Origin of the sequence: Embleya sp. NPDC020886, from assembly GCF_044333915.1 — a bacterium.
Taxonomy (GTDB): Bacteria; Actinomycetota; Actinomycetes; order Streptomycetales; family Streptomycetaceae; genus Embleya.
Map to the genome: position 1 here is coordinate 109,216 of NZ_JBIRRX010000013.1, position 57,671 is coordinate 166,886.

A 57,671-nucleotide genomic window follows, 5' to 3' on the forward strand; every position below is an offset into this window, starting at 1 on the left:
GACCGTTTAGCACTGAGCCACCCGCCGCCGACCAAAACGCAACCGCCGGCCGCGAACACCCGCCCCACTCAGGAAGGCTCCTCGGCGGACCTGACCGGGCCGCCCTCCGGCTCCGCCGTTGCCAGCGCCTTTCCCGGTGAGCAACGCCCGGGTCTCGCCGGGGAACCCAAGGCTCCTGACCGCCGGTGCCCCTGGGACCGGGCCCACCTCCACCAGCCCACGCCGACCGTTTAGCACTGAGCCATCCGCACCCAGCCCGACCAAGACGCGACCGCCGGCCGCGAACACCCGACCCACTCGGGAAGGCTCCCCGGCGGACCCGACGAAAGCACCCTCCCGCTCCGCCGTTGCCAGCGCCTTTCCAGCCGAGCAACACCCACCTCTCGCCGGGAGACCCCGGGCTCCTGACCGCCGGTGACCACGGGACCGGGGGCCCACCTCCGCCGAGCCACGCCGACCGTTTAGCACAAAGCCACCCGCCGTGCGCAACCCGACCTAAGGCGTGGATCGAACGTCAGCCCCGGTGCCCGGTCACGGTACTTTCGCGGTCTTGCCGGCCAGGAATGGATGCAGCAGCGTGAGCAAGGCGCGTGGGCGGTGCAGCGGGATGATGTGGCCGCAGTCTTCGATGACGTGTCCGGTGAGGTGGTCGGTGATCGGGCGGAGCTGGCGTTCCAGCGCGGCGCCGACGGGCCGGGCGCCCAACGCCATCGTCGGCACCGTCAGGCGGGCGGTGGCTACCGCCTGCTCGATCTGGACCGCGCTCTCGGGCAGCGCTCGGTAGTACGAGAACGCGCGGCTCAACGCCTGGCGGCCGGTGTATGCGCGGACGAAGGCGTCCCGGATTGCGGGGCGTACCCCGTCGCCGAGTGTGCCGGCGCGCAGAAACCAGTCGACGTAGGCGGCCTCGTGGCCCTCCAACACGGTCTCGGCAAGGCCGGGCGCGGCGGAATGGAAGCCGAACCACCACGGCGGCCCGTCGGCGAGGAATTCCTCGGCGCCGGGCAGCCTGCCCAGAAGGGACTCCATGACGACCAGGCGCCGGACGAGACCGGGGCGACGCAGGGCGAGGAGGAAGGCCGGCGCGGCACCCGCGTCGATGCCCACCACCGCGGCCGAGGACTCGCCGAGCGTGGTCAGCAGCGCTGCGGCGTCCTCGGCCAGGGTGCCCGCGTCGTACCCGGAGGCGGCCCGGCTGCTCGCGCCGAACCCGCGCAGGTCCGGCGCGATGACGCGGTAGCGGTCGGACAGGTCGGCCATGACGTCCGTCCACAGTTCCCAGGTGTGCGGGAAACCGTGCAGCAGCAGTACGGCCGGGCCCGATCCGACGAGAGCGACGTTCAGTTCGACACCGTTGACGGGGACGCGCCGCAGCTCGGGCATGGAGAGGCTCCAGGTGGGTGGTGAGGAATAGTGACCAGGTCACGTTAGGGAACTATCCTGGTCCGTCCAAGACGGCACTTTCCCTTCAGGTGGTGAGCTCCGAGTGACCACATCGAGGCCCGACGAACCCGGTCGGCGACCCGGCGAGCGGGGTGATCTGCTGGATCCGCGCTGCCCGACCCGCCAGTTGCTCGACCGCATCGGCACCAAGTGGACGTCGATGGCGGTCAAGGTGCTGGCCGAGGAGGCTCCGGACGAACTCCGTTTCGCGGAACTGCGGCGCCGTATTGCGGGCATCTCCCAGAAGATGCTGTCCGTCACCCTGCAGAGCCTGGTCCGCGACGGTCTGGTCGCGCGCCGAGTGGAACCCACCGTGCCGCCGGCCGTTCACTACCGGCTCACCGAGCTCGGCCTGTCCCTCGAAAGACCGCTCTCCGCCCTGCGGGTCTGGGCCGAGACACACATGCCGGAGATCGACCGCAGCAACCAACTCGCCGACGAGTCACCACCCTCCAACTAGGTACGGACCGACTGTGCTGGTCACAGCCACTCGTTGGTGGCAGGCAACACCCGTATCTCGCCGGGGCTCAGGGGTCCTGAACGCCGGTAACGGTGGGACCGGGTCCGCCTCCGCCGGTCCATGTCGACCGTTCGGCACAAGGCCATCCGCCTCCGCTGTCGACCAAGACGCGACCGCCGGCCGCAAACGCCCGACCCACTCGGGAACGCTCCCCGGCGGACCCGACAAAAGCACCAACGCGCTCCGCCGTTGCCGGCGCCTTTCCAGCCGAGCAACACCCCACTCTCGCCGGGGAATCCAGGGATCCTGACCGCCGGTAACCCCGGGACCGGGCCAACCTCCGCCGGCCCACGCCGGCCCACGCCGGCCCACGCCGACCCACGCCGACCGTTCAGCACAAGGCCACCCGCACCCAACCCGACCAAACACGCACCGCAGCCCTGAACAAGACCCGGAGAACGTGTCTTTCACACGTTGATGCCGGCCCGAGCGCAACGCGCAGCCTGCGGTATCGGGGGCCTCGTCGGCCGATGGTGTCCGCCGTCGGGCAGCGGACAGCGGACAGCGCACCTGCCACCCGACGGAAGTGGCCCGGTGTCACCGCAGGCCGGCGCTGCGCCACCAAGCCGGCCCGACTCGCCGCCGCCTCACCCTCGCCGCCTCACCACCACACGCGCGCCCCTGGCCCCGACCCGGCCTGCCCGGACGTCGCCGCCGGCCCGCGCCCGAGCGGCGCCCTGCCCGCGCCGACCGTGCTCCCCGTCGACCCGCCCGTCCGACGGGGCATCGCGGTGCTCAGGTGGCCGAGGTGTCCGTGTCGGTGTCCCCGTCTCTCCGGAGTAGGTCCTCGATGGTTTCGCGGCGTAGGAGGATGTGGGTGTTGCCGTTGTGGACGGCTATCACCGGGGGACGGCCGACCAGGTTGTAGGTGGAGGCCATCGACTGTTGGTAGGCGCCGGCGGCGGGGATTGCGAGGAGGTCGCCGGGGTGGATGTCGTCGGGGAGGTCGACGTCGGGGGCCAGGACGTCGCCGGACTCGCAGTAGCGGCCGACGACGGTGACCCGTCGGGTCTGGGCCGCGCCCGGGCGGCCGACCAGGCGTACCGTCGTGCGTGCGCCGTACAGGGCCGGCCTCGGATTGTCCGCCATGCCGCCGTCCACCGCCACGAAGACCCGGTGCGCGGTGCGCTTGACCACGAGCACCCGGTACAGCGCCACGCCGGCGGGACCGGTGACGGCCCGGCCCGGCTCGACGATCAGGCGCGGCACGGGCAGCTCGTACAGCGCACATTGGCGGGCCAGTTGCCGGCGCACGTCGATCGCGAACGACTCGATGTCCAAGGCGTGTTCGCCGGTCCGGTAGGCGATCCCGTGGCCGCCGCCCAGGTTCAGTTCGGGCAGTACGATCGCGTGCCGGTCGCGCAGCTCGGCCAGGAACCGTACCAGTGTGCCGATCGCCGCCAGCCAGGGCCGTACCGAGCCGATCTGTGAGCCCAAGTGGCAGTGCAGACCGGTCAGTTCAAGGTGCGGCTGGGCAACGGTGCGCAGCACCGCGTCGGTTGCGTCGCCCCGGGCGATGGACAGGCCGAACTTCTGGTCCTCACCGCCGGTACGGATCGCGTGGTGTGCGCCCGCCTCGATCCCGGGCACCACGCGCACCATCACCCGCTGCCGGCGCCTCGGCGCCACCAGCGCGGCCAACCGGGCGATCTCGGCCGGGTTGTCCAGCACGATCCGGCCCACGCCCAGGCGCAGCGCCGCGCGCAGCTCGTCCGCCGATTTGGCGTTGCCGTGCAGGATGATCCGCTCGCCGGGCATCCCGGCCGACGTGGCCAGCGCCAACTCGCCGGCCGAGCACACATCGAGCCCGAAGCCCTCCTCGCGCAGCCAGCGGACCAGGCCGCGACACAGGAACGCCTTGGCGGCGTAGGCGATCTCGACGCCCGGCAGCGCGCGGCGGTAGGCCCGGCAGGTGTCCCGTACGTGTTGTTCGTCCAGTACGTACAGCGGCGTCCCGAACCGTTCCGCGAGTTCGGCCAGCGGCAGGCCGCCGACCGCCAGATCGCCGCCGTGCGCCCGGGTCGAGCGCGGCCAGACGGCCGCGTCCACAACCGGCTCCGCAAGCGTGACGGACATGGCAACTCCCTTGTACACAAGCATGGGCACGAACCTGGAGATGAACCTGGACATGAACCCGGGCATGAACCCGGGCATGAACCCGGGCATGAACCCGGGCACGGGCCGGGGCATCAGCCCGGGCAATGGGTGACGGCAGGTCAGCCGACGACGGAAAGCACGACGAGAAGCGCGGTGACGGCGGCGGTGGTCCGCAACACGCCGAGCAACTGCGGTTCCCAGAAAGGTCCGACGCCCAACGCAAGGCCACCCGCCCCAAGGCCACCCGCCCCACAGCCACCCGTCCCGAGGCCACCCGCCCCGCCGAGCCGCGCCCCCGCACGCGAGTGGGCCGGCCCGACATCCGCCACCGGGCGCCGGCCGGCCTCGGCGGGCACCACCCCGACCCCACCCCCGCCCCCGGCCGAAACAGCCGTCGCCGCCACCGGCTCCGCGTGCCGCACCGGTGCCGCCGAAAGCCCCGGGTCGACCAGCAGACGCTCGCCGCCGACCTCGTCCACGAGCGAGCGCACCGCGCCCGCCCCGAGTCGGATCCACTCCTGCTCGACGCCCAGCACCGCACGCAACCGCGCCACCGACGTGAACGCGACCACCACCCGGGCACCCAGCGGATCCCGGCACAGCCGGACCACCCGAGCCCCGTCCACCGACCGCACCGGCACGATCAACACGCACCGGGCGGTGGTCGTAGAAGCGGGTTCCTCATCGGTGATCAACACATCCGACACGACAACCTCCGAAGTCCGGCTCCGCAGCCAACCGCGAGCCCCACCTCAGACGCTACGACGCCCCATACCGGGCAACCCCGCCCCTACCGCGCCCTTGATCATCCCCACCCCGTTGTTGACGCCCCCCTGACGCGATCCCGAACAAAACCCGGGAAATCCGCGCACATCGACCCGCCGAGAGCCCGCCCGACCCACGGCCCGCCCCCCTGTGCCAACCTCGATGCGCATGCCGACGCCCGGCGGCGAAAGGAAGCGCAGATGTACGACGGACGAGCCGGGCTCCGGGCCTGCTACGTCATCCTCCGTGCCTGGCTCGCCCTGTATCTCCTCTCCAGGCTGCCGGCCCTGCTCTCCGACGAATGGCAATACCGCCTGTGGTCCCCGCTGACCGCAACCCTGTCGATCACCGCGATGACCGTCCACGCGCTCGTCGTCATCCGCCGAGAGCTCCGCAAATCCCGCTCCCGAGCAACAGCCCACCACCCACACCCAGAGCAACACCTGGACGAATAGACGGCCGGACAAGTGGACGGGTGGACGGGAAAGCCCACCCCAGCGCCTAAGCCACCCCGCCCCACGCCCACTCCGTCGTCGCCACCAACGGCTGCCCCGGGCGCACCAGCCGCTGCGTCGGGCCCACCAGGCCGTTCGGCGGGCCGGTCTGCGGCTCCACGCACACATGCTCCGGCGGCAGGTCGTACACCACCGTGTAGTCGCAGTCCGAGGTCATCCGCAGCCGCAACGCCCCGGGCCAGGACAGCGTCGCGTCCACCCCGCCGGGCGTCCCGTAGCAGTCGTCACGGGGGCCCGGCAGTGGGGATATCCGGCGTCCGGTGGGCAGGTAGTCGGCGCCGCGCTCCTCCTGCCAGGCGGGCGTGAAGGACAACTCCAGCTCGCCGCCCACCGCCAACCGCCGCCGGAACCACGGGTGCCAGCCGGCCTGCGCGGGAAACGTCGCGTCCTCGGACTCGATCCGCAACACCGTGACCAGCCCGTCGGACGTCAGCGTGAAAGTCTGCTCGACCCGCCCCGCGAACGGCCACGGATCGGTCAGCGCGAACTCGAAGACCGCCGACGCCGCGTCCCCGTCGAGTTGTTTCCAGGACCCCCGATACCCCAGCCCGTGCAGCGCGTGCGGCGCCGCGTCGGCCGGGAACTCGTGGACGGCACCGTCGAATTCGAACCGGGCCGCACCCATCCGGCCGACCCACGGCACCATCGGGTAACTACCCCACTCGGCCGGCCGCTCGCCCTCGGTCCGCAGCAGTTCGAGCCCGCGCACCCGCAACGAGCCGAGCCGGCATCCGGCGTCCGGCAGAATCCGCGCCTCGGCGCCTTCGGAACGCAACCACACTTCGCCGTCGATCATGGTCGGCAGATTACGCGTAGCGTTCCCGAAGCTCCTTCTTGAGCACCTTTCCGGCCGCATTCCGGGGCAGCGCGGCGACGATCTCGATACGCTCCGGGAACTTCTGCCGCATCACTTCCCGAGTGTCCAGGAAATCCCGCACCGTACCCAGATCCGGCGGAATCGCCGGATCCGTCGGCACGATCACCGCGCACACCAGTTCACCGCGTTCGGCGTCCGGCAGGCCGATCACGGTGACCTCCGCGACCGTCGGGTGGGCGTCGAGCAGATCCTCGACCTCCTTGGCGCTGATCGTCTCGCCCTTGCGCAGGATGACGTCCTTGAGCCGCCCGGTGATGTACACATTGCCCTGCTCGTCCAGCCGGCCCAGATCGCCCGTACGCACCCGCCCGACCTCGTCGAACGCCTCGGCGTCCAGCCTCGCGTCCAGGTAGCCACGCATCACCTGCGGCCCGCGCACCCGCAGTTCGCCCTCCGCGCCGATCGGGAGCGCCGCGCCGTCCGGGCCGACCACGGTGACCTCCACCCCGCGGGTGGGCCGGCCCTCGGCCCGGGCCAGCACGTCGTCCGGGTCGTCCGGGCCCGCCATGGTCAGGATCGGCGCCTCGGTCATCCCCCACCCGGCCAGGATGCCGACGCCGCCCAGTTCGTGCTTGATGTCGTGGTGCAGCCCGGGCGGCTTGGGCGCGCCGCCGCCCGGGCAGCTCCGCAGGTACGGGAAGAGCGGGTCGCCGGCCGGCCGGCGGCGCTGGGCGGCCAGCCAGGTCTGGTGGAACACGGTGCCCGCGCCGGCCAGCGTGACCCGCTCGCGGCGCAGCAGTTCCGGCGTGTCCTCGGGGTGGAACGCCTCGGTCAGGATCATCGTGACGCCGTGCGTGAGCGCCGCGGTCAGCCAGGTCGTACAACCGCCGATGTGCGCGAACGGGAAGACCAGGGCGACCCTGTCCCCTTCGCGTGCGCCGATCCGGTCCGCCATGCCGACGCCCGCGGCCATGATCGTCGCGTCGGTGTGCCGGGCGCCCTTGGGGTCGGCGGTGGTCCCGGAGGTGTAGAAGTACCAGCGCACCGGGGCCTCCTCGGGCGTACCGGGCACCTCCGGCGGAGGCGGCAGCACGGCCGGGTCGCCGGTCGGCAGCGGTTCGTCCAGGACCAGCAGTTCCAGGCCCGGGACCCGGTCGCGCACCCGACGGGCCAGTTCGGGGTAGTCGTAGCCGCGCCACACCGGTGGCACGATCAGCATCGAGGCGCCGGTCTGCCGGGTGACGAAAACGAGTTCGCGTTCGCGCTGGACCGGCATCACCGGGTTCTGCACCACGCCGAGCCGGGACAGCGCGCCGACCAGCACGACGGATTCGAGCCGGGTGGGCAATTGCCAGGTGACCGTGGCGCCCGCGCTCAGGCCCCGGGTGTACAGGAACGCCGCCAGGGCCTCGGCCGCATCGCGGAATTCGCGGTGGCTCAGCCGTCGGCCGCGCTCGTCGACCAGCAACTCGCCATCGGGCGACTCGGCCGCCCGCGCCTCGATGGCCGCCCAGAGGCTCGTATGTGTCACCGTCGCACCCTCCTCGCCCCGCCCGTCCCGAATACCTATCAGGAACGGTCGCGACCCGACAGGCCACCGACGCCCACGCACCCACCCGAGCCGACCCCGCACCGCCGCAGCCTCACCCGCGCGGGACACCGAGCCCCACGGAAGGTAGGACGCCGAGCCGCACGGACGGGCGAGGCCACCGACCGACCCTCACGGACAGCGGGACGGCAAGCCACCCGGACAGCCGAGGCGGCCGTCCCCCACGGACAACACAACCCCCAACCGCCCGGACAGCCGAGGCAGCCGACTCTCACGGACAGCACAACGCCAAACCGCCGGACAGCCGAGGCCGCCGACCCTCACAGACAACACAACCCCAAACCGCCCGGACAAGCGAGGCCGCCGGCCTCACGGACGGCACAAACCCCAAGCCACCCCGACGAGCAGGGCCTCGACCCTCACAAATACAGAAAGTGCGGCGACACCACGATCACCGAAGGCACCAGCAACGCCGCCGCCGTCAGCAACCGCAGCCCGGCGGAGGCGACCGGCGCGCCCACTCGCACGCCCGCGACGGCCACCTCGGGGTGGGCGGTCGCCTGCACCTGGTGCACCGTCAGCTCCTCCTGGCGCTGCTGCGGCCAGGCGAAGCACGGGCAGAACGGCCCGCCCGCCTGCCCGGGGCCGGACAGCTTGACGATCGCCCGGCGCAGGTTGACCCGCGCGATCGAGCCGTGCACGTCCGCGTCCGCCGCCTTCTCCGACAGTTCGGCGGCGTGATCGGCCCATTCGCCGAAGAACCGCACCGTCGGGTAGGCGTCGGCCAGCGTGTCGGCGCAGACCATCCACTGTGCGTCGCGCCGGCGCAGGTGCCCCGCCATGTGGGTGAGCACCGCGTTCAGTTCCTCCGGGCGGAGCAGGTCCAGGGCCCGCGTGGTGGCCTCCACGCGCGGCGGTCGGGACGGCAGCAACACCAGTCGCGGTGCCTCGTCCTCGACGATCACCAGGCGCGGTCGGCCGCCGGCCTCCTCGTCCAGGAGCGGCGCGCAGTTCTCCAGCCGGTCCAGTTGCACGTGCAGCGCCCGCCGGTAGTCGCGGGTGGCACCCGCGCCCCGCCGCCAGCCGACCACCACGACCACCAGCGCCAGCACGGCGACGACTATCTGCGCGACCAGCGGCACGTGCGGCATGCCGATCTGCGGGTCGAAGCCGGCCGCCCGCATCGGGGCGAGCCACAGGTCGGGCGTGTAGACCGGCACGGCCAGCGCGAACGAGGCGAGCACGCCGCCGGCGGCGGCCCGCCAGGCGCGTTGCACGTGGCGCGGGCTGAAGCCGCTGTGTTCGGCCCGGCGCAGGACTTTGGGGGCGGTCACCAGGATGGCCGCCGCGAAAGCCGTCAGCACAAGTCCGTACAACACGTCCTCGCCGCCCCTTTCTGGCCTCGTCGCCGCCGTTCCCGTCCGGCCCTGCAACGGTTCTAGGCGCCAAGTGGTTTCCGCGTCCAGGAGACAGGCCACATCGGTCGGGTGATTTATTCGGCGGACACCAACCACCCGGTGGTATTGCGACCCGATGCGGACCCGGATCGAATCGGCGTGGAAACCGATTCGAATTGCATCGTCCCATCTCCACGCGCGTAATTTCGAACCCATGGGAGTGCCTTCATGCACGAGATCTCACGTTCTGCTGTGATCGCCGCCACACCGGACAAGGTCTGGGCGGTCATCGGCGACTTCGGCGCCCTCGGCGACTGGCACCCGGTGGTGCCGCCGAGCACGATCGAGGGCGGCGGCGACGCCAACACCCCGGGTGCCGTAAGGGCGTTCGCGATCGACGGCGAGGTGCTCTCGCGCGAGGAGCTGCTCAGCCACGACGCGGACGCGCATCGGATGACGTATCGCCTGATCCAGGTGCCGCTGGCGGTGCGCGACTACGTGGGCTCGCTCGTGGTGACGCCGCACCCGGACGGCAGCGAGGTGGTCTGGTCGGCCACCTACGACAGCGACGAGGACCTGGTGGAGACCGTCGAGGCGGTGTTCGCCGACGGCACCTACGGCGCGGGCCTGACCGCCCTGCAGGAGCGCTTCGCGTAGGACCCGCCCGACCCCTCGGGCGCCCCCGACCGCACGTCGCGGGCGCCCGAATCGGCGTCACATCCGGGTCTGGCCGACCACCCGCACGCTCTCGTCCTCGGCGCGATAGGCGATCCGCAGGCATCCGCTCCCGTCGAGCACCGGCACCGGGTCGCTCGCCGCGTCCGGTGCGAGCGACGCGTACTCGTTGCGATCGTCGGTCTCCGGCCCGGTTTGTCCCTTGACCCACAACACGCCGTCGGTGCCGCGGACGACGACCACGATCCGCCCGTCGACCGCGGCGATCGCGCGTACCGCGCCGCCGACCGCGCCGAACAGCGGCTCCGGCTCGCCCCAGCCGTCCTTGCCCGCGATCGAGGTCCACAGGGCGCCGTCGGCCCCGACGACCACGACCTGTGCCCGCCCGTCTGCGCCCACCGCGACGGTCGGCGGCCGGTCCGGCAGCGCACCGTCCAGGACCGGCTCGAACTCCGCCCAGGGCCCGTCCGGCCCCTGCTGCCGGATCGACCACACCCGACCGGCCGGGTCCACGTGCACGAGCACCTGCCGACCCTCGCCGTCGCGAACCGTGGCCATCCCGGCCGGCCCGGCCATCCCGGCCGTCGACGCGCCGGCCGGGATGCCGCCCGCGACCGGCCCGCCGCCCAGGCGCTCGGCGGCCGGCCGGCCCCCATCCGCCTCACCGGTGTCCGGCCGCACGTGCCACAGCCCGCCGTCGGTGCCCCGGTAGTAGACCTCCGGTCGTCCCGACGCGCCGAACCCGACGACCGGATCGCCGACCACGCCGTCCGCGAGGGTCCGCGCGGCGAGCCAGGTCTCGTCGTCGCCGGCCCGGCACAACAGGCGCAGCGCGTCTCCGGCACGGAAGAACACCAGGAGCCGCCCGTCGAGGGCCCGGGCCGCGACCGGAGCACCGTCGATCGGCTCCCCCAGGTCCACCCACGGCGTCCACTCCCCGTCCGGGCGTTCGGCGCGCGTGCACACGTGGTGCGCGTCCGCGCCGTGCGCGAAGACCGCGACCCGCCCGTATCGGTCGAGCGTGACGCCCGGGCCGCCCACGATCGTGCCGCCGAGATCGACCGGCGCGGCCCAACTCCCGGTCCGGGTCACCGGCAGTGCCCCCGCCGACCCGACGAACGCCTGATGGAACGGACTGCGCCCGATCGGTACCGAGTACAGGATCGTGTCGTCGGCCGTGTCGACGATCGACGCGACGACGCCGTCCCCCGATCCCACGTTCATCACCACCGCGCGGGTTCCTCCCGAAGTGAGCGTGACCGCCCCGGCGTTCGGCGTGTCGACGCTGCCGATCACCGCCCGGGTGACCGGGTCCGCGATCCGCAGGTCGCGGGCGGCGGCGGGCACCACGTACAGCCGGGAGCCGTCCGGGGAGACCGCGACGTCGGTGGCGCCGCCGTCGATCGCGATCGTGCCGAGACGGCCCAGGGTGGCCGCGTCCAGGATGTCCACGCCGCCCTCGCCGGCGACGTAGACGGTCACCCCGTCCGGCGCGCAGGCCAGCCCCCGGGGCGCCTTCGTCGTGCCCGAGGTGGTGCTGCCGTCGGCCAGGTCGAGCACGGTGATCAGGTCCCGGTCGAAGGTGCCCAGGTAGAGCCGGCCGCCGCCGGGGGCCGGCGCCAGCACCGTGGCCGGGGCGGGCACCGGGTAGCTGCGCACCACCGTGTTCAGCGTGGTGCTGAGCACCTCGATCGTGTACGGCGTGCAGCCGTCGTCCGCCGGCGGGCAGGACGCGAAGTAGACGGCGCGCGCGTCGGGGGCCGCCACCGGCGAATACGGCCAGCGCGCGGCGATCCGGCCCAGCACGACCGGCGACTCGGTGTCGATCACGGTGATCACCCCGCGCTCCGGCGAGGTGACGTACACGGATCCGCCCGGGACGGCGGCCACGCCGAGGACGCCGGGCACGTCGATGGTGGCGAGCGCGGTGCCGGTGACCACGTCCAGGACGGTGACCGTGTCGGATCTGTGGTTGGTGACGTACGACGTGAGCGTCGCGATCGGCGGCGGTCCGCCGGGTATCGCGGGATGGGCCATGGCATGCCTCCGGAGGCGTGGGGACGATCCATCGGATAGGTGCGGTGGCGCTCGGGACAGACCAACAGCACCCGGACGCTCTGTCAATCCACGGCCACCGACAGCGACCCCGAACCGCCTCGCGTATCGCATGGTGAGACGATCGCCGTATGCTTCGGCCACCCCGAACCGATCTTGAGGTGACCATGCATCGCAGCGACACGGACCACGCCGCGGCCGCGCTCGGCATCGACCTGCCGGTCCTGGAGGCGGTCCAGCGCCGCATCCTCTGGCTCGCCACGCGCATCGTCGACTCCGCGAACCACGACCGGCCGAACCCGGACGGGATCAAGGTCGGCGGCCACCAGGCGTCCTCGGCGTCGCTGGTGTCCGCGATGACCGCGCTGTGGTTCGCGCACCTCGACGGCCCGGACCGGATCAGCGTCAAGCCGCACGCGTCGCCGGTCTTCCACGCGATCCAGTACCTGCTCGGCAACCTGGACCGGGCGTACCTGACCACGCTGCGCGCCAAGGGCGGGCTCCAGTCGTACCCCAGCCGCACCAAGGACCCGGACCGCGAATGGGTGGACTTCTCCACCGGCTCGGTCGGCCTGGGCGCCGCGGCCCCGCTGTTCGGCGCCGCCGCCCGGCGATACGTGGACGCGCACTTCGGGCCGCGACCGGCGTCCCGCTTCGTCGCCCTGTTGGGCGATGCCGAGTTGGACGAGGGCAACATCTGGGAGGCCATCGCGGACCCGGCCACCCAGGGCCTGGGCAATGTGATGTGGCTGGTCGACTTCAACCGGCAGTCGCTGGACCGGGTGGTGCCCGGGGTGCGGATCGACCAGTGGCGCGGCCAGTTCGAGGCGGCCGGCTGGCATGTGGTCGAGGTCAAGTACGGCCGCCGGCTCCAGGCCGCGTTCGAGCGGCCCGGCGGTGCGGCGCTCAAGGCGTGGATCGACGCGATGCCCAACGAGCAGTACCAGGCGTTGTTCGGCCTCGCCGACCGGGACGTGCGCGCGCACTTCCTGGACGGCGCGCCGGCCGACGTCGCGGCCACCGTCGCGGACGTGCCCGACGCCGAACTGCACGCGCTGGTCACCGACCTGGGCGGGCACGACATCGCCGCCCTGCTCGACGCCTACCGGCGCTGCGACGCGGTCACCGATCGACCCAGCGTGGTCTTCGCGTACACCGTCAAGGGCTGGGGCCTGCCGATCGCGGGCAACCCGCGCAACCACTCCGCGCTGCTGAGCACCGAACAGGTCGCCACGCTGCGCACCGGGTTCGGACTGACCGAGCGCACCGAGTGGGACCGCTTCGACGCCGCCACCCCCGAGGGCATCCTGGCCGGGCAGCGCCGCGAGCACCTGGCCCGCGCGCCCAAGCCGGGCCCGCTCGGCGTCGCGGTCGCCGCCGCCACCGGTCAGCGGATGACCAAGCCGGTCTCCACCCAGGAGACCTTCGGCCGGGTCCTGGTCGAGCTCTCCCGCGACCCCGCGCTGGCGCCGTACGTGGTGACCACCGCGCCCGACGTGGCCACCTCCACCAACCTGGCCGGCTTCATCAACCGCACCGGCGTATTCGCGCCCACCGACCGCCGCGCGTGGTCCGGCGAGGGTGCGCTGAAGTGGATCGAGGGCCCGAGCGGGCAGCACATCGAACTGGGCATCTCCGAGATGAACCTGTTCCTGCTGCTCGAACAGCTCGGCCTCGCGGGCGACTTGTCCGGGCAACCGCTGATCCCGATCGGTACGGTCTACGACCCGTTCGTGTGCCGCGGCCTGGACGCGTTCATCCACGCCGTCTACTCCGGCTCGCGATTCATCGTGGCCGGCACCCCCTCCGGCGTGACGCTCGCTCCCGAGGGCGGCGCGCACCAGTCCACGATCACCGCGTCGATCGGGCTCGAACTGCCCGGCACCACGCTGATCGAGCCCGCCTACGGCACCGCGCTGGACTGGTTGTTGTGCGACGCGGTGGGCCGGATCGCCGGTGGCCCGGACCACGGTGTCGAACCGGACAACGGCGCCTACTACTTCCGGCTGACCACCCGGCCGATCGACCAGGCGCCGTTCGAGGCCGCCCGGACCCGACTCGGCGACGCGTTGTTGCGCCGCCAGGTGCTCGCGGGCGCCTACCGACTGCTGGAGGCGCCCGATCTGCCCGGCGCGCCCACGGTCTACCTGGCCGCCTCCGGCGCGGTGCTGCCCGAGGTGCTGACCGCCGCGCACGAGCTGCGCGACGAGGGCATCGCGGCGCACGTCGTGGACATCACCTCGGCCGACCGGCTCTACGCCGCCTGGCAGCGCACCCTGCGCCAAGGGGTGCGCACCGCGACCACGCCTTCCGCGCCGGGCGCGCTGCGCACCGCGTTCCCGCATCGGGCGCCGGTGGTCACCGTGCACGACTCGTCCTCGCACACGCTCGCCTGGCTCGGCTCGGCGCTCGGCGTGCCGAGTGTGCCGCTGGGCGTGGACCAGTTCGGCCAGACCGGCCGGATCGAGGATCTGTACGAGCTGCACGACCTGTTGCCCGGATCGATCGTCAACGCGGCGCTGGCCGCGCTCTCGCTCGCCTGACGGACCGGCCGCCGGGCGGGCGCCGGCCGGCCCGCCCGGCTCGCTCACGCGTACGGTATGCCTGCTGACGGAGCGTTCGACGATTCGAGGAGCTGTGCATGCGACACGGGGGCATGGGACGACGGTGGAGCACCTGGACGGCGGCGGGCCTGACCGCCGCCGTCGTCCTGACGGGGTGCTCGTCCGACTCCGGCGACAAGAACGACAAGGGCGGGCAGGACAAGAAGGCGGGCGGCACGGGGGCGCCGACCGGCGGCGCGGCACCCGCCGGCAAGGGCGACCGGGATCCGAAGTCGGTCTGGGCCGCGCTGCTGGCCGCGACCACCACCCAGCAGGTGGTCGAGTACCGCGGGGTGCGGACCGCGACCGGTGACACCGGCAAGGAGCAGACGGTCCGCGAGGACCTGTGGTCCTGGTACGACGCCGCCGGCAAGACCGCGTTCACCGACCGCGCGTACCAGGTCGCCGCGAACGCGCCGATCAAGCGCTCGTCGTGCGAGGCGGGCAAGGAGTGGAGCTACAACAACGCGCTCAAGCAGTGGACCGACACCAAGCGCCCGTGCGTGGTGGACATGGCCCGGGAGGGCAAGTACGTCGGTGACGGCATCCTGCCGACCGGCCTGACCGCCGAGCAGGCCAAGACGTTCGCCGCCCAACTCGAAGCCACGCCGGGCTGGTTGACCCCCTCGGCGGTGGAACCGGCGCAGCAGAAGGGCAAGTCGTACCTGCGGCTGACCGTGGACCTCAAGCCGCAGCCGAGCGGCGCCGGCTCCAGTGTCAACACCGATCTGCTGCTCAAGGCGTTCCGCGCCACCATCCCCGACTTCACCAAGGGGCCGTACCAGATCGAGAACTTCGGTCAGCAGAGCGGTTCGCCGGTGCGCGCGGTGTTCTGGATCGACCCGGCCACGCACCTGCCCGCGTACTCGGAGGTGAGCACGACCGTGGTGGACAAGGGCGCGGCGACCGGCGCGTTCCGGCAACTGCGCACGGAGTACGTCTTCGGCGGCCCCGCGCCCAAGCCGGATCACGGCACGCTGGTCCCGGCGCCCGCGCCGACCTGGCCCGAACAGGGCACCAAGCCGCCGCAGGTCTGAGCCCGCGCACCGCGAAAGGGCGGGTCCGGGGTTCCGGACCCGCCCTTCGCGTCGTCGTGTGCTCAGCGCGCGGCGAGCGCCGCGAGCGGCTCCCGGACCGGGTCGAGCACCGCGCTCAGCCACGCGGTGTGCTCGTGTGCGGCCAGCCACGCGTCCAGTTCGGCCAACGGCACGTACGCGACGTCGTCGACCTCCTCCGGGTCGAGCCCCAGATCGTCGCCGGCCAGGCCGACGAAGAGGTGGTTGAACTCCTTCTCGACCAGGCCCGAGACCTCGTCGGTGACGTCGTAGGTCACCAGGCCGGCCGATTCGAGCGTGGTGGGCTTGACGCCCAGCTCCTCGTTCAGTCTGCGCAGCACCGCGTCCCTGGGGTCCTCGCCCGGAAACGGGTGGCTGCAACACGTGTTGGACCATCGGCCCGGCGAGTGATACTTCGTCAGCGCCCGACGCTGCATCAACACCCGGCCCTCGTCGTCGAGGAGGAAGACCGAGAACGCACGGTGCAGCAGACCCGGCGGCTGATGAGCCTCCAGTTTCTCCGCGAGGCCGATCGTGTTCCCTTGGGGGTCCACCAACTCGACCATGACCCGACCGTCCGGCTGCTCCTGCGCCATGTGCTCTCCCTGCTGTTCGGCCTTGCCTGCACAGTATCCGGCGGGCGGGTCAACGGGCCCTCGATACCGCGCCGACGCCCGCTACATCGTTGTCTGTAGGCCGGAATCCCACCTGCCGACGATCCCCGGGCCGCGTCCGCGCGAGAGGCTGGTGGAGTCCGTTCGCCGGTGCTCTCGTCCCCCCGGGGCGAGCCGCCCGGCCCCGCCCCGAGGAGGTGATCACCGTGGTCGTCGCCATGATCGTGGCCTGCGAGGTGGGCTTTTGGGTGTTGATCGCCCTGGGCCTGCTGAGCCGCTATGCCCTGCGTCGCCGCCGGCTGAGCAACGTGTTCCTGTACGGCACGCCGCTGCTGGAGGTGATCCTGCTCGTGGTCGCCGTGGTGGACCTGCGCGGCGGCGCCACCGCCGGCGCGCGGCACGGGATCGCCGCGTTGTACATCGGGATCACCGTGATGTTCGGCCACCGGGCGATCCGGTGGGTGGACCAGCGGGTGGGCTACCACTTCCTCGGCGGGCCGCTGCCGTGGCGACCGCCGGCTCGGGGGATGGATCGGGTCCGGTACGAGGCGATCGAGTTCGCCCGCATGGTGGGCGCGATGGCGATCGCCGGAGCGCTGCTGGGCCTGTTGATCCTGGTCACCGGCGACGCCGAGCGCACGAAGGCGCTGACCGACTTCTTCGGCGCCCTCGGTGGGCTGACCGCGATCTCGCTGGTGATCTCGGCGGTGGGCGCGTTCGAGGCGTTCGGCAAGCCGCCCAAGCCCAAGCCCCCGCCGCGCCGGCTGCGCGATCGCGCCGCCGCCTGACGGGCCCGCGCGGCGCCCCGGCGCCCGCCCGACGGGCCGCGGCCCCGGAACACCTGGCTGGTGTTCCGGGGCCGCGGCACATACGACGGTGGGCGTTCAGCCCATCATCGCACCGGCCATGTTCGCGGCACCGGCGAGCAGGTCGCCGCCCGCCTCGGCGCAGTCGTCGCCGGGCGCGGCGTGCGGCGGCGGCGGGAGCTCCCGCGCGCAGTCGTCGGCCGGGGCGGCGTGGTGCGGCGACGCGGGGTGACCCTCGTGCCCGGAGGGCATCGGGGTGGCGTGCTCGATGTCGTCCGCGTTGATACAGGTGTTGCCGAACGTGGGGTTCAGCGCCGCGATGATGTCGACGGTGTTGCCACACACGTTGACCGGGATGTTCACCGGCACCTGGATGTTGTTGCCGGAGATGACGCCGGGCGAGTCCACGGCGGCGCCGTCCGCATCGGCCGACGCGAACGCCTGCCCCCCCATCGCAACCGAACCGCCGAGAATGGCGGCGGTGACGACCGCACCCTTGGTGAGCTTGTTCACTGGTAGTTATTCCCATCGATCGATAGACGGTGGAACCGGAGTTCCGGGCCGTCCAACGCACCTGGGCGCACACCGGTGACGGGGGGCGTGCGAACTTCCCCCGTAAGTAGCAACCCGCGCGTACGCGGACGTCGGACGGCGCTATCGACGGGGGAATCGGGGCACTGCACGCGAATGGCTCAACGAGCCGGGCACCGATTGATCACGCGCGCGCGATCGCCTCGTGGTGGTGAATCACTTCGGCGACCAGGAAGTTGAGGAACTTCTCCGCGAAGTCGGGGTCGAGTTTGGCGCTCTCCGCCAGCGCGCGCAGCCGGCGGATCTGTACCGCCTCGCGGGCCGGATCGGCCGGCGGCAGCTTGTGCTCGGCCTTGAGTACGCCGACCCGCTTGGTGCATTTGAACCGCTCGGCCAGCAAATGGATCAGCGCGGCGTCGATATTGTCGATGCTGTCCCGCAGGTCGAGCAGTTCGGCGGGCGTGCCGGGCGCCTCGCCCGCCGTTTCGTCAGTGGTTCCGTTGGCCATAACGGGTGACCCTACCCGGCGACGTCGCGCGAGCGGACGGACGGCGTTCACCGGCCCCGGACAAGGCCCGCGACGCACTCGTCACCACCGCTCTTTCGAGCAATCACGACAAATATCACCACCTGTCATCTCTCGTTCTGCCAGGTGTCACATCGCCACCTGCGGGGGACCCTTTGAGTACGGTCCGCGCCGTCGGCTGTCCCTGTCGCGGCGCACCGACCGTTCGGCGGTGCTCAAGGGGATGCGGCCGGGGCTGCAGTAGGGGGCGAACGACATGATGGAGGAAGTGCGTCTGACGCCGAGCGAGCGGCGGATGCTGGAGGAGATCGAGTACGAACTGCGCAAGGACCAGGAATTGGACCTCGCGCTGCGTACGATGCGTCCTTCCCGCAACCGCCGGCGGACCGCCACCCGCGGCCGGGTCGTTCCGGGTGCGGGCTCGATGCCGGCCTCGAAGCGGGCCCGGCGCCGGATGCGTCGGCCGACGCTCTCCGGCACCTGGCACGTGCTGCTGCTGGTGGTGCTGTTCGCGGCGGTGTTCGCGGCGCTGGCCACCACGTCCGGCGTCTACCTGGTGGTGATCGCGTTCGCGCTGATCATCATGGGCTGCACCACCACGCTGGTCTGGCTGTGCGTGAGCTTCCTGTTGCGGCGCGGCGACAAGACCTGATCGCCCACCACGATCGACCCGGCACCCGTCAGCGGGCCCGGTGGTTGCGGCTGCCGGTCGCCCGGCTGAGCCCACGCCCGCGCGCCGCGACCATCAGCGTGCCCGCCGGGGCGGCGACGCCGAGCATCAGGGCCGCGTCCAGCGCGTCCAGGCCGCCCTTGCCGATCGAGTAGAACACCAGCGCCAGCGACGCGAACATGCACATCAGCACCGCGGCGGTCATCCGCTCCGCGCGCCGTCCTCGGGTGAGCAGCCACAGGCAGCCGACCAGGCCGACGCACAGCGTGACCAGTGCGGCGATCGCGGTGGTGGTCATCGCGCCTCCTCCTCGTGCTGCCTGCGACCCCCACGGGCCCCGTCCGATCGATCTACCCGAGGTGATCGCGTCGATGCGCGATCCCACCGGAATCGAATCCTAACCGGCGGTTACCCCCCTGGGGTATATCATTCGCACATGACACTTCCCACGCCCCCGTGCGGCGGCATCGTCCGGCTGGATCTGCTCAAGCGCGTGGGCGCGGCGACCGCCCGGGTGACCCTCGTGGTCGAGCGCTGCCGCCGCGCCTGCCCCCGCCGGCCCGGGTAATCGTCGCCACTCGCGCCCGGCAACCGTTCGACGTCGATCGGCGGGCGGGCCGCGCTCGCGGTGTCAGCTCCGGTCGGGCGTGAAGAACGGCAGCACCCGTTCCTCGCCCGTCGGCCGCAGGTCCACCCGCACCCGCATGCCCGAGTGGATCTCGGTCGGTTCCACCTCGACCAGGTTGGTGAGCATGCGATAGCCCTCGTCCAGGTCCACGATCGCCACCGCGTACGGGTCGCCGGGTTCGCGCGCGGCGGGCCGACGCACCACGGTCCAGCTGTACACGCTGCCGCGCCCGGCACTGGTGGCCCACTGCAACGCACGCGACGAGCAACCCCGGCACATCTCGGTGGGGGCGAAGTTCGCCGTCTCGCACGCGCCGCAGCGCTGATAGCGCAACTCCCCCTGTTCCGGGGGCACCCGCACCGACGCGGCGGGGGTCACGGGTACACCGATCTGCGGTCCCAACACGGGTGTCACGGCCTTTCCGTTCGGTCGTACTTCGTCTCGCCCGTCGATGTTCGAAACGAGCGTTCGGCTGCATGCTCGCGCACCAAGCGCGTGGTTGCCGAATCGGTCGCACACGCGTTCCCGTCGGCGAAAACGGCACCCCCCGAGGGGAGGACGTCGACAGGACTTCTCGGCCAAGTCGGGGACAGGGCTTGCGTGATTGGCGCAGGATGGGTAGCGCAAGTGATCCGCCACGGCGCGTAATCGTTCCGCGCGGGCTCGGGGTGGGGACGCACGGCAGAGAGGTTGCGCGATGAGGGCACCACGCATGGCACCGCGCCCGGGTGACCTGGGGCGCGAGCACACACCCGAACCCGCCTCCAGGACGGAGCCCATGCCTCTCGTCGAGCGCGAATTCATCCAAGGCGAGCTCCGCGAACACCTGTTCGCGGTCCGCGACACCGGCGAGGGCCGGGTCGCGATCGTCAAGGGCGAGGCCGGCATGGGCAAGTCCGCCGTGCTGGACTGGATCAAGCGCACCGCCGTGTCCGAGGGCTTCGCCTCACTCGATGTGACCGGGTACGACCTGGAGAAGGTCCGGGTCTACGGTCTGGTGAAGCGACTGTTCAACGATTTGTACAGGCTGGACGAGCCGGGGCGGAAGGAGCGACTGGGCGAGTGGTTCGGGATCCTCGCGCCGATCTTCGGCATGGTCCCGCGCCAGCCCAAGGAGTCCCCGGACACCGAGACCGTGCGCAACGCCCTCGACGCGGTCATGCACGGCTACCTGTCGCCGGACCGCACCCCGCTGATCATCGTGGTCGACGACGCGCACTGGGCCGACCGGCCCTCGATGGAGTGGCTCGCCCGATTCGGCCTCCAGGCGCGCGAGTTCCCGGTGCTGATCGTGGTCTCGTACCGCCCCGAGGAATACAGCGACCTGCTCGCCGACTCGCTCCGGGCGTTGAACGACGTCGCGGTCACCAGGGTCGCTCGACTCACCGCGTTGAGCATCGAAGGCGCCGCGACGGTGATTCGGCACCGTTTCCCGAACCAACCGGTGGACGGGGAGTTCATCGAGGGATGCCATCGCTTCTGTGGCGGGTTGCCCCAGACCCTGCGCGAACTCCTGCGCTATATCGAGGAGAACCGGATCGAGCCGTCCTCGGCCGCGTTGCCCCGACACGGCAAGGCGATGGAGGAGCACGCGACATACGCGTATCACGAGGGGCAGTTCAAGGAGCGCTTCGCCCGACTCGGACCCGATTCCCGCCGGCTCGCCCAGATCGCCGCGATCCTGACGCCGCACCTGACCGTCGAACGGGCCTCGAAACTGTCCGGGATGAGCCCGGCGCAAATCGTCGACGCGGCGTGGGACCTGTATCGGCAGGAGATCCTCACCGACGTCACCGATTCGGGCTCGGCCTGGGGCTTCACCCACTCGCTGGTGCAACGCGCGGTCTACAGCCACTGCTTCGCCCCGAACGAGCGCTCCGCCCTGCACGCACGGGCGGCCCGGCTGTTGCGCGAGGACCAGTTCTCCGCGCAGACCGCCGCGACCCACGTGCTCCAGATCGTCGGCACCGAGGACCGCTGGGCCACGGGCATCGCGGTGGACGCCGCTCGCGAGTGTCTGGCGTCCGGTGTCCCCGAGGCGGGCGTGACCTACCTCCGGCACGCCCTGGACCACCTCGCGCCGAGCGACATGCGGGCCCGGCTGCACTACAACATCGGCCGCGCCTACTTCGTGAACAATCCCCGGGCCAGCCTCGAACCACTGCAACAGGCGCTGCGGGAGTCCGGCGAACCGGGCGTGGATCTGCTCCGCACCAACATCGTCGTCGAATTGGGCCGCTCGCTCGCGTTCAGCGGTCAACTGCCCAAGAGCATCGAACTCCTGGAACAGGAGATCGACATCACCCCACTGGCCAAGCGCCAGCGCCTGTACGCCGACCTGTTCATGTGGGCCGCCTTCTGGGAGGACGACACCGGCTTCGCGTCGCGCGCCCACAACCTGCAACGGCTGACCGTGCGGCTGAACACCGAAGGCGCCGCCACGTCCCGGACGAACTGCTCGCTGTTCGCGCTGGTCGCCTGGTACGGCGTGCTCAGCGGACGCCGGCTGCAGACCACCACCAAGTTCGCCCGGGCCGCGCTCGGGCCGGTGCGGCCGAACAACGAACGTCAGGGGTTCAGTTGGGTCGAGGACGGTTGGGGCTTCGAGATCCCGATGGTGCTGACCCTGACCTTCATCTACTGCGACCTGTTCAAGGAGGCCCAGCAACTCCTGGAGAAGGGCATGGCCGAACTCCGGGACAACGGCCGCCAGCGTGCCCATCTGTCCTACGGCCACGCCTTCCGGGCGATGTTGTACTACCGGATGGGCCGGCTCAAGGAGGCTCGCGAACAGGCCGAGATCGGTCTGGAGATGGCGGAGCAACTCGGTGAGGGCACGCCGTCGCAGTGGTACGCGGCGGGTGTGCTGATCCAGACCCTGATCGCGCTGGGCGACATCGACGAGGCCGAGAACACCTCGCGCCGGATCGGCTTCGACGATCCGGCGAAGGTCGAACAGGCCACCCGCGTACTGCCGGTCCCCGCCATCGTGCTCGCCGAACTGCGGATCGCGCAGGGCAGGCACGACGAGGTGATCCAGCCGCTGACCGAGCTCGGCGAGCGGCTGCGCGCTCGTGGCATGGACAACCCCGCGTGGTGCCCGTGGGGCCTGTTGCTCGCCGAGGCGTTGAACGCGGAGGGGCCGCGGCAGAACCGGAAGCTGGCGCTGGAAGTGGCCAAACAGGCCGTCACCCGGGCCGACACGTTCTACGCCCCCGTGGCCGCCGGTCAGGCCAAGCGGGTGGCCGGGATCATCGAGGACAACGTGAACGCACAGCAGGCGTTGTGGGACGCGGCGGTGGCCCTGGAAGGCGTCGGCGCCAACTACGAATACGCCAAGGCGCTGCTCGCCTACGGTGACCGGCTGCGCAAGGACGGCCACAAGCCGGACGCCATCGGCGAGTTGGAGCGGGCCCGGGACACCGCGATGGCCTGTGGCGCGATCCCGGTGCAGACCCGGGCCGCGGCGATGGTGGAGTCCCTGGTCGGTGCCATCGCGCTGCCGCCGGTCGATCACGGTCGTGCGGACGCGGACGACTGGGTGGACGAGTACAGCGGCGGATACAGCCCGTTCGGCATCCCGCATCAGGAGGCCCGCCCGGACACGGACGGCGATCGTTCCGAGACCTGGCCCTTCCGCGACGGCCCGACCCGCCGGCCCGAGGCGGAGTAGCCGCGATCGGTTCCGGGGCGCGGTCCCGGTACGGTAGCGGGGTGATCGACACTGCTGCTTCCTCCCCCGTTGGTGCCGTCGCCGCCGGTCTCGCGACGATCGCCGCCGACGGCACCGTCCTGGACACCTGGTACCCCGCACCCGAGCTGACCTCGGGCGACGTCGACGGCAAGGCCGAGACCGTGCGCCTGTCCGCCGACGAGGCGATCGAGGCGCTCGGCGCCGACGCCGCGGCCGGCCTGGGCACCGACCCGGTGCGCGGGGTCGAGGTCGTCGCCGTGCGTACCGTGATCGCGTCGCTGGCCGCCGGCCCGGTGGACACCCACGACGCGTACCTGCGACTGCACCTGCTCAGCCACCGCCTGGTCCGCCCGCACGGGCAGAGCCTGGAGGGGCTGTTCGGCCTGCTCCCCAACGTCGCGTGGACCAACCTGGGCGCGGTCCCGGTCGACGGCGTGGACGCCGCCCGGCTGCGGGCCCGGGCCGCGCGGGTGCCGTTCGAGGTGGCCGGTGTGGACAAGTTCCCCCGGATGACCGAGTTCGTGGTGCCCGGCGGCGTGCGGATCGCCGACACCACCCGGGTCCGCCTGGGCGCGCACCTGGCCCCCGGCACCACCGTGATGCACGAGGGCTTCTGCAACTTCAACGCGGGCACCCTGGGCGCGTCGATGGTCGAGGGCCGCATCAGCGCGGGCGTCGTGGTCGGCGACCACAGCGACATCGGCGGCGGCTCCTCGATCATGGGCACGCTCTCCGGCGGCGGCAAGGAAACCATCTCGGTCGGCGAACGCTGCCTGCTCGGCGCCAACGCCGGCATCGGCATCTCGCTCGGCGACGACTGCGTGGTCGAAGCCGGCTGCTACATCACCGCCGGCACCCGGGTCACCACCCCCGACGGCAAGGTGGTCAAGGCCGCCGAACTCTCCGGCCGCGACGGCCTCCTGTTCCGCCGCAACTCGGTCACCGGCACGATCGAGGCCATCGCCCGCACCAAGTCCTGGGGCGCCCTCAACGAGGAACTCCACAAGAACGACTGACCCCGCCCGGGGCCGCCCCACCTCCCGGGCGGCCCCACCGGGCCCACGCACTGCGCCGGCCCCGGCACACCCACGCGTGCGGCCTTGCGACCTCGGCGAGCGATGCGCGCGGATCGGCCCTCACTCCTCGATCAGATCCCCCGCCTTCGCCCCCGTGGCCACGGCCCGAATGACCTTCCCCGTCGGCGTCCGCGGCAGCGGCTCGGTGCGCAGCTCCCAGTGCGCGGGCACCTTGAAGTGGGCCAGCCGTTCCGCGACATAGGCGCCGAGCGACTCGGCGGTGAGCCCCGCTCCCGCCGCCGGCACCACGATCGCCTTGACCTCCTCGCCCCACTCCGGATGGGGTACGCCGACCACCACCGACTCGGCCACCTCGGGGTGCGCGTCCAGGCAGTGTTCGATCTCGGCCGGGTAGACGTTCTCGCCGCCGCGCAGGATCAGGTCGCTGCGCCGGGTGGCCAGGTAGAACCGACCGCCTCGGGTGTATCCCAGGTCGCCGGTACGCAGCCGGCGATCCGCGGTGAGCGCCTTCGCGGTGGCCTCGTCGTTGCGCCAGTAGCCACGCATCACCAGCGGACTGCGGATCCACAACTCGCCCTCGACGCCCTCGGGCGCCTCGGTGCCGTCCTCGTGATGGACCGTCACCTCCACCGTCGGGACCGCCGCGCCGATCGCGCCCGGCTCGTCCTCCAGTTGCGCGGCACCGGCCGTGGTGGCCACGCCGCCCGACTCGGTCAGGCCGTACCCGACGCCGAGTGCGCCCTTCGCGTTCGGGAACACCTCCTGGAGCCGGCGCACCAGTTCGGGCGAGAAGGCCGCGCTGCCACCGCCCAGTCGGGTGATCGAGGACAGATCCCGGTTCGGCGTGTCCGGGTGGTTGGCGACCCGCCAGCCCAGCGTGGGCACCAACGCCCAGGAGGTGCAACGCTCGCGCTCGATCAGTTCGAGCAACCGCGGCACCTCGAACCGGCCGCTGTACAGGACCATGGTCTGACCGCCGGCCAGCGCGGCCACCGCGCCCGCGAGCAGGCCCGAGACGTGGAAGAACGGGCTGTTCACCAGCCAGCGTCCGGGCGGCGCCTGGGCGAGCTTCTCGGCGGGTACGTGTGCGGTCGCCCGGGCGCCGAGCAGCGCCTGGAGGTTCTGCATCGCGACCACGTTGCGGTGGGTGAGCACGGCGCCCTTGGGCCGGCCGGTGGTGCCGGAGGTGTACAGGATCAGCACCGGGTCGTCCTCGTCGGCGGCGCCCGGCGGCAGTTCGGCGTCGGGCGCGTGGGCCGCCAGGGCGGCGCAGTCGGCCTCGATCTCCAGTACGGGCACACCCAGGCTGCGCGCCGCCGCCGAGGCCCCACCGAGCCGCTCCAGCCGGCGCCGGTCGGCGACCACCAGCTTGGGCGCGCAGTCCTGTACGCCGTAACGGAGCTCGTCGGCGGCCCACCATCCGTTCATTCCGACGGTGATCGCGCCCAGCGCGGCGGTGGCCTGAAATACCGTCAGCCACTCGGGCCGGTTGGCCGCCAGGATCGCGACCCGGTCCCCCGGGCCGATGCCGTGGCGCTCACGCAGCGCGAGTGCGGTCGAGGCGACGTCGCGCACGTGTTCGGCGAAGGTGATCCGGCGGTCCTCGTACACGAGGTATTCACGGTCGCCGAACCGACGGGCCCGTTCGACGAACGCGCTGATCGAACGGGGCCGGTCGGCCAGGACCAGCGACGGGACGCCGAGGACGTCCTCTTCCACGAGGGCGAACGGCCCGTCGGGGGCGGTCAGGGCTCGGAGGGTGGGGTCGGCGGGTGCGGCGGAGGTGGGAGCCATGGCCGGACCTTAGAACTGCTTGATCGAGTCATTCAAGTATGAGGGGGTGTGATCTGACACGTGTTCAGGTCCGACCCGAGCCCCGACCACCACCGGCCGAAGTCGTGGGCACAACGAACCCGCACGGCCCGAGGCGCCGGTGGCGTGGCGGTGTCGGTCGTGTCGCGGGTGGGCGCGGTGGTGCCGGTACCCGGTATGGGTAGGCTGTCGGTTCCGAGTCGACGGGTGGGGGTGGCGCGGTGGAGGTGGGTGGGGGCGGCGGGCCGCTCCGGGTCCGGCTCGCCGGGTCGTTCGGGCGGTTGTTGTTCTTGTTGTTGCTTCTGGTCGGCACCGTCGGGATGCACACCGTCGGGCATCCGCAATCGTCCGCGCCGGCTGCGATGGCCGGGCAGGGCGGGGCGACCGTCGGCGACGGGATGGGCGGACACGGGGACGCGGTCGGGTCCGGCTCCGAGCACGGTGGGGGTGCCGGGCACGGGGAGGGCTCCGGGTCCGGGTCCGGGTTGATCTGTGTCGCGGTGTTGTTCGGGGGGCTGGCGCTCGGGCTGGTCCGGCTGGTCCGGGGGCGGACGCGAAGGCTTGGCCCGGGGGCTTGGCGGGCGGTTGTCCGTGGGTTGTGGGGGCTGTTGCGGGCCGTGTCGGCGCCGCTTCGACCGCCGGATCCGGTGCGGCTTTCGGTGCTGCGTAGATAGGGCGATCCCGGTTGCGGGCCACGGCCCGTGACGCCACGTCAGCCCTGCCGGCCCGCGCGCTCCGGCGCCGGCCGGATCGTAGTCACGACCGGGAGACGAACCCCATGCAGTCGCACTTCCACGGGCGCCTTCGGCGCGCCCGCATCCTGGCCGCGCTCGCTCTCGCGGGCACGCTCGTGCTCGCCGCGTGCGGTGCGGACGAGGACGAGAACGAGGACCGAGGCAAGAAGGGCGGCGGCACGGCGCCGACCGCTGCGGCCACGGCGCCGGCCTCGCCCGGCACCGGCGCGGCGGTGTTCGCCGACGCCGATGTGATGTTCGCGCAGATGATGATCCCGCACCACGAACAGGCCGTGGAGATGGCCCGGCAGGCGCCGGCCAAGGCGGCCGACCCGGAGGTCAAGCGGCTGGCGGCGGCGATCGAGGCGGCGCAGGCGCCGGAGATCGCGTTGCTCAAGGGCTGGTTGACCGCGTGGGGCAAGCCGCTCGCGGCGCCGATGGGTCACGACATGAGCGGGATGATGTCGGCCGCCGAGATGGAGGCGTTCGGCAAGTCGTCGGGGGCCGACTTCGATCGGCGGTTCCTGGAGCTGATGATCGTGCACCACGAGGGCGCGATCAAGATGGCCGAGGACGAACTCGCCAAGGGCACCAACCCGGACGCGCGCGGGCTGGCCGAGGCGATCCGGGCCACCCAGGCCGACGAGGTGACCTTGATGAAGCGTCTGCTCGGCGGCCGGGGCGGCAGCGCCGCGCCGACCACCGGCGCCCCCGCGCACCACTGATGCGGTCGGCCCCGCCCGGAGACCGGGCGGGGCCGACCGGGCGTGGCGTGGGCGTCAGTTGCGCGCCGCCATCATCGGCAGCAGGGCGTTGTCGACCAGGGATTCGATCTCGGCCCGGGACATCGGCACACCGGTGAGGGTGAAGCGCTGGCACAGGACCGAGGGGCCGGTGAGCACACATTCGGGGGCGAGCGCGCCGGTGCGGGCCTCGCCCCGGGCGATCGCGTCGCCGATCAGTTCGGTGAGGAGGCGTTGCCACGGGCCGATCACCCGCTGCTCCCACATCTCGCCGAGCTCGTGGTGTCGGCACATCTCGCCACTGAGCACCCGCATCCCCAGCCCGAGTGCGCCGTGCATGCCCTGCGCGACGGTCTCCAGGTAGACGATCAGGTCGGCGCGCAACTCGCCGGGCAGCGTCAACGATCGCGGGTCGGGCAGAGCGGCGGAGAGCGCGTCGGCGACCATGCTCATCTTGTCCGGCCAGCGGCGATACAGCGCCGACTTGCCGGTCTCGGCTCGGGTCGCCACCCCTTCGAAGGTCACCGCGCCGTAGCCGCGCTCGCCGAGTTCGGCGAGCACCGCCTCGGTGATCGCTCGCTCCAGCGTGACGCCGCGCTTCCGGGGCCGTTGTCGGTAGTCGGTGACCAGCAGGGCTGTCTCGACTCGACCCGCGCGTACTCCTGTGCTCACTCTCGCCTCCGCGGCCATGGTACAGAAAACGTTTGCGTTCTCTACGGGAAAAGCCCTAGGTTCGCGTAGAGAACGCTCACGTCCACTAGTAATGCGAGGCAATCCATGACGACGGCACCTTCCGAGGTCGCCGGCTCGACCGGATCCCCAGCCGCCGAAGCGCCCCACGCGCGTCGCGGATTGGCCCTGGCCCTGCTCGCAGGGGCTCAGTTGATGATCGTGCTCGACGCGACCATCGTGAACATCGCACTGCCCGACATGGGCAAGGCGCTCCACATCAGCGAAACATCGCTCTCGTGGGTGATGAACGCCTACATGCTGACCTTCGGCGGCCTGTTGCTGCTCGGCGGTCGGCTCGGTGACCTCTTCGGCCGACGCCGCCTGCTGGCGCTCGGCCTGATCGTGTTCACCGCCGCGAGCCTGCTCGGCGGGTTCGCCACCAGCGAGGCGCTGTTGCTGGCCGCGCGAGCCCTGCAGGGCGTCGGTGGTGCGATGGTGGCCCCCGCGGTCCTGTCGTTGGTGACCACCACCTTCGAGGAAGGCCCGGAACGCAACAAGGCGTTCGGGGTCTACGCGGCGGTGTCGGGCATGGGTTCGGCGGTCGGCCTGCTCATGGGTGGCCTGCTCGTGGAGTACCTGTCCTGGCGTTGGGTGATGTTCGTCAACGTGCCGATCGGCATCGCGCTCGTGATGGCGCTGCCGCTGGCGATACCCGACGACGCCAAGACCGGCGAGAAGGCAATCTGGCGTGGCCGGTTGGACATCCCCGGCGCGCTGACCTCCACGCTCGGTGTGACCGCGCTGGTCTACGGCGTCATCCGCGCGGCGGAGAAGAGTTGGACCGACGGGCTGACGGTGGGTTCGCTGATCGTGTCGGCGGCGCTGCTCGCGGCCTTCATCGCGATCGAGCTGCGGGTGGAACGGCCGCTGATGCCGATGCGGTTGTTCCGCAACCGCAATCGCTCGGCCAGCTACGTGGTGATGGCGCTCGCCGCCGGCGGCATGATGGGCGCGTTCTTCTTCATCACGCTCTACATGCAGATCGTCGCGGGCTACTCGCCGATCAAGGCCGGCCTGGCCTATCTCCCGCTGTGCGCGGGCGTGATGATCTCGGCCCAGTTCACCAGCGTGATGTTGCCCAAGATCGGGCCGCGGGTGCTGCTGACGGCGGGGCCGGTGCTGGCCGGTCTGGGCCTGTTCTACCTGTCCCTGCTCAAGGTCGACTCGAACTACGTCGTGGGCCTGCTGCCCGCGATGCTGGTCTTCGGTCTGGGCATGGGCCTGATCTTCGTCGCGATCATGGCCACCGCGGTGGCCGGGATCGCCCCGGAGGACGCGGGTATCGGCTCGGCGATGCTCAACGTCACCCAGCAGGTGGGCGGAGCGGTGGCGATCGCGGTGCTGACCACGATCTACACGAACGCTCGGGACGACGAGTTCGAGCACCAGTTCGCCAAGCTCGGCGAGAAGGCGATCGGCAGCGAGGCGGTGCGCAACCTGGCCCTCACCGAGGGCTATACGGCCGGCTTCCTGACCGCTTCGATCCTGCTCGGCATCGCCGCCGTGATCGCCGTGGTGGTGCTCCGGGTCGACAAGTCCGAGCTGTCCAAGGACGCCCCCGCCGGTCTGCACTAGTGCCGTACCAGGCCGACTTGCAGACATACTGACAAACCGTCAGTACCGCGACACCCGGGCCCGGTTCACATCGAACCGAGCCCGGGTGTTCGCGTCCGTGGCCGTGTCGTGTCCGATTCGAACCGATCAGGGCTGGAATTCCCGCTTCCGCGGCCACTCTTCGTGATCGGCGTCTGGGGGAATCCCCAGTGTTTCGGTCGAAGCGGGACGCGGCGTGGGCGGCAGACCGGGCAGGCGGGTACCCTGCGACAGGCAGCGGGTGCTCCACCCCGGGGCACCTCTATCGCGACGACGGGACGACCGGCGCCGTGGCACTCCTCCCGCCTGTTCCTGTCGAAACGGCCGCTCGGCGGGGATGATGGGCGGTGGGGCGACTTCGGGGGGATTGTGACGGAACACGGATGGCCGGGTGAGCCACCGGCCAAGGGGGATCCGGAACGGATCGGTCCCTATGTGGTGCTCGGCCGACTCGGTGCCGGTGGCATGGGCCGCATCTATCTGGGGCGTTCGCCCTTCGGACGACTCGTCGCGATCAAGACGATCCGTTCCGAACTCGGCGGCGACCCGGGCTTTCGCGCGCGCTTCGCGCAGGAGGTGGCCGCGGCCCGCCGGGTCAGCGGTGTGTTCACCGCCGCCGTGGTCAACGCCGATCCGGACGCCGCGGTGCCGTGGCTGGCCACCGCGTACGTGCCCGCGCCCTCGCTCGAATCCCTGGTCCGCGCGTGCGGCCCGCTGCCGCCGCGCGCGGTGCGCTGGATGGCCGCGGGTATCGCCGAGGCGCTGGAGTCCGTGCACGCCGCCGGGCTGGTGCACCGCGACCTGAAGCCGTCCAACGTGCTGGTGGCCAGCGACGGGCCCAAGGTGATCGACTTCGGCATCTCGCGCGCCGCCGACTTCGGTTCGCTCACCATGACCGGCGTCGCGGTCGGGACACCGGCGTACATGTCGCCGGAACAGGCGCAGGGTGTCCGTGACATCACCCCCGCGAGCGACATGTTCTCGCTCGGCGCGACGCTGGTTTACGCCGCGACCGGGCATTCGCCCTACCCCGACCGCAAGCCCGCCGAGGCGCTGCTGCGGTTGGTCACCGGCTCCCCCGACCTGGCCGGGCTGCCGCCGGAGCTGACCGGCCTGGTCAATCTGTGCATGCAGCGCGCCGCGGAACACCGGCCGAGCCCGACCCAGTTGCTCAACCAGCTCGCGCCGCTGCTGGACGACAGCGACGCGGACAGTCAGTTGCCGGACAACGCGTCGGCGATGGTGCAGCGGTTCGAGAGCCAGTACCGGCCGACGATGGGCCCGCGGACGCCGCCGGTGCGCGAACTGGTCGAGCCGGAGCGTCCCGAGCTGCCGGAGAATGTGCGCCCGGACCCGAACAACATGGGCAAGCTGCCCAACCAGGTGCGCGAGGAGCCGCATCCGGCGCCGCGCCCCGAGCCGCACCGGCCCGCGCCGCCACCGCCGCAGCGCCCGCCGACCAACCCGACCCGCAAGCCGCCGCCCCGACCGCCGGTGCCGCCGACGAACACGCCGGTGACCGGGCAGCCGGGCGGCTCGCGACCGGTCGGGGGGCGGCAGGTGTCCACGTCGTCCCCGTCGCCGGCGCTGCCGACCGAACGGGTGGCCAGGCCGCCCGCGCCGATACCCAATTCTCCGGTCACGTGGCCGGAGAGCGGGCCCGACGTACCGCGCCAGCACCCCACGCCGCCGCGCACCCCCACCGGCGGTCTGGAGACCTCGCCGGTGTGGCGGTTCACCGCGACCGGGGAGATCCTCACCCCGCCGGTGCGCGCGGGTTCCGGTCGCACCGCTCGGGTCCACGTGCACAGCAACGACAACGGGCTGCACACCCTGCATCTGGCCACCCGCGAATGGCGGTTCGACTCGTCGGGCTGGTCGCACCCGCCCGCCGTGGACGGCGAGCTGATGTACCTCAGCAGCCAGGACAACCACGTCTACGCCCTGGAGTTGACCTCGCGGCAGTGGCGGTGGAGCTTCCCGACCGGCGGCGAAGTGGTGGCCGCCCCCGTGGTGGCCGACGGCACCGTGTACTTCGGCTCCAGCGACAACGCGCTGTACGCCGTGGACGCGGCCACCGGGCGATGTCGCTGGCGCTTCCCCACCGGCGGCTGGGCCACCTCGCCCACCGTCGTGGACGGCACGGTCTACTTCGGCTCCAGCGACCGCTGCGTCTACGCGCTGGACGCCGCCACCGGCTGGTGTCGCTGGCGCTTCGCCACCGGCGGCTGGGTGTCCTCGCCGACCGTGGCGAACGGCATCGTGCACGTGGGCAGCACCGACCAGTACCTCTACCTGCTCAACGCCACCGACGGCGCGATGCGCGGGTGGTTCGGGGCGGGCGGCCCGGTCGCCCAGCCCGCCACGTCCGGCACCCTGTCCTTCTTCGGCAGCGGCGACGGCGGACTGTACGCGGTCGACGTGAACACCACGCGCTGTGTCTGGCGGTTCGGCGCCGAAGGGTGGGTCACCTCACCGGTGGTCGGCGACGACATCGTGTACGCGGGCAGCAGCAACGGCTCGGTGATAGCGGTCGGCCTGGGCGGCGAACCCCGCTGGCGGTTCACCACCGGAGGCCGGGTGACCTCGCCGGTGGTCGCCGACGGGCTGCTGTTCGTGGGCAGCGCGGACCGGCATCTGTACGTGCTCGACGCCGCGACCGGAAAGGGCCCCTCGGTGGCCACGCCCACCGGCTGAGCGCGACGCGTTCTCGTGCGACCGCGCGGCACCGCGCCGCGCACGACGGTCCGACCGCCCATCGGCCCCGACCGCACGACAGGTCCGAACAACACAACGATCTTGGAGCCGAATACCTCGAACCGCGGTTCGAGATCCTCGACTCCAAGATCGTTTCCGGGTGCTCCCTACGGTCAGCGGGCACCGATGGGGGTGTAGTCGCGCAGCGCCACGCCGGTGTACACCTGGCGCGGGCGGCCGATCTTCGCCTTCGGGTCGGCGATCATCTCCTGCCAGTGCGCGATCCAGCCGGGCAGTCGACCGATCGCGAACAACACCGTGAACATCTCGGTGGGGAAGCCCATCGCCCGGTAGATCAGACCGGTGTAGAAGTCCACGTTCGGGTAGAGCTTGCGCTCGACGAAGTAGTCGTCCGCGAGTGCGCGCTCCTCCAACTGCATCGCGAGGTCGAGCAGTTCGTCCTTCTTGCCCATCCGGGAAAGGACGTCGTCGGCGGCCTTCTTGATGATCGTCGCGCGCGGGTCGCGGCTCTTGTACACCCGGTGGCCGAAGCCCATCAGGCGCACGCCGTCTTCCTTGTTCTTGACCTTGTTCACGAACGAGTCGATGTCGCCACCGTCGTTCTTGATCTGCTCCAGCATCTCCAGCACCTGCTGGTTGGCGCCGCCGTGCAGCGGGCCCCACAGCGCGTTGATGCCCGCCGAGATGGACGCGAACATGTTCGCCTGGCTGGAGCCGACCAGCCGCACCGTCGAGGTCGAGCAGTTCTGCTCGTGGTCGCCGTGCAGGATGAGCAGCTTGTCCAGCGCGTCCACCACGACCGGGTCGGCCTTGTAGGACTCCGCCGGGACCGCGAAGGTCATCCGCAGGAAGTTCTCGACGTAGCCGAGCGAGTTGTCCGGGTAGAGCATCGGCTGACCGACGGACTTCTTGAACGCGTAGGCCGCGATCGTCGGCAACTTCGCCAACAGCCTTATGGCCGAGAGCCGGACCTGCTCCTCGTCGAACGGGTTGTGGCTGTCCTGGTAGAACGTGGACAGCGCGGACACCACGGACGACAACATCGCCATCGGGTGCGCGTCGCGCGGGAAGCCGTCGTAGAACCGCTTGACGTCCTCGTGCAGCAGGGTGTGCTGGGTGATCTCGTCGCGGAAGTTGTCCAGCGCGCTCACCGACGGCAACTCGCCGTAGATCAGCAGATACGCCGTCTCCAGGAACGTGCCCTGCTCGGCGATCTGCTCGATCGGATAACCGCGGTAGCGAAGAATGCCCTCCTCGCCGTCGATGAAGGTGATCGCCGATTTACACGCGGCGGTGTTGACGAACCCTCCGTCGTAGGTCACCAGCCCCGTCTTGGCGCGAAGTGTCGAGATGTCCACGGCGGTGTCGCCGATGGTGCCCTCGATCAGCGGAAGTGTGTGCTCGTTTCCTTGGTGGCGCAGTACTACCGAGTCCTCGCTCATGGGGGTCCCCTACTTCTCGGCTCAGGCTCCGGCAGCCACCCGGATCGTGTCCGTGCGGTTCCGGTCTTTGTGACATGTGTGCATCAGTACGAATAGCAGGCGCGCGAGGCGACCTCGCAGCCACCTCCCACCCGCGCGACAAACCGTGAGCCGCGTCACCTGACCCAGGGTGGCGGGTCCGGACGCCCGGAGTCATCGTCGCAACGGTGCACGCGTTTCGGCTTCCCGCTACGAGTGTCACCCATGCGGCGCCATGATGAGGGCACACGATCGGGTGGCCCGGGGGGACGTTGCGTGACCGATGCCAGGAGGCAGGGCCCGGCGCCCCTGGATGCGTACGATCCGCGCCGGATCGGGCCCTACCGGGTGCTCTCCCGACTCGGCCGGGGCGGCATGGCGCGAGTCTTCCTCGGCCTGTCCCCCGCGGGACGGCTGGTCGCGATCAAGACGATCCTGGCCGAGCTGGACCACGACGTGGACTTTCGCCGCCGGTTCGCCCGCGAGGTGCACGCGGCCCGGCTGGTCAGCGGGGTGTTCACGGCCGCGGTGGTGGCCGCCGACCCCGAGGCCGCCCGGCCGTGGCTGGCCACCGCGTACGTGCCCGCGCCGTCGCTGCGCGAGGTGGTCGACGAGTGCGGCCCGCTGCCGCCGGACGCGGTGCGCTGGCTGGCCGCGGGCGTGGCCGAGGCGCTCGGCGCGATCCACGGCGCGGGCCTGGTGCACCGCGATCTGGCCCCGGGCAACATCCTGGTCACCCTGGACGGCCCCAAGGTCATCGACTTCGGGCTCGCGCTCGCCGAGGACCAGGACACCGTGAACCTGGTCGGCACGATCGCGTACATGGCCCCCGAACAGATCGAGGGCGAGTCCGGCACGGTGCGCTCGGACGTGTACGCGATGGGCGCCACGCTGCTGTTCGCGGGCACCGGTCACGCGCCGTACGAGGGCAGCGCGATGCGGGTGATGAACGCCGTGCGCAACCGCGACCCGGACCTGACCGGGCTGCCGGACGCACTGCTGCCGCTGGTCGAGTCGTGCCTGCGCCGGCGCGCCGACCGACGGCCGACGCCGGACCGGGTGGTCGCCGACTTCGCCGACCTGCTGACCAACCGCCGGCGACCGCACGAGGCGGCCACGTGGTTGCCGCGCCCGGTGCTCGAACTGCTCCACGAGCACGAGCGGCGGATCCGGCCCGCGATCGAGCCCGACGGCCGGCCCCCGCGACCGGCGCCCGAGCCGGAGCCCGCCCGAGCCCCCTCGGCCGAGCGCCCGCGCCCGGTCCGACCCGCCTCCCGACGGGCGGCCGAGCCGACGGTGGACCGACCGGCGCCCGCCCCGACCAGGCGCTACACCGAGGATCCGTACGCACACGCGGCCATGCTCGACCGCATCCGCTACGAGGTGAGCGACACCGGGGCGGCGACCGTGCTGGCCTCGTCACTGTCCGAACCGGACCTGCGCCGCCGGCACGCGGTGTTGGCGCCGGTGGTCGGGCCGCCCTTGGGCGCCGGGTACTACGGGCCGCGCCGATCCGCGGTCCGTTTCGGCACGCTGGGCGGTCGACCGACGCTGATCCGGCGCACCGCCGCGCACGCCCTGGTGCTGATCGCGCCGCCCGGGCCCGGTCCCGGCGCGACCCCGCTCGTCGGACCCCGGCACGCGCTCGCCCTGGGCGCGGCCCCGACCGAGCTGCCCGACCTGGACCACCCGAGCGGCCGGGCCGTGCCCCGGCTCGACCCGGCGGTGCTGCACGCCGAGCTGGCCCGCCGCGAGGGCGGCCTGCGGCAGCGCGCCGGCCGGCATCCCGACGTGCTGCTGGACGTGGTCTCGGCGCTGCTCACCCGGCCGGAGGCGACGTTCGCGTTGTCCGAGGCGGACGGCGTGCCGGATCCGGACGCGGTGTTGTGGGGCCTGTGCGACCTGGTCGGCCCGCTGCTGCCGTACCCGCTCTCGCTCTCCACGCTGAGCGCGCCGGAGCCCGCGGACGAACCCCGGCTGGTGGTCCACCGACAGTGGCCGGCCGCCGACCCCCGGACCACCCGGCGACACCGGATCGTCCCCGGCGAGGAGCTGTACTCGATGGGCGACGTGCACCGTGCCGCCGCCGAGGCCCTGGTGCGCTGCTACACCGGCCCGCACTGGGCCGCCGCGGCGGCGGCTCTGCCCCCGTCCGGAGCGTTCCGCTCCGCCGCCCCCGCCGCCCGCTCCCAGGCCGTCCTCAGGGCCCTGGAGGGCCGCTAAGGCGCGTCGGCGACGCGTCGTCGGGTTTCCGGGCCGGGCGGCGGGTCCGGCGGGCTGAGCAGGCCGGCGGTGAGGCCCTCCAGGAGGCCCCGGCCGAGTTCCTCGCCGAGGGCCGCCGTGGCGCGCAGCTCGGCCACGAACGCGCGCAGCGCCCGGAAGGTCTCGCCGTACGCGCGCTGCCGGGCGGGCGGCAGCAGCGGGATCTCGATCCGGCGCACGTCGACCCGGACGATGCTGGACCCGTAGCCGGCCCGCTTGGCGTGCGCCGGGTCGGTCAGGAACCCGGCCAGGAACCACGGGTCGAGGGTGGCCGGATCGGGGCGCAGCAGATGCAGGTTCGGCCCGAGCACCGCGCCCTGCTCGGCGGCCCCGGCCACCCGGACCGCGTCCGCCCAGCCGCTCTCGCCGCTGCCGAGCAGGGTCGGCACGATCACGTCGCCGGCCCGGATCCGGGGATGTTGCGCCTCGTCCGCCTCGGCCGCGGCCAGCCGCGCGCTGGGCGGGACGGCGGCGGCGAGGTCGGTGGTGGTGAGCATCGGCACCGTCGGCCCGGTCGGCGTCTCCCGGCCGCCGCGCCCGGAGCGGGAGGCGCTGCGGTACAGGGTGACCGCGCCGGTGCGGGCCAGGTCGGCCAGGGCGACCGAGCGCCAGGTCGGGGTGCCGGTGTCGGCGTCGGGCACCGGGGGCACCAGCGCCGGGAGCCGGGTCAGCAGGGCGAGCAGGCGTTCGCGCGTGTCGTGCACCCGCTCGGCCACGTTCAGGTCGGTGCGCTCGGGCAGGTTGTGCGCCGGGGTCAGGTCGACGTTGTCGTCGAGCAGTTCGATCAGCGGCACGGCGCGGTGGCGACCGGGCACCTCGACCAGCGCGCCCGGGTCGGTGCCGAACTCGCGCCAGGCGCCCACCGCGGCCCGCGCCTCGGCCGCATCCTCCAGCGCGGCGAACAGCACGTGTGAGGGCATCAGCGCGCCGGTGGGTCGTTCCAGGAGCCACAGGTGCAGCGCGACCCCGAAGGGCGGCGCGGCGCCCGCCGGCAGCGCGATCACCGCGCGCAGTGCGCCCCGGCGCAGCAGTTCGGCCCGGATCCGGCGCCCCGAGCCGCGGGCCGCGACGGCGGGCGGCATCAGCAGCACCACCCGACCGCCGACCCGGGTGTGTGCGAGCGCGTGCTGCACCCAGGCCAGTTCGGATTCGGTGCGCGCCGGCAGGCCGTACTCCCAGCGCGGATCGTAGGCCAGTTCGTCGTGGCCCCAGTTGCGGTCGTTGAACGGCGGGTTGCCCACGACGGTGTCGAACAGTTCGCCGGGCCAGGCGTCCGCGCGCAGCGCGTCGTCCTCGGCGATGGCTACGTCGGTGTCGGGGCCCGCGTCCGGGTGCAGCGCGATCCGGGCCCGGACCAGTCGGGCCAGGGCGGGCGCCTCGGTCTGTCCGCGCAGGGTGCGTGCGGTGCGTACGAAGCCGAGCAGCAGGTCGCCGTGCGTGGTCGCGGGGTTCAGCACCGAGGTCGCGGATTCGCGCCCCACGCCCGCGAGTTCGGCGATCAGCGCGACGGTGGCCGGCGGGGTGACCCCGCCGGGGCCGGCGGCCGATTCGGCGAATCGGGTGTAGAGGTCGGCGAACACCGCGGGGGCCCCGCGGCTGCCGGCCAGGTCGGTCGCGGCGCGCAGCAGCGCGGCGTGCGGGCCGACCGGCGCGGGTGAGCCGGCCAGCAGGTGGTCGCCGATGTCGGCGAGCCGCTCGGGGATGTCGCCCGAGGCGGCGACCATGCGCCACAGGTGCTCCTCGGGGGCCACCTCGGCGATCTTGCCCTGGGCCCGCAACCAGCCCTCCACCTGGGACAGCGCGAAGGTGGGGCTGGCGTCGCTGCCGCCGACCGGCCGCGGGAAGTCGTCGAAGCGCCGACGCCAGTTGCTCACGGCGGCGCGCCCGACACCCGCGATGCGGGCGATCTCGGCAGCGGTGACCTGGGGGCTGGTGGGCACCGTCTCCTCCTCATGGCGGGATTGTGAACCATCCGGAGTTAACCATAGAGAGGCGACGTAATGCGTGAGTAGATCGAGTGTTGACAGCGTTCACAGGCACTGCTTCTATTGACCTCGACAGCACGGAGCAACCCCGGAAACACCCGCACCGCACTGTCGTCCCACGGTCGGCCGCTCGGGCCGACCGACCCGGTCGGCGCCGCCAGGCGGCCGATCCCGCAGTGCCACCGAAGGGAATCCCTCATGTCCGCGCTCGCTCCCCGGCCGACCGTCCCGCTGCAGTCCGCCTCGACCGCGACCCCGCGCGGACGTCGCCGCGGCCTGATCACCACCGTGGCCGTCGCCGCGACGATCGCCCTGACCGGCTCGCTCGCCGCCTGCGGACCGGAGAAGAAGGACGAGGGCAAGGCGGCCAGTGCCTCGGTCGAGTCGCCCAAGACCACCGGCGCGGCCGACGTGAGCGCGGCACCCAAGGGCGAGTCGCCGAAGGCGGACGACAAGGCCGAGCCGAAGGGCGGCACCGACAAGGCCGCCCAGGACCTGTTGGCCCACCTCAAGACCACCAAGCACGGCGGCGTGGTGTCCGAGGTCCGGATCGCGAAGCAGTACGAGCGCTACGAGGTCACCGTCAACACGACGCTGCCCGCCGAGATCTCCATCACCGAGGACGCCAAGGGCGCGAACGCCCGGATGGACAAGGGCCAAAAGCTCGCCGTCGAGGCGATGCAGTGGGCGCAGGACTCGTCGAGCCTGAACATCTCCTCGGTGTCGGTGCTCGACAAGGAGAAGGGCACCGCCGGCATCGAGAACGGCGCGGAGAAGGACACCGACAAGGCCGGCTCGCAGAAGTACGCCGCCGACCTGCTCGCCAAGCTGAAGACCACGACCTACGGCTCGCTGGTCACCAAGGTCCGGATCACCAAGACCTACTCCGGCTACGACGTCGCGGTGCTCACCACGCTGCCGGCCGAGGTCTCGCTCACCGAGAACCTCTCCGCCGAGTCCGCCCGGATGGACAAGGGCGGCAAGCTCGCCAACGAGGCCAAGCAGTGGGCCGAGAGCAACACCACCCGCAAGGTCTCCTCCGTCGAGATCCTCGACGTCGAGAAGGGCACCGCGGGCATCGAGAACCTCGGCTGACGAACGCCGGGCCCGGAGAGGACGACACAGACCTTCGTCCGGGGGATCGACTTTCATCCGGGGGGGTGGGGGACGCGGGGGCGGGGCGCCATTGGGTGCCCCGCCCCCGCGGCATGCCCGGGACGGGTTGGGAACCCGCCGGCCGCTCCGGCCGGATCGGGCCTACTGCCAGGGCAGGTCGGCGAGCGCCGGTGCCGCGTCGTCGCGCAGGACCGTGCCCTCGATCAGGCCGTACGGCCGATCCGGCACCTGGTAGACCTCGCCCGCGTTGTGCAGACCGAACGCGTCCAGGTCGACCGGCAGATGGTGCTTGTTCGGCAACTCCAGTCGCACCTCGACCGGTTCCTCCCGCTCGGTCAACACCGCCTCGCCCATCGTGTACAGGGTCTGCTGCAGGGACAGGCTGTGCGTCTCGGCGAAGGTCCGCAACAACGTGTCGCGGGTCGCGCCGAACGACGCGTCCCAGTCGGTCGGCGTACCGCCGCCCTCGTCGCCCTCGTCGCGCCGATGCCGCCAACACGCGTGCACGCTGGTGGCCAGCACCCGGTCCCGGGTCGGCGCCAGCGTGGTGTAACGGTCCGTCAGGAAACCGTGGAACTCCGACCCGGTGGACTTGAGCACGGTGACGTCCGCCAGCCCCGAGCAGACCTCGGTACCGGCCGGCCCGTGCACGACACCCGCGTACCGGGAGCCGGCGGCCCGGGTCCACGCGTGCGGATGCGGTCCGTGCGTGCCGGGGACCCGGATCCAGGGATACTCCCGGACGCGCACCCGCGCGGTGTCGATCGGGGTGTACGCGTCGACGAAGTGCCGGGCCAGCCGCAGCCCGAACGCCTCGATCGCGGGCAGCGGTTCGTCCTGCGCGAAGGCGTACACCACCGCGCGCATCGTGTCGGTCGGCACGACATGGGCGTTGTCGCCGCGCAGATGGGTGTCCGCGAGGTCGCCGGACAGCGACACGGACACGTTGAGATCGGCCATTTCGTGCTCGGTCGCGGTGGTCCGGGTGACCCGGACCAGTCGTACCTCGGCCTTGCCGTATCGATTCGGGCCCAGAACGATCGCCATCGGTTCGGCTCCCTCGCCGTGTGGGGTGATGTTGCCGGGTGACACCCGTGTTGTGCCGGACGGCTGCGTGACGCACCGGTCGCGGGCCGAACGGCTGCCTGGTCCACGACGGCGCGGTGCAGCCGCTGCGGGGTGAAGCTAGCCGCGCGCGCGGAGCGTGGTCAAAGGCGCGAATCCGGACATGTCCCGCCGGTCCGCGGATGTCGCGGCATCGGCGGACGCCGGTCGACCGGCCGGTCCGGGTCCTCGGTGGGGCCTCGGCTCGCGGGGTAGGCTGCGGCAACAGTCCGCGGGGAGGCGAGACCGACAGGGCCGTTGGCATGCCCTGGAGCCGCTCCCTGCCTTGGCACGGCACGTACGTAGAGGGGGCGGCAGTCATGGATCCGCTGGAGCCGGGCGATCCCGGGGTTGTCGGGCGGTACCGACTGTCGGCCCGGCTGGGTCAGGGCGGCCTGGGGGCGGTGTTCCTCGGGCGCGCGCCCGGCGGTGAGCACGTCGCGGTCAAGCTGGTGCGGCCGGATCTGGCGTCCGACAAGACATTCCTGGAGCGTTTCCGCAAGGACGTCACGACCGCGCAGGAGGTCGGCGGTACCCACGTCGCGCACGTCCTGGACGCGGACCCGGACGGCACTCCGCCGTGGCTGGTCGTCGAGCACGTGGCCGGCCCGTCCCTGGAGACGGCGGTCGCGACGCACGGACCGCTGCCGGAACACACGTTGCGGGCGCTCGGCGCGGGGTTGGCCGAGGGACTCGCGGCGATCCACGAGGCCGATCTGACGCACCGTGACCTCAAGCCCGCGAACGTGTTGCTCGCGGCGGACGGGCCGCGCGTCGCGGATTACGCGCTGGCCCGGGCACTCGGTTCGGCCGGGATGACCCGGACGGGCGTCGTGGACGTGCCCGGACTGCCCGCGCCGGAGCAGGTCACCGGCGGCTCCATAGGCCCGGCGATCGACGTGTTCGCACTGGGCGGGGTGCTGTGCCATGCGGCCGGCGTGGCCCCGTTCGGGGCGGGGTCGGTCGCCGAGATCGCGCAGAAGGTCGTGCGCGAGATGCCGGACCTGGCGGAACTCCCGGACTGGCTGCGCGAGATCGTCGCCGACTGCCTGAAGAAGCGCCCCACCGCGCGGCCTTCGGCGGCGGACCTGGTGGCGCGGTTCGCGGCTGCGGAGCCGAGCGAGGATTGGCTTCCGGAAGACGTGGCGGCACTCGCCGCGCTCTCCGCGCTCTCCGCGTCTGCGGATGGCGGCTCGGGTTCGGGCTCGGGTTCGGGCTCGGATGTTGCCGAGCGTGCGGAGGCGGGGTCGGGCGAGGGGGACGACGAGGCGGAGGAGCCGGAGACGGCCGAGGTGCCCGCGCTCGCGGCGCTGGTCGCGCCGGCGCCGGCGGCGATACGCACGGGCAAGGACACCGACGACGACGAGACTCCCGTCGCGACGTCCGCCGCGCGCGGAGCCGGGAAGGGCGCCGGGAAGCCGGCCGCGAAGGCCGACGCGGAGCGGGACGACGACGCGGCGGAAGACGGGGACGACCCGACCCCGGTGGCGACACCCGCGACCCCGGCGGGCAAGCGCGGCAACGCGAAGCCGACGGCGGTCGCCGCCGAGGTCGACGAAGACGCGACTCCGGTGGCGACGCCCGCCGTACGAACGGGCAAGAAGGGCACCGGGAAGCCGGCGGGCGATGCCGACACGGCGGCCGACGCCGACGCGACTCCGGTGGTGACGCCCGCCGCCAAGGTGGGCGGAAAGGGCGCCGGGAAGGCCGGGGCCGGCCGGGCGGGCGGCGCCGAAGGCGTGGACGAGGCCGACGACGCGACCCCCGCGGCGACCCCTGCCGCGCGCTCGGGCCGAAAGGACGCCGCCGGGAAGCCGGCGGGCGGGGTGGACGCGGCGGCCGACGCCGACGCGCCCCCGGCCGACAAGCCCGCGGCCAGGAAGCCCTACGACGGCGGCGCGCCGGTCCGGGTGCCGGTCATCCGGCGCGGTACCGACGCCGAGACCGTCAAGGTGGCCCGGGACCCGGAGGCGCCCGCGCCCGCCGGCACGGACGACGCGACGGTCAAGGTCGCGCACGGGGCCGCGGCGCCGGCGCCCGGCCGCACCGACGACGAGACCGTCAAGGTCGCCCACGGGTCCACCGCGCCCGCGCCCGGCCGCACCGACGACGAGACCGTCAAGGTCGCCCACGGGGCCGCGGCCCCGCCGACCCCGCGGCTGAGCACGTGGGACGAAGTGCCGCCCGCCGCCCCGCCGATCCCGGCCGGCGCGCCCGTCGCCGCCGCGGCCCAGGCGCCGCCGCTCCCGACCGGCACGCCGTTCCCGCCGGCTCCCGCGCCGGCCGTCGAGCCGCGGCCGGCCAACCCGGTGATCTGGCACGCGGTGATCATGCTCCTCGGGTTGACCGCCGTCGGGATAGGGCTGTTCCGGCTCACCGACTCCGCCTGGCGCGACGCCCAGAACATGGTCATGGGTGTGATCCTGCCCGGCATCTCGGTGTTGGCGGGCCTGGCCGGCCTGGCCACGCTGGTGCTGGCCGTGCTCGACGCACGCGGCAAGGCCGCGGCCGGTTCGCCGCCCGCCGGCAACCACCCACCGACCGAAGCGAACCGGACACACTGACCGCGGCCCGCGCCCCCGGCCCGTCGATCGGGCCCGCCGCCGACCGGCGGGCCCGATCGACGTCCACCCCGGGACCCGCGCCACGGCCCGGCGCGCCGCCGGGGTCGCGGTGGATGCCGGTCGGTGGGGCCACGCAGCCGGGTGCGGTCGGGTCAGTTGTTGCCGCCGGCGCAGGACGCGCCACAACTCGAGTCCGCGCCGTAGCCGCCGGTCGAGAAACTTCGGCCCAGGCGCGGGTTGTACCCCGAGCTCGGGTCGTGGTCCAAGCGCGCGCCGACGACGGGCCCGCGCCGTCGAGGGCCGTCGCCCCGCAGTCGGCGGATCCGTGCGTCGGAGATCCGGAAGACCCCCGTCAATGCGGAGTCGTGCAGGCCGCGGCGGGCGAACAGGGCGGCGGCGCCGATCGCGTCGGGTGGTCCCGCCCGGTCCCAGTCGAGCCGACCCCACTCCTTGCGGGCCCGCCCCAGGCACCGCAGGCCGGCCTCGGTCACCGGCCCCGGGCCCTCGGCGCACAGCGCGAACACGGCCACACCGGCGACCGAGGTCACCGGCACGCCGACCACGATCGCCGTGCCGAGCTCGAACAGGGCCGCGCACCAGACGAGTACGACCGGCACCACCCAACCGGCCGTCAGGGCCCGGCGGGTGAACGGTGTGGGTCGCCGCCGGGCCAGTCCGGCCGCCACGAGCCGACCGGCCGACGCCTCGATCGCCGGGTTCCGGGCGGCCGCGAGCCGCAGTTCGGTCAGGTCGGCCCCGCCCTCGACCCCGGCCGCGGTCAGTACCGTGTCCTCGATCGCGACGCCGCCGGCCGGTGCGGTCGCGGTCAGCCGACCGTCGCGGGACACGAGCAGGTCTCCCCGGGCGTGCAGTCGCACGATCGCGGTGTCCACGACCCGCCTCGGACCACCGGCCAGGAACGCGAGTTCGTAGGGTTCGAGCGACTGGGCCCCGACCGGGTCGGCCGCGTGCGCACGCCCGTGCGGGCCGCCGACCAGGACCCGTCGGGTCCGGAGACCGAGCACGATCGTCGCGAGGACCGCGAGCAGGGCGAAGAGGGAGGTCTCCATGATCCAGGTGTACACGCCGATCCGGCACGATCGAACACTCGGCCGGACATCGTGGGCAACTCCCTCACGCTGCACGTCCGTTCCGGCGCCCGGCTACGGTCCGGCTCACCCCCGCGCGGATCCCGCGGGCCACACCACCCGGACCTCCTTGCCCGCCGCGCGCGCCATGGTGACCAACTCGGCCGTACCGCCCCGGGCGAGGGCGGGCCGGCCGTCCCAGACCGCGAGCAGCACGTCGACCGCCGCCAACAGGGCGTCGTTGGCCGCCGCGTAGGCGTCCTCGTTCGCCCGGCGGAACGGCATCACCCGGACCTCGGCCGCGCCCGCGATCAGCTGCTCGAAACTCGCGCGGTAGGCCGGACCGACCTTGGCGTCGCCGTAGTCGGCCGACGGCAGCAGCGCGACCAGCCTGCCGCCCAGGTCCAGCACCGCGCGCGCGAAGATCGCGTCCGCGCCGGCGGCCAGGCAGCTATAGCCCACGAGTCGGTCCGGCTCGACCTGCGCGAGCTGCTCACGGAGAGCCCGGTCGACCAGCGGCACGGTGGCGGCGGTGATGTTGATGTGGCCCGTGATGCCATAACTCGTCACGTGCTTCCGTCCTGATCGACCCGGTTGAGGGAAGCCCCCATTCTTTGCCCAACCGCCCCGGATTTCAGCCCGAGGCGTCCGATACTCGGAGGACTTCGACAGCGCGGACCCTCGCGGGGGGATGTCGGGAGGCCGGGCGGCCCTCGCGGCGACCGGCGCGTCGGCGCACCGGCACCCAGGGAGCGGCATGCAGCGGAGATCTCGTCGAATCGCGGCCGGCGCCTCGGCGTTCGCCCTGGCGGCGACCCTGGCGAGCTGCACCGGCGGGTCGACCCGCCCACCCGCGGCAGCGGCAACTCCGGTGGCCGGGCCGGTGATCTCCGGAGCCCACCCGGCCACGCCCGAGGACTACCCCAAGCCTTCCGGCGCCCCGCCGTGCGATCCGCGCGAGAGTCTCACGCCGCCCGCCACGCTGCCCGCTCCCGGGAAACCGCCCGCCGGGTCCACCATGGACACCATCCATCGGCGTGGGTACCTGATGGTCGGCGTGGATCAGAACACCCGCTTCTTCGGCGAGTTGGACCGGCGCAGCGGGCAGATCAAGGGCTTCGACATCGAGATGGCCAAGGCCCTGGCCCGGGCGGTCTTCGGCGGCGACGACCCGGGGCACATCCGGTACAAGGTGATCACCCAGGCCCAGCGTCCGGAGGTGCTGCGGGCCGGCGAGGTGGACGTGGTGATCGACACGATGACCATCACGTGCGACCGCAAGCTCCAGGTGGCCTTCAGCGGCGACTACTACACCGACGGCCAACGGGTGCTGGTGCGCACCGACTCCGGCGTGCGCGACCTCGCGGACCTGCGCGGCAAACGGGTGTGCACGGTCCGCGGCACCACCTCGATCGTGTTCCTGCGCGACGATCCGGCGGGGGTGTTGCCGTACGCGGTGGAGAACTGGACGGACTGCCTGGTCGCGTTGCAGCAGGGCGAGGTGGACGCGGTCTCGACCACCTCCGCGCTGCTTCGGGGACTTCAGGCCCAGGACTCGGACACCGACGTGGTCGGCCCGGCCTTCAGCGACGAACCGCACGGGATGGCCTTCCCGTTGGCGCATCAGGACTTCGTGCGCTTCGCCAACGGGGTGCTGGAGCAGATGAAGCGGGACGGCTCGTGGCAGCGGTTGTACGACACGTGGTTGGCCGGCCCGCTGGGGCCGCAGTCCCCGCCGCGCGCGAGCTACGTCGGCTGAGCGCTCCCCGCCCGCCGGTCCCGGTGCGGTCGCTCAGTCACCCGCCGGTTCGCCGGTCAGGGTCGGCCGCAGGGTCTCCAGCACGCTCGGATCCTCGATGGTGGAGGGCGGTTCGGGCCGCCTGCCGTCCGCGATGTCGCGCATCGTGCGGCGCAGGATCTTGCCCGATCGGGTCTTGGGCAGCGCGGGCACCACGTCCACCCGGCGCAGCGCCGCGACCGCGCCGATGGTCTCCCGGACCCGGAGCACCAACTCGGCCGCCACGTCCGCCGGTTCCCGGTGCACGCCGGCCTTGAGCACGACCAGACCGCGCGGCACCTGGCCCTTGAGTTCGTCGGCCACCCCGATCACCGCGCACTCGGCCACGTCCGGGTGGGCGGCCAGGACCTCCTCCATCGAACCGGTGGACAACCGGTGGCCGGCGACGTTGATCACGTCGTCGGTGCGGCCCATCACGTAGACGTAGCCGTCCTCGTCCTTGCGTCCGCCGTCGCCGCTGAGGTAGTAGCCGGGATGGGCACCGAGATAGGACGCGATGTAGCGCTCGTCGTCGCCCCACAGCGTGGTCAGCGTGCCGGGCGGCATGGGCAGCTTGAGCACCACCGCGCCGTCCACGCCGGGCGGCACCTCGTTGCCCTGCGGGTCCAGGATCCGCACGTCGTAGCCGGGCACCGGCAGGGTCGGCGAACCGGGTTTGGTCGGGTGTGGTTCCAGGCCCATCGGGTCGGCCACGATCGGCCAACCGGTCTCGGTCTGCCACCAGTTGTCGACCACGGGGATGCCCAGCAGGTCGCCGGCCCAGCGGTAGGTCTCCGGGTCGAGCCGTTCGCCCGCCAGGAACAGCGTGCGCAGCGCGGAGAGGTCGTGTCCGGCGCGCAGTTTCCCGTCCGGGTCCTCCTTCTTGATCGCCCGGAACGCGGTCGGCGCGGTGAACAGCATGGTCGCGCGGTGCTCGGCGGCCACCCGCCAGAACGCGCCCGCGTCCGGGGTGCCGACCGGTTTGCCCTCGTACAGCACGGAGGTGCAGCCGGTGAGCAGCGGCGCGTAGACGATGTACGAATGGCCGACCACCCAGCCGACGTCGGAGGCGGTCCAGCTCACCTCGCCGGGGTGCACGCCGTAGACGTTCTCCATCGACCAGCGCAGCGCGACCGCGTGCCCGCCGTTGTCGCGCACGATGCCCTTGGGCGTCCCGGTGGTGCCGGAGGTGTAGAGGATGTAGAGCGGGTCGGTGGCCGCGACGCTCACGCACTCGGCGGGCTCGGCGCCGGCCATCGCGGTGTCCCAGTCCAGGTCCCGCTCGGTCAACTCGGCGATGAGCTGCGGGCGTTGCAGGATCACCACGTGTTCGGGCCGGTGGCTCGCCTCGGCCAGGGCCGCGTCCACGAGCGGTTTGTAGGCGATGGTCCGGGTCGGCTCGATCCCGCAGGAGGCGGCCACCACGACCTTGGGGCGGGCGTCGTCGATGCGCACCGCCAGTTCGTGCGGGGCGAAGCCGCCGAAGACGACCGAGTGCACCGCGCCGAGCCGGGCGCAGGCCAGCATCGCCACCACGGCCTCGGGCACCATCGGCAGGTAGAGCACCACCCGATCGCCTCGACCCACCCCGAGCCCGCGCAGCACGCCGGCGAATCGTGCGGTCAGGTCGAGCAGTTCGGCGTAGGTCAGGGTGCGCCGCGTCCCGGTCAGCGGTGAGTCGTGGATGATCGCGGCCTGCTCGGCGCGCCCGCCCGCGACGTGCCGGTCCAGCGCGTTGAAACAGGTGTTCAGCGTGCCGTCCGGGAACCATCGGTACAGCGGCGCGGCACTCGCGTCCAACGCGCGGGTGGGCGGCGTCACCCAGTCGATCGCGGCGGCGGCCTCCAACCAGAAGCCGTCCGGATCCTCCAGGCTGCGCCGATGGGCCCACTCGTACGCTCCGCCGGTGTCGCGGCTCATTCGTGGTTCCTCCCGGTAGTCCCCGGGCGGCACCGGGTGACCGTGCCGCCCGCCGGCAGGATCCCGACGCGGCGGCACGAAGTCAAGACGGCCGTACGAGCGTTCGAGCACGGCCTGTCGAAAGTCGGGTCAGGCCACCGGGTTCAACGTCGCGGTGATGCCGGACACGGTCGGCATCGCGTCCTGTCCGCCCTGTTTGCCGGCGTCGATCGCGGCGTCGAGGTCGTAGCCGTTGCGGGCCCCGAGTTCGTTCTCCACGAGTTGGGACAACAGTTCGTTGGCCGTGCCCTCCAGCGCGGCCACCGCGGGCGCGGTGGCGATCTCGACCACGCGCGCCATGAGTTCCTGTTCGAGTTCCTTGAAGATGCGTTTGACCGCGGTGCGCACGATGCCCACCTCGGCCAGGCCGGCGATCGCGGACAGGCCGAAGGTGAAGGTGGCGGCTGCCGCGGCGGCGGCGATCGCGTCGGCCAGGATGATCAGTTGGGCGATCGCTCTGCCCTTGGCGACCTCGATCACCACCGCCGCCGCGTCCAGCGCCTTGGCGAGCATCCGGGCGCCCTCGGCCAGATCGTGCAGGTGTTCGTTGTTCAGCTTGCCGAAGTGTGCCTCGAACGCCTCGGCGGCCATCCCGCTGGTGCCGGACAGGATCCAGGCCGCGCCGTTCTTCCCGTCGGCTCTGGCCTCGTCGATCTCGTCGGCGAACTCGCGGTACGCCTGGGCCAGTTCCTTGAACTCGTCCTCGTCCAGGTTGGGCCAGTCGACGCCGATGACGTCCAACGCCGTGTCCAGATAGCCCGGTATGGTGATGCCCACAATCGACCCCCGTCGTCGTCGCGCACGCCCGAACCGGAGGGCGTGCCGTATCGACGTTACGCCGGTTCCGGTTCCGCTACCTCGATTCGGGGCATCGTCGCGCGGCATCCTCGGGCCGGATCCCGCAAGCAGCCGAGTCCGGTCAAAATGCAGGGTGTTCCAGTCGCAGGCCGACCACGCCCGTGGCCATGCCGAGCACGACGTATCCCTGCACCGACACCGCGATCCCGGTCACCGGCGCGCCCAGGTTCAGGTCGACGGCCGTGTCGTCGTCGGGGCGGCGCAGTCGGACCAGGCCGTCCGCCCAGGCCGCCGCGATCAGCAGGCCCTCGGTGGTCTGTTCGCAGGCGAGCGCGGTCACCGGGCTCGCCCGTGCGTCGAGCGCGTCCGTCGCGGGCTCCGCGCCCGGGCTCCACATCCGTACCCGGCCGTCCCGCCCGCCGCTGATCAGCAGGGGTGGTTCGCCCTCGGCGCCGGTGCGCACCGCCGCGAGCGCGGTGACCGGGCCGGTGTGCAGCGGCGCGGACAACACCCCGCGCGGCGGTGGTTCGCCGCCCGGCACGCTCGGCGGCGAGCCGTGGCACCAGACACCGCCGTCGGCGTCGCCGACCGCCGGCAGCGGGTGCGCGCACAGCACGGTCAGCGCGGCCCCGCACGTGTTGACCAGTCGTTGGAAGGCGGCCTCCAGCGCGCCGCGCGGGCCGTGGTAGGCGGCGTCCAGGACGTCCACGCCGCCCCACCGGTTCAAGGTGGTGACCCGGCCGCCGTAGGTGCTCGCGAGCGCGCGCAGCGGGGTGGGGCCGAAGCCGGCGACGACGCGGCCGGCGATCGTGCCGTCGGCGCCGACGACGGTCCGGATCACCCCGGTGTCGTCGGCCAGCAACACCCGTCCGGCCAGGCCGCCGCGGCCGGCGGTCGCCGCCAGGACCGGTCCCGGCCAGCGGTCCGGGCGGTGGCTGTCGCCGTCGCCCCAGCGGGCCCACTCGGCCCGCCAGCCCGGCGAGGTGGATCGTGCGACGAGCGTGCGCGCGGCGGCGTCGTCGCGGCCGAGTCGGTGCACCGCGAGCAGGGCCGCGCGGGCCGCCGGCGCGGGTTGGCCGAGCAGCGTGCCGAACGCGCCGCGGAACGCGGCCTGGGCCGGGTGGGCCCACTGCCCGGTGGCCACCAGCGCGCCCGCCACCGTCTGCGGCCGGGCCAGCGCCTGTACGACCGGGTCGGCGGCCAACGCGGCGGCGTCGCCGATCCGCACGCTGTGCGCCAGGATCGCCGAGACCCGCTCCTCGCCCGCGTCGTAGAGTCCGGCGAGGTCGGTGATGCCCGCGTCCGCCGCGTGCCGCAGCGCGGCGTGTACCCGGGTCGGCCGGTCGGGATCGGCGCTCTCCGGGCGTTGCCCGCGCACGAACTCGGCGAGCGGCCCGGCCGGCATCGCCCACGTGTCGCCGCCCTCGAACACCGCGGGCAACACGCGCGTCGCGTGTGCGATCGTCGCGGCGGCCCACTCGCGATCCGCCGCCGGGTGGAGCGTGGTCAGCGCCTGTTCCCACGCGGGCGCCGAGAGCGGCAGGTCGAGCCCGGACAACACCGCCACGGCCGAGCGCACGTCCTCGGGCAGCGTCGCCCACCAGGCCCGATGGATGCGCTGCGCGCGCTCCGGCAGGCCGGCCGGCGCGCCCCCGTCGGGCACCGCGGGCAACCGCGACCTGTCCACGCGGGCGGCCAGTCGGGCCAGTCCGGGATGCGGAAAGGCGGCCTCGGCGCCGAACGGCGAGGTCGGTGCCGCGCCGATGGTGAGTTCGGCGTACCAGCGCTCGAACCGGCCGGGGTGGGTCCAGCGGGGTTCGTCCAGGTTCAGCGTGGCGGGCGCGCCGACGGCGGTGAACGCGGCCCGGGTGTCCGCGCGGGCGCACTCCACCAGGAGCCGCACGTGCGGCAGTTCGAGCAGCGGGTCGAGCAACTCGGCGACGATCCGGGCACCTTCGCCGGGAAGGCCGGGCCCGCCGGCGTGGTCCGGGTCGGCGATCGCGATCACCGTGCGCCGGGGGTCGAGCGCCAGCGCGGCGATCAGTCGGCGCGGGGTGTGGGCGGCCACGCCCAGGTGGGCGGCCAGTTCCGCGACGACGCCGGGCAGGGTGAGGCCGCCGGCCGGTACGAACGCGTGCAACCGGCGCGCGGGCGGTGTGGCCTCGCCGGCGGTGGCTGCGTACAGCCAGGCCAGCAGGTGCGACTTGCCCGAACCCGACGAGCCGCCGACCAGGCACAGGCGGGGCGAGCGTTCGTCGTCCAGCCAGCCCAGCAGCGCACGGGCGGCCAGGTGTCGGCCCGCGCCCATGTGCGGCAGTCGATGCCCGTCGTTGTCGACCACGGTGTCCGTCCCCCGATTCGTGGTGCGCGCTGCCCGGTCAGCGATTGCCCGCCTGCTCCGCGACGTGTGTCATCAGGGCCCGGACGCCGTCCTCCCGCGACTGCGCGCTCTCCCCGTAGCCGAAGCTGTGGGTGAACTCGGCGGCGGGGAACATCCGGCCCATCCACAGCGCACAGTAGTGGCCGGGCATCAGGCACGGTTCCAACTCGCAGTACACCCGCAGGACGTCCTCGGCCGGCACTCCCCCGGCCGACAGGCGGTACCACAGCAGTTCCTCGGGATGCGGCAGTCCCGGGCGGGACACCTCGGTCACGATCTGCTTGCTCCCGTCCGCGTCCAGGATCTCGAACGCGGCCGAGCCGGCGATGTTCAACGGGAGTCGCACATCGTCGAGCACCCTGGGCCACCACGCCTCGCGCTCGGCGAACGCGGCCGGGTCGAGCGCGAGCAGTTCCTCGCGCAGCGCGCGAAACAGCGGGAAGCCCTCGGCCGGTTCGTCCACGGCGGCGATCCGGGGCAGCGCCTGATCGAGCGTCAGCAGCCCGGCGGCGAACGCCTCCACGTCGCTTGCCACGGGCATCTCCGGCAGATCGACCCCCAGGAACAGGGCCCGGACCGACCCGTCGGCGGCGACGTAGAGTTCCGCGCCCTGATCGGTGCCCAACCGAACCCGCTCGCGCACCGCGGGATCGGGCAGCGACTCCCCCACCGAGTCGGCGAACGCCCCCATCGTCGGCGGGTGTTCGTCCTCCGCGCCGAGGAAGTACGCGCCCACCTGGACGGGCAACGGCACACCGGCGAGCTTCGTCGAGCCGAAAAAGCGCAGTCCGTCCCGACCGAAGCGCTGATGAAGGGCGGCGGAGAGGTCAGAGTTCATGGTGTTGCGAGTATCCCTCCTGCGATGGCGGGCCCGGGCTGCGGCTCGATGTCCGCGCGGTCAACGCAGCGGATAGAGACCGTCGACATACCCACCGAAATAGGTGATCCACAGGCTTTCCCCGCGATACGGAATCGGATCGAGCGGTTCGATCCGGGCCCGGATCGAGTCCGCGACGCGCCGGTACTCCGCATTGCCGGGCCCCGTGCTCCCGGGTTCGGTACGCGGGGTTTCCCGCCACAGCAGGCCCAGCATGGTGCACAACGAGGAGAGGTCGCCGTTGATCTCGCAGTATTGCGAGCCGCCGTCCGCGAAGGCGTGCAGCCGGCCGGTTTCGAGGTGGAGGAAGACGTACCACTGCTGGATTCCGCCGAGCACCAGCACCGGACCGATTCCGTCGAGTTCGGGCAGGTCGACCCCCTCGTCCGGGTCGCCGAGGTCGAGCAGGCGCGACGCCTGCGCGCCCGGTTCGCCGGCCAACGCGGGGGCGATCTGGAACAACCCCTGCGGCAGACCCACCTCGCACAGGAAGTCCAGATCCTCGACTCGCCCCGGGACCTCGGCGAGTTCGGCCCGCGAGGCGCGCACCACCCGGCCCTGGGGGAAGACCTCCAGCAGCCCGTTGCGGTCGATGTCGAAGATCATGAATCAGCTCCGGCGCATGCCTACGGATATTGGTACGTGTATACACCGGCCAGTGGGCCGGTGTTGCCCGCGCGGTGCTGCTGTTGCAGGTCGTGCATGTACAGGTTGAACGGGCCGTTGCGGTCCGCGCCGTCGAGCCGTCGCGAATCGAAGTCGGCGACGTGGCTCACCTCCAACGGCGTGTTTCGGCCGCTGCCGTTGAGGTGCATGTCCACCCAGATGTCGCATCCCGCGCCACCGGTCCTGGGGAACGGTTGGCACGGTGCCCGTTCGGTGTAGAGCCGGGTCACGTCGTTCTGCATGCCGTTGTGCACCATCGGCAGGCCGATGGCCCGCTCGGAATGGCCGCCGTTGTTGCCGCTGCTGCCGACCAGGATGAAATCGCCGCCGCGCCCGGAGGGGTCCCGGTAATACAGCGAGGCGTAGTTGTTGCCGCCGTAGTCGTTCTGGGCCCGGCGCACGTCCTCGACGGCCTGCGACAGGTCGGTGGGTTGTTGCAGCGGCCTGGACTGCACCGGGGTACGCGGGGCGGCATTCCCGGTGTCGTCCTGCTCCGCCTTCGCGTACTTGTCGTAGCGGCCCTTGCCGCCCGGTACCGGCACCCGTTTCGGCTTGCCGCGCGGGGTGACCTCGGGTTTGCCGTCCTTGTCCGTCTTGATGTTCACCTTGATCGTGCCGTCCGGATTCAGCACCCGGTCGATCCCGGAATTTCCGCCTCCGGGCTGCACCGGGACCAGTTTCCCGTTGACCAGTTGGTGAACCCGACCGTCCTCGTCGACGAAGTAGACCGGCGTTCGACCCGATCCGGGCGGATTCCCGCCGGAACCGGCCGGGCCCTTGCCGTCGCCGGAGCCGGGCTGCTTCGGGTCCGGGCCCTCGATCCGCTTCCCGAACCGCTTGAGGTTCGCCTCCTCGGTCGCGGCCGTGCGTCCGGCACTCGTGCGCACGTTGCCGGCGGTCTTGGCGACGGCCTGCTGGAGCGCGCCGCCGGCCCGGGAGTGGCCGGTGGACAACGGCTCGAAGACCTTGCCGAAGGTCTGGCCCAGGCCGTCCTTGTTCCAGAACGCGCCCTTGGCCTGGAGGACGCCGCTCAGCTTGGCGTGCGCGGCCTCGATCCGGGCGGCGGAGGCGTCGATGCCCCGGGCGCCGGACTCGACGTGTTCCGGGACGTGCTTGAAGCCGTTGCTGCCGGTGGGCGGCGAGCCGACCGGTTTGCCGCCGGGGGTGCCGCCGGCGTCACCGGGTGGGCCGCCGGGCTTGCCCGCGGTGTCGGTGCCGTCGGGCCGCTTGGGGGCCCTGGGCACGGTCGCCGGCGCGTCCCCCGGTTTCGATGCGCCGGGCCGGTCGTGTCCGCCGCCCGAATCGCCGCCCTTCGGGCCGGTCTTGGTCTTGCTCATCGCCGATCGCCTCCCCGTAGGCTTCGCGCGCGCTCGACGCTTCGGGAGGGGCGGGTGCTACCGCCGCGGTGCGCGTGCGCGGCCCACGCGTCGATCGGGCCGCCGCACGAACTACCCCCGTAGTGACCGAACGACGCAACAAAACTACGTTCGCGGTCCGGGGCGGGCCAACCGGGTTCGAGTCAAGTAAGGCAAAGGGCAGGGAAGTTCGCGGGTCCTCTCCGGTCCGCGAGTGACCGCGACCGACCTCGGCGCGACGCGTTCCGGCACGATGCGCTCCGGCGCGACCCGGGCGGCCGGGAGGTGTTCCCGGGCCCGGGTCCGCGCCCGTCGGCAGGTCCCTCGACTACCAGGCGCCGCCCGCGACTTGCCGCGTGGCGAGGTTGATCCGGTTCCAGACGTTGACCGTTGCGATGGACAGCAGGAGCGCGCCGAGTTGCTGCTCGTCGTAGTGCTCGGCGGCCTGGGCGTAGATCGTGTCCGGGATCGGGTCGCTCGTGTCGGCGACCCGGGTGACCGCCTCGGTCAGGGCGAGGGCCGCGCGTTCGGCGTCGTTGAAGTAGGGGGCGTCGCGCCACCCGGCGACGGTGTCGATGCGCTCGTCCGACTCGCCGCTCTTGCGCAGGTCACGGGCGTGCATGTGGACACAGACGCTACAGCCGTTGATCTGACTCGCCCGGAGGTTGGCCAGTTCGAGGGTGACCTTCGGAACCCCGGCCTGGGCGGTGGCGGCCCCGAGGGCCATCAGCGCCTTCATCGCGCCGGGAACGACCATCGCGGGGTTGCCCATACGTGCTTCCATGACTGCTCCTCTGGAGGTGGTCCCACCGGCGGCCGATCTCCTCCTCCGCCGGCTGCGGGCCCTTGTCGCGGGCCTACACAGCACTGACGGACCCCGGCGCGAATGTGTGACACCGGATCGAAAAAGAATCTCGGCCGAGATTTTCGCCCCCCGATGGCGAGGCGGCCTGGTCTCACCATCGCCCCGGCTCCGAGGCCGGACGGACCGGCACGACCACCTCCGGGGCCTCGATCGACAACCGGGGCGGCCGCCGGTCGACCCGGGTCGGCAACCACCGGTTCGGCCTGCTCAGCGGGTGCGTCACCGCCCGGATCAGGATCCTGCGCGGCACGAGCGCGTCGAGGGCGACGGCCGCGGTAGGACCCACGCCGAACTCCGCGATCACCCGGCGCCCACCGAGGACGAAGGCCACGAGGACCTCGATCATGATCGCGGCGCCCAGTCCCATCCAGGTCAGCGGTACGGCGGCGCGCTCGCCCTGTCGGCAGACCGCGCCGAAGCGCAGCCCGGACGCCCCGACCCCGGCCGCCGCCACGACCGCGGCCCACATCGTGGTCCGCCGCGAACTCGCCACGGCCAGGCCGTACGCGGCGATCATCGGCACGAGCAGCAACAACGAGCGGTACCCACCCAGGGCGATGAAGATCGCCATGCCGAGCGAGGTCCCGCCCGACGCCGCGTCCACCATCGCCGGATGTTCCCACCCCGCCCGCGTCGGGTGGTTCACGCCCGCACGGGACGCGCCGGCACCCGGCCGCCCCGACCCGCGCAGGTACCATCCCGCCGCTGCCGCGCCCGGTAGCCGCCCCGACCCGTCGAACCTCGTGGCTACAGGCGGTCGTACCAGCCTGGGTGGCTGTTGTGCAGGGCGGCCAGGGCCAGGACGATGCGGGCGTCGACGTGGCCGGGGGGCAGTTCGTAGGAGTCGGTCGTGCCGACGCTGCCCAGGTATTCGAACACCCGGGTGCCGTCGTGGCGCCAGATCGTGCGCAGCGGCAGCCGCGGCGCCTTGCCGCCGAGGACGGCCACGGCCATCATCAGGCCCCACAACGGGGACAGCGCCCACCAGGCGATCCAGCCGAACGTGGTGCCCTTGGCCGCGTGCAGCGTGGGGCCCTGGGCCGGGCGGATCGTCCAGGAGGTGCGGCGCAGTCGGCGAATGCTGCCCTGTTCGCGATGCACCGTGGCCAGGTGCTCGCCCGCCGGCCCGGTGATGCTGTAGACCGCGTAGTCGCCGGCGGTCGAATACGTGCCCACCGCGGCCATTCGATGGCGGCGGGCCCGGTCGGCCCACAGGATCAGGTGGCGGGAGGGAGAGCTGCCCATGTCGTCGGTGGGCCCGGTCTCGATGTAGGCGACGTCCTCGTAGTGTCGTTCGCCCTGTGGGCGGACCCGGACGATCGGGCCGACCCACGTGTGTTCGGGAACGTCCCTGGCTTCATCAGCCTGGAGCGCGCGGCGTACCTCGATTGCGGCACCCGCGCCGGTGTGAAGCGCGACGGTCATGTGCGTCCAGAGTTTCGGTAAACGGCCGGTCTGAACAGCAGGGTAGACAGCCTGGCGACTTAGTGGGGAGCGAGGGAGCCACAAGATCGGCACAGCACGGACCGACCGGTCGGCGCAGGCCGGTCCGGTCGGTCCGATGTCGTCATGTCCGGGCGGTTGTCGGGGATTTACCCGCGCTGATCCGGGTCGATGGCGAAGTCCGCGCGGTGCTCCAGGGCCCAGGTGCGGAAGTCGCGGCCGGGCTTGCCGGTGATCGCCTCGGTGGTGCCGGACACCGGTTCGGGATCGACGGCGGCCGCCCACAGGTCCAGCAGCGCGTCGGCGTAGCCGGCGTCCATGTAGGGGGTCAGTCCGGCGAATGCCCGGTCGCGGGTGACCTCGACGAACGGCAGGTCGCGGCCCAGGACATCGGCCAGGATCGCGATCTGCTCGACGAAGGACAACGATTGCGGGCCGTTGAGGTCGAGCGTCTCGCCGAGGTGGTCGCCGGCCACCAGCACCGCGGTGGCCACGTCGGCGATGTCGTCCTCGTGGATCGGGGCGACCTGGGCGTTCGGGTACGGCAGTTCGATCGTGCCGCTGCCCATCAGCTGGTACTTCCAGCCGATCGCGTTGGTGGCGAACGCGCCGGGGCGCAGCACCGTGTACGGGATTCCGGACTCGGCGACCGCGACCTCGACCGTGTGGTGGCTCGCCGCGAGCGGACTGCTCTGCGGGTCGGGGGTGTTCGTCGCGGACGAGGACAGCAGCACGATGTGCCGAATGTCGGCGGCCCGGGCGGCCTCGACGAAGGCGGTGATGCCGGCGGCCTCGGCGTAGAGGAAGACGCTGGTGATGCCGCGCAACACCGCTGCGGCGTTGTCGGGTTCGCGGAGCGAGAGGCGCACGGCTTCGACACCGGCGGGGGGTTGGAGTTCGGTCGGGTCGCTGCCGGCGATCCGGACCGAGTGGCCGGCCGCGAGGAGGCGGGTGACGACTCCGCGCGCGACGCGGCCGCGGGCTCCGGTGACGAGGATGCTCATGGTGACTCGTTTCCTTGCTGGGTCGGGTTTCGTGGACCGTGCCGGGTGGACTCGGCCGGTCGGGGCGGGGCTTCGGCCGGTGCGGGCCTTCGGGTGGACCGGGCGGCCGTCGGGCCGGCTCGGTGCGGCGACCGGCACCGGCCGCCGTGCGGGCTCATCCCTCGTGCGGCCTGGCGTGCCGAGGGAGCAGGAATACCAGGCCGCCGGCGAGCAGGCCCAGGCCGGCCACCGCCAGGGCTCCGGTGGCCATCGCGGCGGAGGCGGTGTGGTGTTCGGCGAGTTGGAAGAACAAGGTGGTGATGCCCGCCGCGCCGAGCGCGCCGGCGAGTTGTTGCATCGCGGACAACGAGCCGGATGCGCTGCCCAGTTCGTGCTCGGCGACACCGGCCAGGATCACGTCGAACAGCGGTGCGAACACGGCGCCCATGCCGAGGCCGGCGACGAACAGTGGGGCGATCAGGTCGACGCCGGTCGTGTGCGAACCGTAGTGGGCGACCACGGCCGCGAGGCAGACCAGGCCGACCAGGTGCACGCCGACACCGATCAGGAGCAGGTTGCGGCCGAGCCTGGCCATCACCTGGAAACCGGCGATGGAGGCGACCACGATGCCGACCGCGATCGGGGCGAGGGTGAGACCGG

General features: G+C 72.4%; 48 protein-coding genes (1 of these 48 running past the window's edge). 18 read left to right on the top strand and 30 right to left on the bottom strand.

The window, feature by feature from the left end; translation table 11 throughout:
- Positions 1–531: 531 nt before the first annotated feature.
- Entirely contained in the window at positions 532–1,383 is an 852-nt protein-coding gene (locus ACH4U8_RS34915) for an alpha/beta fold hydrolase (RefSeq protein WP_395782421.1), read from the bottom strand.
- Positions 1,384–1,486: 103 nt separating this feature from the next.
- Between ACH4U8_RS34915 and ACH4U8_RS34920 the strand changes: the two genes are divergently transcribed.
- Positions 1,487–1,903 carry a helix-turn-helix domain-containing protein gene (locus tag ACH4U8_RS34920; RefSeq protein ID WP_360309420.1) on the top strand — a complete coding sequence of 139 codons (417 nt, stop codon included), beginning with the start codon at positions 1,487–1,489 and terminating at the stop codon, positions 1,901–1,903.
- 795 nt (positions 1,904–2,698) lie between these two features.
- Here the strand turns inward: ACH4U8_RS34920 and lysA are convergent.
- Positions 2,699–4,039 (bottom strand): diaminopimelate decarboxylase, encoded by a 1,341-nt coding sequence (gene lysA, locus ACH4U8_RS34925; RefSeq protein ID WP_395782422.1) that lies wholly within the window; start codon positions 4,037–4,039, stop codon positions 2,699–2,701.
- On the opposite strand from lysA, the gene ACH4U8_RS34930 reads away from it, so the two are divergent.
- Positions 4,038–4,172 (top strand): hypothetical protein, encoded by a 135-nt coding sequence (locus ACH4U8_RS34930; protein WP_395782423.1) that lies wholly within the window; start codon positions 4,038–4,040, stop codon positions 4,170–4,172. The two genes, lysA and ACH4U8_RS34930, sit on opposite strands and share 2 nt — an antisense overlap.
- A 7-nt stretch (positions 4,173–4,179) precedes the next feature.
- Here ACH4U8_RS34930 and ACH4U8_RS34935 read toward each other — a convergent pair whose 3' ends face one another.
- Positions 4,180–4,758 carry an SAV_915 family protein gene (locus ACH4U8_RS34935; RefSeq protein WP_395782424.1) on the bottom strand — a complete coding sequence of 193 codons (579 nt, stop codon included), beginning with the start codon at positions 4,756–4,758 and terminating at the stop codon, positions 4,180–4,182.
- A 267-nt stretch (positions 4,759–5,025) separates the two neighbouring features.
- Between ACH4U8_RS34935 and ACH4U8_RS34940 the strand changes: the two genes are divergently transcribed.
- Entirely contained in the window at positions 5,026–5,280 is a 255-nt protein-coding gene (locus ACH4U8_RS34940) for a hypothetical protein (RefSeq protein ID WP_360309413.1), read from the top strand.
- 46 nt (positions 5,281–5,326) lie between these two features.
- On the opposite strand, the gene ACH4U8_RS34945 is transcribed toward ACH4U8_RS34940, so the two are convergent.
- From ACH4U8_RS34945 to ACH4U8_RS34955, 3 genes are all read right to left on the bottom strand, one after another.
- Positions 5,327–6,136 carry an aldose 1-epimerase gene (locus ACH4U8_RS34945; RefSeq protein ID WP_395782425.1) on the bottom strand — a complete coding sequence of 270 codons (810 nt, stop codon included), beginning with the start codon at positions 6,134–6,136 and terminating at the stop codon, positions 5,327–5,329.
- A gap of 10 nt (positions 6,137–6,146) precedes the next feature.
- A complete protein-coding gene (locus ACH4U8_RS34950) occupies positions 6,147–7,688 on the bottom strand; it encodes a class I adenylate-forming enzyme family protein (RefSeq protein WP_395782426.1) in 1,542 nt (513 codons plus the stop codon).
- Between the two features lie 437 nt (positions 7,689–8,125).
- The gene (locus ACH4U8_RS34955; RefSeq protein WP_360309407.1) at positions 8,126–9,085 is read right to left on the bottom strand and encodes a hypothetical protein; all 960 of its coding nucleotides are present in this window, start codon (positions 9,083–9,085) and stop codon (positions 8,126–8,128) included.
- 246 nt (positions 9,086–9,331) lie between these two features.
- On the opposite strand from ACH4U8_RS34955, the gene ACH4U8_RS34960 reads away from it, so the two are divergent.
- Positions 9,332–9,760 (top strand): SRPBCC family protein, encoded by a 429-nt coding sequence (locus ACH4U8_RS34960; protein ID WP_360309405.1) that lies wholly within the window; start codon positions 9,332–9,334, stop codon positions 9,758–9,760.
- 57 nt (positions 9,761–9,817) lie between these two features.
- Here ACH4U8_RS34960 and ACH4U8_RS34965 read toward each other — a convergent pair whose 3' ends face one another.
- Positions 9,818–11,815: a hypothetical protein gene (locus ACH4U8_RS34965; RefSeq protein WP_395782427.1), complete on the bottom strand. Its 1,998-nt coding sequence runs from the start codon at positions 11,813–11,815 to the stop codon at positions 9,818–9,820.
- 185 nt (positions 11,816–12,000) lie between these two features.
- Here ACH4U8_RS34965 and ACH4U8_RS34970 point away from each other — a divergent pair, with 185 nt between their 5' ends.
- A complete protein-coding gene (locus tag ACH4U8_RS34970) occupies positions 12,001–14,376 on the top strand; it encodes a transketolase-like TK C-terminal-containing protein (protein WP_395782428.1) in 2,376 nt (791 codons plus the stop codon).
- Positions 14,377–14,474: 98 nt separating this feature from the next.
- The gene (locus ACH4U8_RS34975) at positions 14,475–15,473 is read left to right on the top strand and encodes a hypothetical protein (RefSeq protein WP_395782429.1); all 999 of its coding nucleotides are present in this window, start codon (positions 14,475–14,477) and stop codon (positions 15,471–15,473) included.
- Between the two features lie 62 nt (positions 15,474–15,535).
- Here the strand turns inward: ACH4U8_RS34975 and idi are convergent, their stop codons facing one another.
- Positions 15,536–16,087 carry an isopentenyl-diphosphate Delta-isomerase gene (gene idi, locus ACH4U8_RS34980; protein WP_360309397.1) on the bottom strand — a complete coding sequence of 184 codons (552 nt, stop codon included), beginning with the start codon at positions 16,085–16,087 and terminating at the stop codon, positions 15,536–15,538.
- A gap of 224 nt (positions 16,088–16,311) precedes the next feature.
- Here idi and ACH4U8_RS34985 point away from each other — a divergent pair, with 224 nt between their 5' ends.
- Positions 16,312–16,893, top strand: coding sequence for a hypothetical protein (locus ACH4U8_RS34985; protein ID WP_395782430.1), 582 nt, complete (start codon positions 16,312–16,314; stop codon positions 16,891–16,893).
- 96 nt (positions 16,894–16,989) lie between these two features.
- Here ACH4U8_RS34985 and ACH4U8_RS34990 read toward each other — a convergent pair whose 3' ends face one another.
- The gene (locus tag ACH4U8_RS34990; RefSeq protein WP_395782431.1) at positions 16,990–17,424 is read right to left on the bottom strand and encodes a chaplin; all 435 of its coding nucleotides are present in this window, start codon (positions 17,422–17,424) and stop codon (positions 16,990–16,992) included.
- A 202-nt stretch (positions 17,425–17,626) separates the two neighbouring features.
- Positions 17,627–17,950 carry a chorismate mutase gene (locus tag ACH4U8_RS34995; protein WP_360309391.1) on the bottom strand — a complete coding sequence of 108 codons (324 nt, stop codon included), beginning with the start codon at positions 17,948–17,950 and terminating at the stop codon, positions 17,627–17,629.
- A 274-nt stretch (positions 17,951–18,224) separates the two neighbouring features.
- On the opposite strand from ACH4U8_RS34995, the gene ACH4U8_RS35000 reads away from it, so the two are divergent.
- The gene (locus ACH4U8_RS35000) at positions 18,225–18,620 is read left to right on the top strand and encodes a hypothetical protein (RefSeq protein ID WP_360309389.1); all 396 of its coding nucleotides are present in this window, start codon (positions 18,225–18,227) and stop codon (positions 18,618–18,620) included.
- Between the two features lie 28 nt (positions 18,621–18,648).
- On the opposite strand, the gene ACH4U8_RS35005 is transcribed toward ACH4U8_RS35000, so the two are convergent.
- The gene (locus ACH4U8_RS35005) at positions 18,649–18,936 is read right to left on the bottom strand and encodes a hypothetical protein (protein WP_360309387.1); all 288 of its coding nucleotides are present in this window, start codon (positions 18,934–18,936) and stop codon (positions 18,649–18,651) included.
- Positions 18,937–19,074: 138 nt separating this feature from the next.
- Between ACH4U8_RS35005 and ACH4U8_RS35010 the strand changes: the two genes are divergently transcribed.
- Positions 19,075–19,206, top strand: coding sequence for a hypothetical protein (locus ACH4U8_RS35010; RefSeq protein ID WP_360309385.1), 132 nt, complete (start codon positions 19,075–19,077; stop codon positions 19,204–19,206).
- A 63-nt stretch (positions 19,207–19,269) separates the two neighbouring features.
- Here the strand turns inward: ACH4U8_RS35010 and ACH4U8_RS35015 are convergent, their stop codons facing one another.
- Positions 19,270–19,680, bottom strand: coding sequence for an OB-fold domain-containing protein (locus tag ACH4U8_RS35015; protein ID WP_360309383.1), 411 nt, complete (start codon positions 19,678–19,680; stop codon positions 19,270–19,272).
- Positions 19,681–20,044: 364 nt separating this feature from the next.
- Here ACH4U8_RS35015 and ACH4U8_RS35020 point away from each other — a divergent pair, with 364 nt between their 5' ends.
- Together ACH4U8_RS35020 and dapD are read left to right on the top strand one after the other, a co-directional pair.
- Positions 20,045–22,939: an ATP-binding protein gene (locus ACH4U8_RS35020; RefSeq protein ID WP_395782432.1), complete on the top strand. Its 2,895-nt coding sequence runs from the start codon at positions 20,045–20,047 to the stop codon at positions 22,937–22,939.
- A 41-nt stretch (positions 22,940–22,980) separates the two neighbouring features.
- Positions 22,981–23,976, top strand: coding sequence for a 2,3,4,5-tetrahydropyridine-2,6-dicarboxylate N-succinyltransferase (gene dapD / locus ACH4U8_RS35025; RefSeq protein ID WP_379991937.1), 996 nt, complete (start codon positions 22,981–22,983; stop codon positions 23,974–23,976).
- Positions 23,977–24,096: 120 nt separating this feature from the next.
- Here the strand turns inward: dapD and ACH4U8_RS35030 are convergent, their stop codons facing one another.
- The gene (locus ACH4U8_RS35030; protein ID WP_395782433.1) at positions 24,097–25,791 is read right to left on the bottom strand and encodes a class I adenylate-forming enzyme family protein; all 1,695 of its coding nucleotides are present in this window, start codon (positions 25,789–25,791) and stop codon (positions 24,097–24,099) included.
- Between the two features lie 796 nt (positions 25,792–26,587).
- On the opposite strand from ACH4U8_RS35030, the gene ACH4U8_RS35035 reads away from it, so the two are divergent.
- Positions 26,588–27,268 (top strand): DUF305 domain-containing protein, encoded by a 681-nt coding sequence (locus ACH4U8_RS35035; RefSeq protein WP_360309376.1) that lies wholly within the window; start codon positions 26,588–26,590, stop codon positions 27,266–27,268.
- Positions 27,269–27,322: 54 nt separating this feature from the next.
- Here ACH4U8_RS35035 and ACH4U8_RS35040 read toward each other — a convergent pair whose 3' ends face one another.
- Entirely contained in the window at positions 27,323–27,958 is a 636-nt protein-coding gene (locus ACH4U8_RS35040; RefSeq protein WP_360309375.1) for a TetR/AcrR family transcriptional regulator, read from the bottom strand.
- A 105-nt stretch (positions 27,959–28,063) separates the two neighbouring features.
- On the opposite strand from ACH4U8_RS35040, the gene ACH4U8_RS35045 reads away from it, so the two are divergent.
- Together ACH4U8_RS35045 and ACH4U8_RS35050 are read left to right on the top strand one after the other, a co-directional pair.
- The gene (locus tag ACH4U8_RS35045; protein WP_360309373.1) at positions 28,064–29,593 is read left to right on the top strand and encodes an MFS transporter; all 1,530 of its coding nucleotides are present in this window, start codon (positions 28,064–28,066) and stop codon (positions 29,591–29,593) included.
- Positions 29,594–29,980: 387 nt separating this feature from the next.
- The gene (locus ACH4U8_RS35050; protein WP_395782434.1) at positions 29,981–32,308 is read left to right on the top strand and encodes a PQQ-binding-like beta-propeller repeat protein; all 2,328 of its coding nucleotides are present in this window, start codon (positions 29,981–29,983) and stop codon (positions 32,306–32,308) included.
- Between the two features lie 173 nt (positions 32,309–32,481).
- On the opposite strand, the gene ACH4U8_RS35055 is transcribed toward ACH4U8_RS35050, so the two are convergent.
- On the bottom strand, positions 32,482–33,771 hold the full coding sequence (locus tag ACH4U8_RS35055) for a citrate synthase (protein WP_395782435.1): 1,290 nt from the start codon (positions 33,769–33,771) through the stop codon (positions 32,482–32,484).
- A 294-nt stretch (positions 33,772–34,065) separates the two neighbouring features.
- Here ACH4U8_RS35055 and ACH4U8_RS35060 point away from each other — a divergent pair, with 294 nt between their 5' ends.
- On the top strand, positions 34,066–36,012 hold the full coding sequence (locus tag ACH4U8_RS35060; RefSeq protein ID WP_395782436.1) for a protein kinase: 1,947 nt from the start codon (positions 34,066–34,068) through the stop codon (positions 36,010–36,012).
- Here ACH4U8_RS35060 and ACH4U8_RS35065 read toward each other — a convergent pair.
- The gene (locus tag ACH4U8_RS35065) at positions 36,009–37,991 is read right to left on the bottom strand and encodes an N-6 DNA methylase (protein ID WP_395782437.1); all 1,983 of its coding nucleotides are present in this window, start codon (positions 37,989–37,991) and stop codon (positions 36,009–36,011) included. The two genes, ACH4U8_RS35060 and ACH4U8_RS35065, sit on opposite strands and share 4 nt — an antisense overlap.
- Positions 37,992–38,234: 243 nt before the next feature.
- On the opposite strand from ACH4U8_RS35065, the gene ACH4U8_RS35070 reads away from it, so the two are divergent.
- On the top strand, positions 38,235–39,131 hold the full coding sequence (locus ACH4U8_RS35070; RefSeq protein ID WP_395782438.1) for a hypothetical protein: 897 nt from the start codon (positions 38,235–38,237) through the stop codon (positions 39,129–39,131).
- Between the two features lie 162 nt (positions 39,132–39,293).
- Here ACH4U8_RS35070 and pucL read toward each other — a convergent pair whose 3' ends face one another.
- Positions 39,294–40,199 carry a factor-independent urate hydroxylase gene (gene pucL / locus ACH4U8_RS35075; protein ID WP_379992726.1) on the bottom strand — a complete coding sequence of 302 codons (906 nt, stop codon included), beginning with the start codon at positions 40,197–40,199 and terminating at the stop codon, positions 39,294–39,296.
- 377 nt (positions 40,200–40,576) lie between these two features.
- On the opposite strand from pucL, the gene ACH4U8_RS35080 reads away from it, so the two are divergent.
- A complete protein-coding gene (locus tag ACH4U8_RS35080) occupies positions 40,577–42,820 on the top strand; it encodes a serine/threonine-protein kinase (RefSeq protein ID WP_395782439.1) in 2,244 nt (747 codons plus the stop codon).
- Between the two features lie 152 nt (positions 42,821–42,972).
- Here ACH4U8_RS35080 and ACH4U8_RS35085 read toward each other — a convergent pair whose 3' ends face one another.
- Positions 42,973–43,890: a TIGR04222 domain-containing membrane protein gene (locus ACH4U8_RS35085; RefSeq protein WP_395782440.1), complete on the bottom strand. Its 918-nt coding sequence runs from the start codon at positions 43,888–43,890 to the stop codon at positions 42,973–42,975.
- Positions 43,891–43,995: 105 nt separating this feature from the next.
- On the bottom strand, positions 43,996–44,478 hold the full coding sequence (locus ACH4U8_RS35090; RefSeq protein WP_360309355.1) for a hypothetical protein: 483 nt from the start codon (positions 44,476–44,478) through the stop codon (positions 43,996–43,998).
- Between the two features lie 187 nt (positions 44,479–44,665).
- Between ACH4U8_RS35090 and ACH4U8_RS35095 the strand changes: the two genes are divergently transcribed.
- Complete coding sequence (locus tag ACH4U8_RS35095; RefSeq protein ID WP_395782441.1) at positions 44,666–45,667, top strand: glutamate ABC transporter substrate-binding protein; 1,002 nt, start codon at positions 44,666–44,668, stop codon at positions 45,665–45,667.
- A 33-nt stretch (positions 45,668–45,700) separates the two neighbouring features.
- Here ACH4U8_RS35095 and ACH4U8_RS35100 read toward each other — a convergent pair whose 3' ends face one another.
- From ACH4U8_RS35100 to ACH4U8_RS35150, 11 genes are all read right to left on the bottom strand, one after another.
- Positions 45,701–47,605 carry a propionyl-CoA synthetase gene (locus ACH4U8_RS35100; protein WP_360309351.1) on the bottom strand — a complete coding sequence of 635 codons (1,905 nt, stop codon included), beginning with the start codon at positions 47,603–47,605 and terminating at the stop codon, positions 45,701–45,703.
- Positions 47,606–47,734: 129 nt separating this feature from the next.
- A complete protein-coding gene (locus tag ACH4U8_RS35105) occupies positions 47,735–48,421 on the bottom strand; it encodes a hypothetical protein (protein ID WP_360309349.1) in 687 nt (228 codons plus the stop codon).
- 142 nt (positions 48,422–48,563) lie between these two features.
- Positions 48,564–50,783 carry a hypothetical protein gene (locus ACH4U8_RS35110; protein ID WP_395782442.1) on the bottom strand — a complete coding sequence of 740 codons (2,220 nt, stop codon included), beginning with the start codon at positions 50,781–50,783 and terminating at the stop codon, positions 48,564–48,566.
- Positions 50,784–50,820: 37 nt separating this feature from the next.
- On the bottom strand, positions 50,821–51,660 hold the full coding sequence (locus ACH4U8_RS35115; protein WP_395782443.1) for a nucleic acid/nucleotide deaminase domain-containing protein: 840 nt from the start codon (positions 51,658–51,660) through the stop codon (positions 50,821–50,823).
- A 60-nt stretch (positions 51,661–51,720) separates the two neighbouring features.
- Positions 51,721–52,305 carry an SUKH-4 family immunity protein gene (locus tag ACH4U8_RS35120; RefSeq protein ID WP_395782444.1) on the bottom strand — a complete coding sequence of 195 codons (585 nt, stop codon included), beginning with the start codon at positions 52,303–52,305 and terminating at the stop codon, positions 51,721–51,723.
- A gap of 20 nt (positions 52,306–52,325) precedes the next feature.
- Positions 52,326–53,702 (bottom strand): hypothetical protein, encoded by a 1,377-nt coding sequence (locus ACH4U8_RS35125; RefSeq protein ID WP_395782445.1) that lies wholly within the window; start codon positions 53,700–53,702, stop codon positions 52,326–52,328.
- Positions 53,703–54,048: 346 nt separating this feature from the next.
- Positions 54,049–54,504 (bottom strand): carboxymuconolactone decarboxylase family protein, encoded by a 456-nt coding sequence (locus ACH4U8_RS35130; protein WP_395782446.1) that lies wholly within the window; start codon positions 54,502–54,504, stop codon positions 54,049–54,051.
- A 172-nt stretch (positions 54,505–54,676) separates the two neighbouring features.
- A complete protein-coding gene (locus ACH4U8_RS35135) occupies positions 54,677–55,231 on the bottom strand; it encodes a hypothetical protein (RefSeq protein ID WP_395782447.1) in 555 nt (184 codons plus the stop codon).
- Positions 55,232–55,332: 101 nt separating this feature from the next.
- Positions 55,333–56,010 carry a hypothetical protein gene (locus tag ACH4U8_RS35140; RefSeq protein ID WP_360309335.1) on the bottom strand — a complete coding sequence of 226 codons (678 nt, stop codon included), beginning with the start codon at positions 56,008–56,010 and terminating at the stop codon, positions 55,333–55,335.
- A gap of 167 nt (positions 56,011–56,177) precedes the next feature.
- Positions 56,178–57,032 (bottom strand): NAD(P)H-binding protein, encoded by an 855-nt coding sequence (locus ACH4U8_RS35145; protein ID WP_395782448.1) that lies wholly within the window; start codon positions 57,030–57,032, stop codon positions 56,178–56,180.
- 154 nt (positions 57,033–57,186) lie between these two features.
- On the bottom strand, positions 57,187–57,671 hold the 3' end of the coding sequence (locus ACH4U8_RS35150; protein ID WP_395782449.1) for an MFS transporter. 964 nt of this gene lie beyond the right edge of the window; only the last 485 of its 1,449 coding nucleotides appear in the window; its start codon lies off the right edge, out of view; the stop codon is at positions 57,187–57,189.

Coding starts and splice junctions, on each gene's coding strand:
- ACH4U8_RS34915 (WP_395782421.1), bottom strand. CDS start 1,383: ATGCCCGAGCTGCGGCGCGTCCCCGTCAACGGTGTCGAACTGAACGTC.
- ACH4U8_RS34930 (WP_395782423.1), top strand. CDS start 4,038: ATGGCAACTCCCTTGTACACAAGCATGGGCACGAACCTGGAGATGAAC.
- lysA (WP_395782422.1), bottom strand. CDS start 4,039: ATGTCCGTCACGCTTGCGGAGCCGGTTGTGGACGCGGCCGTCTGGCCG.
- ACH4U8_RS34940 (WP_360309413.1), top strand. CDS start 5,026: ATGTACGACGGACGAGCCGGGCTCCGGGCCTGCTACGTCATCCTCCGT.
- ACH4U8_RS34945 (WP_395782425.1), bottom strand. CDS start 6,136: ATGATCGACGGCGAAGTGTGGTTGCGTTCCGAAGGCGCCGAGGCGCGG.
- ACH4U8_RS34960 (WP_360309405.1), top strand. CDS start 9,332: ATGCACGAGATCTCACGTTCTGCTGTGATCGCCGCCACACCGGACAAG.
- ACH4U8_RS34965 (WP_395782427.1), bottom strand. CDS start 11,815: ATGGCCCATCCCGCGATACCCGGCGGACCGCCGCCGATCGCGACGCTC.
- ACH4U8_RS34970 (WP_395782428.1), top strand. CDS start 12,001: ATGCATCGCAGCGACACGGACCACGCCGCGGCCGCGCTCGGCATCGAC.
- ACH4U8_RS34975 (WP_395782429.1), top strand. CDS start 14,475: ATGCGACACGGGGGCATGGGACGACGGTGGAGCACCTGGACGGCGGCG.
- idi (WP_360309397.1), bottom strand. CDS start 16,087: ATGGCGCAGGAGCAGCCGGACGGTCGGGTCATGGTCGAGTTGGTGGAC.
- ACH4U8_RS34995 (WP_360309391.1), bottom strand. CDS start 17,950: ATGGCCAACGGAACCACTGACGAAACGGCGGGCGAGGCGCCCGGCACG.
- ACH4U8_RS35000 (WP_360309389.1), top strand. CDS start 18,225: ATGATGGAGGAAGTGCGTCTGACGCCGAGCGAGCGGCGGATGCTGGAG.
- ACH4U8_RS35005 (WP_360309387.1), bottom strand. CDS start 18,936: ATGACCACCACCGCGATCGCCGCACTGGTCACGCTGTGCGTCGGCCTG.
- ACH4U8_RS35010 (WP_360309385.1), top strand. CDS start 19,075: ATGACACTTCCCACGCCCCCGTGCGGCGGCATCGTCCGGCTGGATCTG.
- ACH4U8_RS35020 (WP_395782432.1), top strand. CDS start 20,045: ATGCCTCTCGTCGAGCGCGAATTCATCCAAGGCGAGCTCCGCGAACAC.
- ACH4U8_RS35030 (WP_395782433.1), bottom strand. CDS start 25,791: ATGGCTCCCACCTCCGCCGCACCCGCCGACCCCACCCTCCGAGCCCTG.
- ACH4U8_RS35035 (WP_360309376.1), top strand. CDS start 26,588: ATGCAGTCGCACTTCCACGGGCGCCTTCGGCGCGCCCGCATCCTGGCC.
- ACH4U8_RS35045 (WP_360309373.1), top strand. CDS start 28,064: ATGACGACGGCACCTTCCGAGGTCGCCGGCTCGACCGGATCCCCAGCC.
- ACH4U8_RS35055 (WP_395782435.1), bottom strand. CDS start 33,771: ATGAGCGAGGACTCGGTAGTACTGCGCCACCAAGGAAACGAGCACACA.
- ACH4U8_RS35070 (WP_395782438.1), top strand. CDS start 38,235: ATGTCCGCGCTCGCTCCCCGGCCGACCGTCCCGCTGCAGTCCGCCTCG.
- pucL (WP_379992726.1), bottom strand. CDS start 40,199: ATGGCGATCGTTCTGGGCCCGAATCGATACGGCAAGGCCGAGGTACGA.
- ACH4U8_RS35080 (WP_395782439.1), top strand. CDS start 40,577: ATGGATCCGCTGGAGCCGGGCGATCCCGGGGTTGTCGGGCGGTACCGA.
- ACH4U8_RS35085 (WP_395782440.1), bottom strand. CDS start 43,890: ATGGAGACCTCCCTCTTCGCCCTGCTCGCGGTCCTCGCGACGATCGTG.
- ACH4U8_RS35095 (WP_395782441.1), top strand. CDS start 44,666: ATGCAGCGGAGATCTCGTCGAATCGCGGCCGGCGCCTCGGCGTTCGCC.
- ACH4U8_RS35100 (WP_360309351.1), bottom strand. CDS start 47,605: ATGAGCCGCGACACCGGCGGAGCGTACGAGTGGGCCCATCGGCGCAGC.
- ACH4U8_RS35115 (WP_395782443.1), bottom strand. CDS start 51,660: ATGAACTCTGACCTCTCCGCCGCCCTTCATCAGCGCTTCGGTCGGGAC.
- ACH4U8_RS35120 (WP_395782444.1), bottom strand. CDS start 52,305: ATGATCTTCGACATCGACCGCAACGGGCTGCTGGAGGTCTTCCCCCAG.
- ACH4U8_RS35125 (WP_395782445.1), bottom strand. CDS start 53,702: ATGAGCAAGACCAAGACCGGCCCGAAGGGCGGCGATTCGGGCGGCGGA.
- ACH4U8_RS35130 (WP_395782446.1), bottom strand. CDS start 54,504: ATGGAAGCACGTATGGGCAACCCCGCGATGGTCGTTCCCGGCGCGATG.
- ACH4U8_RS35140 (WP_360309335.1), bottom strand. CDS start 56,010: ATGACCGTCGCGCTTCACACCGGCGCGGGTGCCGCAATCGAGGTACGC.
- ACH4U8_RS35145 (WP_395782448.1), bottom strand. CDS start 57,032: ATGAGCATCCTCGTCACCGGAGCCCGCGGCCGCGTCGCGCGCGGAGTC.